Consider the following 46,219-nt stretch of genomic DNA (forward strand, 5'->3'; position numbering starts at 1 on the left):
TTCGTTGTGTGTGTGGGCGGGGCCCCCCCCCCCCCCCCTCTCCCCCCCCCCCCCCCCCCCCCCCCCCCCCCCCCCCCCCCCCCCGGGCCGGTCAGCCGAGCGCCTTGTCCAGCGTCTCGGTCGCGGCCTTCCAGGCGTCGTCGGGCTTGGTGCCCCGCTGCTCCATGTTGTTGATCTGGGTGGAGATCGTGTCCTTGATCACGCCGTCCTTCGGGCCGAGCACGGCCTCGGGGATGGTCTTGGCCTCCTCGGCGTAGATCTGGCCGATGGGGGCGTCGCTGAAGTACGGGAGCTTGGCGTTCTTCACGTCGGGCAGGTCGTACGCCTTCTGGTTGGACGGGAAGACACCGATGGCCTTGAACACCGCGGCCTGCTGCTCCGGGGCGGTCAGCCACTTGACCAGCTCGGTGGCCTCCTTGACGTGCTTGCCGCTCTTGGGAACGGTCAGGAAGGAACCGCCCCAGTTGGCCGCCGTGGAGCCGGGCGCGCGGGAGATGTCCCACTTGCCCTTGTAGGTGTCGCCGGAGTTGACGGAGATCTGGGCCGCCATCCAGGCGGGGCAGGCCACGGTGGCCACGCTGCCCTTGCGCAGCGCGGCGGTCCAGGCGTCGGTGAACTGCGGCAGGCCCTGGGACAGCTTCTTGTCGGCGGCCTCCGCGGCCAGGTTCCAGCCCTGCTGGACGGACGGGCTGTCCTTGTAGACCGCCTCGCCGTCGGCGTCGTAGTACTGCTGGTTGGAGGAGGAGACGACCGCGTTGTACATCGCGGAGGCGGAGTCCATGAAGTACGTGCCGGACGGCGCCTTCTTCTTGTACTGCTCGCCGAGCTTGAGGTAGTCCTCCCAGCCGCCGGCCACGGCCTTGGCGACGGCCTCGCGGTCGGTGGGCAGGCCCGCCTTCTCGAAGAGGTCCTTGCGGTAGCACAGGGACATCGGGCCGATGTCGGTGCCGGCGCCGATCACCGTGCCGTCCTTGGCGGTGGCCTGCTTCGCCTTCCAGGACACCCAGTCGGCGACGTTGATCGTCTTGCCGAGGTCGGTGAACTTGGCGGCCTGGGTGTCCACGACCTCCTTGATGCGGCCGACCTCGATGCCGGTGACGTCCGCCAGGCCGCTGCCCGTGTTCAGCTGCTGAAGGAGCTTCGGGTAGTAGTCCTGCTCGCTGGCGGTGGTCTCTTCCTTGACCGTGATGTTCGGGTGCAGCTCGTGGTACTTCTCGAACAGCTTGGCTTCCTTGTAGCCGAACTGCCCGTAGTCGGCCAGCGTGAGGGTGATGTTGCCGTTGGCGTCCGTGCCCCCCGACTCACCGTCGTCGCTGCTGCAACCGGTCAGCAGCAGGGCGGAGGCGGTCAGGGCCGTCGTGGCCACGACCGCTGCTCTGCGGCCGTGACCACCGCCGGTACGGGTGATGCGCATTCCACTACTCCTTGTTCCAGTGGGGAACGGGACCTCAGGATTCGGACCGCCGGGCCGGGCGGTCCGGACCTGCCCTCTCGGTGTGAGCAGCGGCTAGCCAACAGCACACGGTGTGCGGTGGAAAGGTGCTGGTCAACGGTGTGCCATGCAGGTTAGAGGGAAAGGCCATGGGTGGTTTTGTCCGCACGGAAGAGAGCCCCGGTCACCCCGTGGGACCGCTCCCACGCGGCATGCCGGAAGACTCGTTGGTGCCGGGCCGGGTGTCAAGACTTGAAGACGGCGTTGTTGCGCAAGCGTGTTCAGCACGTCACGGGAACGTGTCGCCCCGGTCGGCGCGACCGGCCCGTCGTCCGGCTGTCCGGTCCAGCGTCGATCCAGGTCACCGGCGGGTCAATCCCCCCTTCCGGACATCCGCCCGCCGCTGTGGGGCGGTCGCCGGAATTCCTGGGCCAGAATGAAGCGCCCCGCACCCGGACCGCCGGAAGGTGAACGATGAGTTCTGCCGAACAGCCGCAGCCGTACCGGACGGCGGGCGTCCGGCGACCGACCCTGAACGCCGTGGCCGCCCGGGCCGGCGTCGGGCGCGGCACGGTCTCCCGGGTCATCAACGGCTCCCCCAAGGTCAGCGACCACTCCCGGGCGGCCGTCGAGCGGGCGATCGCGGAACTCGGCTACGTCCCCAACCGCGCCGCCCGCTCCCTGGCCACCCGCCGCACGGACTCGGTCGCGCTGGTCGTGCCCGACGCCGAGAGCCGGCTCTTCGCCGAGCCGTACTTCTCGGAGATCATCCTCGGCGTGTCCGCCGGACTCTCCAGCGCGGGCATGCAGTTGCTGCTGGTCCTCACGAGCGACGAGACCGAGTACGGCCGGCTGGCCGGCTACCTGGCCGCGCAACGGGTGGACGGGGTGCTGCTGATGGCGGTGCACGCCGAGGACACCCTGCCCGACCGGCTCGCGGAACTGGCCGTGCCGACCGTGCTGGCCGGGCGCCGGGGCGAGACGGAGCGGCTCGGCCACGTCCGCTCGGACAACCGGGGCGGCGCCCGGCTCGCCGTGCGGCACCTGCTCCGGGGCGGCCGGCGGACCGTCGCCACCATCACCGGCCCGCTGGACATGGACGCGGCGCGGGCCCGGCTCGACGGCTACCGGGACGCGCTGCGGGACGCCGGGGTCGCCGTCGCACCGGAGCTGGTCGCGGCCGGCGACTTCACCGAGCAGGGCGGACGCGCGGCCATGCGGGAACTGCTGCGCCGGCGCCCGGATCTCGACGCCGTGTTCGCCGCCTCGGACGTGATGGCCTCGGGCGCGGTGCAGGAACTGCGCGCGGCGGGCCGCCGGATCCCCGGGGACGTGGCACTGGTCGGCTTCGACGACTCCATCGTGGCCCGGCACATCGATCCGCCGCTGACCAGCGTCCGCCAGCCGCTGGCGGAGATGGGCCGCACGATGGCGGCCCTCCTGCTGGAGGAGATCGCCCAGCAGGGCACGTGCCGGCGCGGGGTGGTGCTCCCCACCGAGCTGGTGGTGCGGGAGTCGGCCTGACGGAGGTCTTCACCCCGCGCGCCCCGGCAACGCCACCGCACGCCCCCCTCCCCGACACCCCGTAGCCCGCTTCCCCTTCCCTCGTGGGAGCGCTCCCATGCATAATGCAAGCACTCGACCCCTGGGAGAGCCTCCATGCCCGAACCGATGACAGAGACCTTTCCGCCCGCCTTCCTCTGGGGCGCCGCGACCTCGGCGTACCAGATCGAGGGGGCGGTGGGGGAGGACGGCCGCACCCCGTCGATCTGGGACACCTTCAGCCATACGCCGGGCCGCACGGCCGGCGGCGAGACCGGGGACATCGCGGTCGACCACTACCACCGCTACCGCGACGACGTGGCGATGATGGCGGAGCTGGGCCTGACCGCGTACCGCTTCTCCGTGTCCTGGCCCCGGGTGCAGCCGACGGGCCGGGGCCCGGCGGTCCAGCGCGGCCTGGACTTCTACCGCCGGCTGGTGGACGAGCTGCTGGAGCACGGCATCAAGCCGGCGCTCACGCTCTACCACTGGGACCTCCCGCAGGAGCTGGAGGACGCGGGCGGCTGGCCGGAGCGGGACACCGCGTTCCGCTTCGCCGAGTACGCGGGGCTGGTCGGTGAGGCGCTGGGCGACCGGGTGGAGCAGTGGATCACCCTCAACGAGCCCTGGTGCAGCGCCTTCCTGGGCTACGGCTCCGGGGTGCACGCGCCCGGCCGCACCGACCCGGCGGCCTCCCTGCGCGCCGCCCACCACCTGAACCTGGGGCACGGGCTGGCCGTGTCGGCGCTGCGGGCGGCGATGCCGGCCGGCAACCGGATCGCGATCAGCCTCAACTCCTCGGTGGTGCGGCCGCTCAGCCAGGACCCGGCCGACCTGGCCGCCGCCCGCCGCATCGACGACCTGGCCAACGGGGTCTTCCACGGTCCGATGCTGCACGGGGCGTACCCGCAGTCGCTGCTGGAGGCCACGCGCCCGGTGACGGACTGGAGCCACGTCCTGGACACCGACCTGCGCACGATCAACGCGCCGCTGGACGCGCTGGGCCTGAACTACTACACGCCGGCGCTGGTCTCGGCCGCGTCCGGCGAGACCAAGGGCCCCCGCCCGGACGGCCACGGCTCCAGCGAGCACTCCCCCTGGCCGTGCGCCGACGACATCCTGTTCCACCAGACGCCGGGCGAGCGCACGGAGATGGGCTGGACCATCGACCCGACGGGCCTGTACGACCTGATCATGCGCTACACGCGCGAGGCGCCGGGCCTGCCGCTGTACATCACCGAGAACGGCGCGGCCTACGACGACAAGCCCGACCCCGACGGCCGGGTGCACGATCCCGAGCGCATCGCCTATCTGCACGGCCATCTGTCGGAGGTGCGCCGCGCCCTGGCCGACGGCGCCGATGTGCGCGGCTACTACCTGTGGTCCCTGATGGACAACTTCGAGTGGGCGTACGGCTACGACAAGCGGTTCGGCGCGGTCTACGTGGACTACTCGACGCTGGAGCGGACGCCGAAGTCCAGCGCCCACTGGTACGGCGAGGCGGCCCGCACGGGGGCGCTGCCGCCGGTGCCGTCCGTCTAGCCCGGAGGGCGCGGCCTGTCGTGGGGGGCGGGCCGCGCCCTTCGTCATCCCCGGCGAAGGCACCGGGTGTCCGGGCCCGGGGCCCGGGATCCGCGTGGGGGGCGGGTCACTTGTAGGCGCCGAACGCCTTCGAGAAGGCGTAGGGGTCCTGGGCGATGGAGCTGCACACGGCGTCGGCGGAGGGCTTGGGGCCGCCCGCGCAGCTCTTGTCCCGGGTCGCGGACCACATGGACAGCCAGCCGAGGCCCCTGGACCGGGCGAACTCCACCAGCTGGGTGGCGTCCTCGACCTTGAAGACCTCGGAGGAGACGTCGTTGACGCCGATCATCGGGGTGACGGCGACGGCCTTCCAGGCGGCGCTGTCGGACAGCCCCAGCACGCTCTTGACCTGGGCCTGGGTGGCGGTCGCGGCCTGCTCGGCATAGCCGCCCATGTCGCCGCTGTACGAGGCGCCGTAGTCCATCGCCATGATGTTGACGGTGGTGATCCGCACGCCGTTGGCCTTGGCGTCGGCGAGGAGGGAGACGCCGTCCTGGGTGAGGCCCTCGGGCATCACCGGCAGGGTGAAGGAGACGTCCAGGCCGGGGTGGCCCGCCTGGAGCTTGGCGATGGCCTGGGCGCGGCGGGTGTTGGCCGCCTTGTCCGGCAGCGCGCCGCCCTCGACGTCGAAGTCCACCTTGGTCAGCTTGAACGCGTCGACCGCCTTGCCGTACGCCGCCGCGAGCGCGTCCGCGGAGGAGCAGGTGGTGGCCAGCTCGGAGCCGGCGGCGCCGCCGAAGGAGACCCGGACGTCACCGCCCTTGGCGCGCAGCGCGCCGATCTGCGCGGCCACGGCGTCCGAGGTCAGGTCCGTGACCCCGCCCCACTTGGGGGTGCAGCCGCCGCCGTCGGTGACGAAGGCGAGGTTGTAGTTCTTCACCCCGGTGGCGTCGGCCGCGCCGAGCAGGTCGAACGCCGGGTAGAGGGAGGTGTCGACGTAGGGGGCGAAGCCGGCGGATGCGGTGGTGCCGGTGCCGGTGCTCTGGGAGGGGGTGGGCGCGGGGGTCTGGGTCGGCGTGCCCGTCCTGGTGGGGGTGGGGGTGGGGGCCGGGGTGGTCTGGGTGGGCCGGCCGCTCGGCTCGGGGGTGGGGCCGCCGTCCGCGGCGCACTGGGCGCCGTCGATGCGGCAGCCGGTGGGGTCGCCGCCGCCGTTGACCACGAAGCCGACGGTCACCGACTTGCCCGGGCCCAGCCCGGCGGTGTCCCAGGCGGCCGGCTTCACGGTGACGTGCCGGCCGCTGACGCTCGACTCGCCGTTCCAGAGCGAGGAGAGCGTGGCACCCGCGGGCAGGTCGAACTCCAGCGTCCAGGTCCTCTCGGTCTGCCCGGTGGTGTTGGTGACGACGTACTGGGCGGTGTAGCCCGTGGACCAGTCGCTGGTCCTGGTGTACGCGGCGTTCACCCCGGCCGCGTTGGCGGTACCGGTGAGCAGGACCGCGCCGCCGCCGATCACGGCCGCGGCCAGCAGGCCGCCTATCGCCTTGTTCCTGCCACTGATCCTGCGCCGGTGCGTGCTCATGGGCGTGCCTGCCTTCGCTGTTCACGGGGGGGTGCGGCAGCACGCTAGCGATCCGGAAAGGGACATACCACTTGTTCGGGGCTTCCGGCGCGGACCTTAGGGTTCGCTTAAGGAAGGGATCGGGGGCGGTTAAAGGCGACGGTCCTTCCGCCCGGCCGGCGTCTGCGCACGGCGCCCCTCGGTCTTCGGCCCGCCGGCCCCCGCCCGGCCCGCTGGAACCGGATCCGCACCTCCGTGCCGCCCAGCACCGAGGCGCCGATGCGTACGTCGCCGCCGGTGGACTCGGCGAGCCGGCGCACGATGTCCAGGCCGAGCCCGGTGGAGCCGGTGTGCCCGGAACCCCGGCCGCGGGCCATCGCCGCCTCCGGGTCGGGTATGCCGGGGCCCGCGTCCGAGACGAGCACGATCACCGCGTCCTCGCCCTGGTGCACGTCGAGGGCGAAGGCGGTGCCCTCGGCGGTGTGCCGGAAGACATTGCCGAGCAGGGCGTCGAGGGCGGCGGCCAGGTCGGCGCGGGCCACGGGCAGGCGCACCGGCCGGTCCGCCCCGGCCACCCGCCACGCGCGGCCCTCGTCCTCGGCCAGCGCGGACCAGAACTCCATGCGTTCGCGCACCACTTCGGCCGCGTCGCAGCCGGTGCCGGGCCCGGCGGCGGCCGTCTGCGGCTTGGCCTCCCGGGCGGTGCGGATGATGGTGTCGACCTCGCGCTCCAGTTGGGCGACGGCGGCCCGGGTCTGCTCGGCGGCCGGTCCGCCGCCGAGGGAGGCCGCGTTCAGCCGGAGCACGGTGAGCGGGGTGCGCAGCCGGTGCGAGAGGTCGGCCGCCAGCTCGCGCTCGTTGGCGAGGAGCCGGACGACCTGGTCGGCCATGGCGTTGAACGCGCTGGCCGCCAGCCGCAGTTCGGTCGGCCCGTCCTCCGGCACCCGGGCGCCGAGCCCGCCCTCGCCCAGCTCGCGCGCGCCCTGCACCAGCCGGCGCGCGGGGCGCACCATGCGCACGCCGAGCCGGTCGGCGACGGCGACCGAGCCGGCGGTCAGCGCGAGGCCGACGGCGGCGAGCACCGCCCAGGCCGTGCCGACGCCGTTGGTCATCTCGGCCTCGGGGACGTACACCTCGACCACCGCGATCGCGCCCGAGCCGAGGGCGACCGGCTGGAGCAGGGTGGAGCCGCCGGGCACGGCGGTGGTGGAGGCGCGGCCGAGTTCGCGCACGGCCCGGACGTCCCGGGCGGCGGCGCGTCGCCGGCCCAGGTCCAGCGCGGGCCGGCCACCGTCGGCGGGCAGGTGGACGGCCATCCGGGAGCCGGCGCCCGCCGAGGCCACCACCCGCTCCAGGAGGTCCCGGTCGGTGGTGATGGACAGCGCGGGCGCGACCGCGGCGGCCTCCCGCTCGGCGTTGGAGAAGGCGCGGTCGCGGGCCATCTCCTTGACGACCAGGCCGAGCGGGACGGCGAAGGCGACGACGACCATCGTGGTCACCGCGAGACAGACCTTGACCAGGGCCCACCTCATCGCGGCCCGCCTCCCGAGGGGGGACGGGGCACGAGGGGGTCGGCGGGGGCGGGTGCGGGGGCCGCGGGGGCGAGGGGCGCGTACCCGGCCGGTGGGGACACGGGGTGCGCGGGCGCCGGGGGTTCGAGTTTCACGCCGACGCCCCGCAGGGTGTGCAGATAGCGGGGGCGGGCGGCCGTCTCGCCCAGCTTGCGGCGCAGCCAGGACAGATGGACGTCGATGGTCTGGTCGTCGCCGTAGGACTGCCGCCAGACCTGGGCGAGGAGTTCCCGGCGCGGGACGACCACCCCGGGCCGGGCGGCGAGGAAGGCCAGCAGGTCGAACTCGCGGCGGGTGAGGTCGAGCCGGGCGCCGTCCAGTTCGGCCTGGCGGCGCAGCGGGTCGACGGTCAGGCCGCCGACGCGGAACACCGGCGCCGGCGGCGCCTCCGCGCCGCCGGCCCGGGCCCGGCGCAGCACGGCCGCCATCCGGGCGCACAGGTGCTCGACGGAGAACGGCTTGGTCAGATAGTCGTCCGCCCCGGCGTTGAGCAGCCGGACGATCTCGGTCTCGTCGTCCCGGGCGGTGGCGATGATGACCGGCACGTCGGTGACGCCCCGGAGCATCTTCAGGGCCTCGGAGCCGTCCAGGTCGGGCAGTCCGAGGTCCAGGACCACGACGTCGAAGCGGAAATGGGCGACCTCGCGCAGCGCCTCCAGAGCCGTGCCGACGCTGCGCACCGTGTGGGCGGCGTCGGTCAACTGCCGGATGAGCGCCGAGCGGACGAACTGGTCGTCCTCGACCACGAGCACACTTGCCATGCGCCGCACCGTACGCCATGCGGCCGGACCCGGCCGGGGCCTGTGGACAACCCGGCGTCTGTGGACAACCTTCCGTGACCGGTGTGCCCGATGTGACCGGTGAGGCAGTATGGCGCCGATGCGCAGAGGACTCGTACACGTGCTGGCCTGGCTGCTCGCGACGGGAGCGGCGGTCACGCTGTCCTGGTGGGGCGTGCACACGGTGCTGGCCGGGACGGCGTACGAGCCGCCGCGCGCCCTGCCCCTGCCGGCGGCCGGCGCGTCGGCCCGGGACGTGACTCCCCCGCCCCCGGAGCCCGCCGCGTCCCCGGACCCGCCGTCGCCCTCGCCGTCGCCGTCATCGTCACCGTCATCGAAGGAGCCGGACCGGCCTGCCCCGGCGCACACGCCCGCGCGCACCCCGGCCCCGTCCCGGACGGCGTCCCCCACCGCCCCCGCGACCGCGTCCGGCCGGGTCCGGTCCTACGCCACCGACGGCGGCCGGGCGGTGTTCGACCTCGGCCCGGCCGACGCCACGCTCGTCTCGGCGACCCCGGGGACGGGCTGGTCGATGCAGGTGTGGAAGACCGCGAGCTGGATCCGGGTGGAGTTCGGCCGGGGCGCGGACCGGGTGTCGGTGTTCTGCACCTGGCACGACGGGCCGCCCCGGGTCGAGGTCGGCACCTACTGAGACCGGAGCCGGTCCGGGCCGGTCCGGTTCAGCGGAACACCGACGGCGGCGACGTGGTCCGGCCCGGCCGAGACCGACGGGGACGGAGGCGAGTGCGGGGGCGGGGGCGGGGGCGGTCCAGCGCAACGGAAGGGCCGGAGACGGCGGGGGGCCCGGCCTGCGGAAGACCGGCGGCGGGGCCGAGCCGAGCCGCCATGCGGAACACCGACGGCGGCGGGGCGTCCGGTCTAGCGGAACACCGACGGCGGCGGGGCGGGGGACGCCACCGCGGCCGCGTCCGTCACGGGCACCGCGCCGCCGGTGAAGTCGGTGAGCGCACGGCCGTGCTCGACCCGGGCGGGGTGCGGGTCGGAGGCGGCGCGGCGGGTGAGTTCGGCGAACGGCAGCGGGACGTCGGCGGCGACCAGGACGGCGTTGCCGAAGCGCCTGCCGCGCAGTACGGCCGCGTCGGCGATCAGCGCGAGTTCGCCGAACCGGGCGGCGGCGGTGGCGATCTGGCCGCGCAGATGGGCGAGCGGCGGGCCGTCGGCGAGGTTGGCGGTGTAGACGCCGGTGGGCTTCAGTGCGCGGCGGACCTCGTCGAGGAACTCGGTGGAGGTGAGGTGGGCGGGGGTGCGGGCGCCGCTGAACACGTCGGCGACGACGAGGTCGGCCCAGCCGTCCGGCACCTTGGCCAGGCCCTCCCGGGCGTCCACCGCGCGCACCCGGACGCGCGCGTTCGCGTCCAGCGGCAGTTCGCGGCGGACCAGCCGGACCAGGCTCGCGTCGCGCTCCACGACCTGCTGGGTGGAACGGGGCCGGGTCGCGGCGACATACCTCGCGAGGGTGAACGCGCCGCCGCCGAGGTGCACGGCGTGCACGGGCCTGCCGGGCGGGGCGGCCAGGTCGACGACATGGCCGAGGCGGCGCTGGTACTCGAAGGAGAGGTACGCCGGGTCGTCCAGGTCGACGTGCGACTGGGGCGCCCCGTCGATCAGCAGCGTCCAGGCCCGCGCGCGATCGGGGTCGGGGACGAGCCGCGCGAGCCCGCCGTCGACCGGTTCCTCGACGGCGGCGGCCGACCTGCGCCGGGTGTTCCTGGTCCTGCCCATTCCTCCATTTTCGCAGGTGCCACGGGGGAGCACGGCAGCGGCGGCCGGGGCCGGCCGGCCCGCCTGCTCAGCAGCACCCGTCCGCCGCCTCGATCACCCGTGCCGCCTCCCCGAGGGCCCGGCGCAGGACCGCCGGGTCCGTGGCGAGGTCGGCGTCGCCGGGGGGCAGCAGCCAGTCCGAGCCCGCCACCGGCGGCCCGGGGTCCAGCCGCAGTCCGCGCCCGTCCGTCCCGGTGCAGGTGCTGCCCGGCACGTCCCAGCCGGCCGCCGTGCCGGCCGGCACCAGGAAGCCGAGGGTGTCGCGGTCGTCGTCGTGCAGGACGGGCCCCACGGCGTCCGCGGCACCGCGCCGCAGGATGTCGACCGCCTCCAGCCCCTGCCGGGCCGGTACCGTCACGAGGTCGCACGCCGGGTCGTCCGCGGCGGGCGCGGACGACGACGGCGGCGTACAAGGTTCGTTGCTCTGGCTGGTCTCCATGCCGGCCTCCACACAGCCCTGTTGCGGTCCACGGGGTTCAACGCGCGAACGCGTCAACGGCTACGGTCCGAGTGCGCCGCAAAGGATGGCACTTCTTGGCAGATCGCGCATGAGATATCCGGTTTGCGACCAAACACCGCGTGGTGAACCCCGTACAGCAGGTACGTTCATGCCCGCCGGAACCAGAGCGTCACTCGGGTGATCCGTCCCGGGACCGCCCCGAACCGCCCCGGTCCCGGCACGGTTCGACGGTTCGCACGAGAGGACCCGGCCATGGCGTCGTCAACGGTGACCTCGTCGCAGCCCGACCGGCCGCCCCGGCCGAACCTCGCCTTCCGGCGGCTGCGGGGCGTGCGCTCCCCGGCCGAGTTCGCGGCGCTGGTACGGCGGGCCGCGCGCGAGATCGGCGAGCGGGTGAGCTGTGACGCGCGCTACATCGGCCGGGTCGAGGCGGGCGAGATCCGCTGCCCCAACTACGCCTACGAACGGGTGTTCCTGCACATGTTCCCCGGCCGCACGCTCACCGACCTGGGCTTCGTGCCCCGTTCGTCCGTCCGCGGCCGGGCGGCGCGCACGGCCTCGGCGGCGCCGCGCGGGCCCGCCGCCGGGGAGGCGCCCGGTGAGCCGCCGGGGGCCGCCGAGCCGTACGACACGCAGGACCCCCCGCAGAACGACCCCCCGAACCACGAGGAGAGCGACGTGCTGCGTCGCGCATTCATGACCGGCTCGGGCGTCACGGTGGCCGCCGCCACCCTGGCCCCGCCGGGACTCACCACCGCCGCCGCCGCGGCGGCGGCGGACGTCGCGGCGCGGCGCGCCGGAACCCCGGAGGCGATGGCCCTGGAGGAGGCCGTCCGCCGCATCCGGCTGCTCGACGACCGGCACGGCGCGGACGGCCTGTACCGGCGCGCGGCGGCCCCGCTGCGCGCCGCCTACGCGCTGCTCGACGCCGGCGCCACCCGGCAGACCACCGCCGACCGGCTGCACGCGGGCGCCGGGGAACTCGCCATCTCCGTCGGCTGGCTGGCGCACGACTCCGGCCGCTTCGACGACGCGCGCTCGCACTACGCCGAGGCGCTGGCCACCGCCCGGATGACCGGCGACCCGGGGCTGGAGGCGCACGCCTTCTGCAACACCGCGTTCCTCGCCCGGGACGCGGGCCGCCCCCGGGAGGCGGTCCGGGCCGCGCAGGCCGCGCAGCGCGCCGCGCGGCCGCTCGGATCGGACCGGCTGTCGTCCCTGCTGGCGCTGCGCGAGGCGGGCGGCTGGGCGGGACTCGCGGACCGCACCGGCTGCGAGCGGGCGCTGGCGCGCGCGCAGGCCCTGTTCGAGCGGGGCCGCTCGGACACCGACCCGGAGTGGATGAGCTTCTACGGCGAGGCCGAGCTGGCGGGGCTGGAGGCGCAGTGCTGGTCCACGCTGGGCGACTGGCGGCGGGCGGCCCGGCAGGCGCGGCGTGCAGCGCGGTTGCAGGACCCGCACTTCACCCGCAACATCGCGCTGTACACCGCCGAGCTGGCCGACGACCTCGCCCGCGAGGGCCGGCCCGACGAGGCGGCGGAGGCGGGGCTGCGGGTGCTCGCGCTGCTCGACCAGGTCCAGTCCTCGCGCGTGCAGGGGATGCTGGCCGGGACGGCCCGGGTGCTGCTGCCGCACCGGCGGGCGTCGGGGGTGTCGGAGTTCCTGGACCGCCACGCGTCCTGCGAGGGACCGAAGCAGGGACGGAACGGGGCACCGGTGTAGTCACCGGCCCGCGGACGGGAGAGCGCGCCGGCGCCGCCCCCGCGCGGGGGCGGCCGCGCGTCCGGCCCGGCGGGGGCGGGCAGCACCGCCCCGGCGCGGATCACCCGGTCACCCGGTCCCCCGCCGTCCGCTCAGCCGGCCAGGTGCCCCACGTCGTTCCAGTTCTCGATGGCCGGCTCGCCGTACGCCCAGCCCAGGACGGACAGCGACGTGGGGTTCAGGCGGATGCGTGCCGCGAAGTCCAGCGGCAGCCCGAGCCACCGCGCGCCGATCGACCGCAGGATGTGCCCGTGGGCGAAGACCAGTACGTCGCGGTCGGCGGAGCGCGCCCAGGCGACCACCTCGTCCGCGCGCGCGGTGACCTCGGCGACGGACTCGCCCCCCGGGACCCCGTCCCGCCAGATCAGCCAGCCCGGCCGGACCGCCTGGATCTCGGCCGGGGTCATCCCCTCGTACGCGCCGTAGTCCCACTCCATGAGCGTGTCCCAGCGCTCGGCCCGCTCGCCGAACCCGGCCAGTTCGCACGTCTCGCGCGCGCGGGAGAGCGGGCTGGTGCGCACCTCCGCGTCCGCCAGCCCGTCCAGCGGAGCGCGGTGCAGCCGCTCGCCGAGCAGCTTGGCCCCGTGCCGGCCCTCCTCCAGCAGCGGCACATCGGTCCTGCCGGTGTGCTTGCCGGACAGCGACCAGGCCGTCTGTCCGTGCCGGGCCAGCAGGATGCGCGGTGCCATGGGAGACCTCTCCGGACGGGTGACGCCCCCCGGACGCCACGGAATGCACGAGTGTTCTCGGTCCCTCCATCATCGCTCACCCCGCCGGCAGGCAACCCCGCGGGCGGTCCCGGCGTCTTCCAGTGCCGGACGCCTGCCAGGCGTGGCCGACGGGCCCCTCATGGGCGCGGTGGCAACACCGTAAAGTGGCACGGTCGCCCGCCGGGGCGTACCGCACGCAGCAGAAGGGGGAGGGCGATCGGATTGCCGCAGACCGAGACACCGGGCACCGAGGTGGCCGTCCGTCCCCGTCCGCGCTGGTGGACCGAGCTGCCGCTGATCCTGCTGGTCTACGGCTGCTACTCGGCCGGCCGGCTCCTCGCGCGCGGCGACGTCGCCGGCGCCGTCGACCACGGCCTGGCGATCCTGCGCATCGAGAAGGCCCTGCACCTGAACGCCGAGCACCCGCTGAACCGGCTGTTCACCCAGGAGGCATGGCTCGGGGTGCCGGCCGACTTCTGGTACGCCTCGCTGCACTACCTGGTCACGCCCGCCGTCCTGGTGTGGCTCTTCCGCGCGCGTGCCCCGCACTACCGGGCCGCGCGCACCTGGCTGCTCGCCTCCACCTTCATCGGGCTGATCGGCTTCACCCTGCTGCCGACCTGCCCGCCCCGGCTGCTCGACGCCGGCCACGGCTTCGTGGACACGATGGCGCAGTACAGCTCGTACGGCTGGTGGGGCGGCGAGGCCAGCGCCCCGCGCGGCATGGGCGGCATGACCAACCAGTACGCGGCGATGCCGAGCCTGCACGTGGGCTGGGCGCTGTGGTGCGGGGTGATGCTGTGGCGCCACGGCGGCACGCGCCTGACGAAGGTCCTCGGGGTCGCCTACCCGCTGCTGACCGCGATCGTGGTCATGGGCACCGCCAACCACTACTTCCTGGACGCGGTCGCGGGCGTCGCCGTGATGGGCGCCGGGCTCCTGCTGGCGCCCGCCCTCATGCGGACCGTGGACCGGGTCCGCACCCGGCCGGCGCGCCCCGTCGCTCCGGCCGCGGCCGGTGCGGGTTCCCCGATTGTCGGTGCCGGATGCCAGACTTCGGCGGGTGAGCGAATTCCACGGCAGCGCGAGTCGCGGCTCGACCCCGCGGCCGGACCGGACGCCCCCGCCACCGACGCGGGCGAGGGGACTCCGGCACCGGCTCGCTGAGCTGCGCGGTCCCGGCACACCGGCCAAGGCCCTGGACGCGCGCGCCCTCGCGGCGCTCGCCGCGAACCCGGGGTGCGCCCGGCGGGCGGTCCTGGACGGCGCCGGGGTGGACAAGGCCCGGCTGGCGACCGCGCTGGGCGCGCCGTCCGGCTTCGGGCAGTCGCAGTTCGCGCTGACCCGGGGCAACGCGTTCGAGGCGCGGGTGAAGGCGGACGGCGGCGCGGAGCTGCTGCGGCTGGTGCACGCCCGGCTCGACCCGGGCGCCGAGGCGCCCGCCGGCGCGGCCGTGCCCGACCTGGCCGCGCACGGCCCCGAGGGGCGCACGGCCCGTACGGCGCTGGCGCTGCGCGAGGCCACGCGCGCGGGCGGCTGGACGCTGCTGGACCATCCGATGCTCGCCCTGGACGTGGCGGGCTCGCCGGCCTTCCTGGAACCGGACGCGGTGGTGGTGCACCCGGACGGCAGCTGGTCGGTGGTGGAGATCAAGTCCTTCCCGATGGTGGACGGGGCCGCGGACCCGGCCAAGGTGGGCGCGGCGGCCCGGCAGGCGGCGGTGTACGTGCTGGCGCTGGAGGAGGTCGCCGCCCGCCTCGACCCCGTGCCCGAGGTGCGCCACCGGGTGCTGCTGGTGTGCCCGAGGGACTTCTCCAACCTGCCCGCGGGCTGTGCCGTGGACGTGCGCAGGCAGCGTGCGGTCACCGCGCGCCAGCTCGCCCGGCTCACCCGGATCGAGGAGATCACCGAGACGCTGCCCGAGGGCACCTGCTTCGCGCCCGACCGGCCCGCCGAGGAGCTGACGGCGGCCGTGGAGGCGGTGCCCGCGGCCTACGCCCCGGAGTGCCTGTCCGCCTGCGAGCTGGCCTTCCACTGCCGCGACCGGGCCCGCGAGGCCGGCGCGGTCACCCGCCTCGGCCGGCCCCTGCGGGCCGAACTGGGCGGCCTGGCCACCGTGGCGGAGGTGCTGTCCGCCGCCCGCGGCGCGAGCGGCGAGGCGGCCGACCCGGCGGTGGCGGCCCTGCGCCGCGCGGCGGCCCTGCGCGCGGAGGCCCTCCGGACGGCGGCCGAGACCGCGGCCGCGCGCACGGAGGCGCTCCGGGCGGCCCGCGAGGCACCGCAGAACGCGGCCGGCGAGTCGCCGCGGAGCACCGGGGAGGTGCCCGGGTGTCCCTGATCAGCGCCCTCGCCCGGCTGGAAGCCGTCGACAGCGGCCGGGCCCGGCCGGCGGCGACGGTCCGGCACCGGCACCTGTCCGACCGTCCGCTGGTGTTCGTGCCGCTGACCACCGCCGGTGAGACCGGCGCCCCGCTCGGCGCGCTGGTCGGCACCGACCGGGACGCGCCCCGGCTGCTGGTCGTACCGCAGCCCCGCGACCGCGATCTGCGCTTCGCGTTCCTCGCCGACCTGGCCGACATCGTGCTGCCGCACCTGGAGTCGTACGCGGACGCCGTGGAGGCGGCCGAGCGCACCGAGACCGACCCGGAGACCGGCAAGCGGGTCAAGGTGGCGGCCGAACTGTGCGCGGACGCCCCCCAGCTGATCGTGCCGAGCCGCACCGGCCTGGACTTCGTACGGCTGCTGGGCCGCTCGATGCGGTTCAGGCGCACCGCCGAGCAGGACCCGGACGCGCCCTATCCGGCGCCGCCCCGGGTGCCGCTGCTCGGCCGCTGGCTGACCCACTACGGCGAGCGGTCCCGGGTTCCCGGCTCCTCGCTGCTGCTGGCCCTGACGGAGGTGCTGTCCCGGCACTGGGCGACCGGCCAGTCCGGGCTGGAGGACGAGCACCTGGGCGCGCTGCTCGCCTGGATCGACCCTCCCGCGCAGCTGTCCGGCGCCGAGGCCGCCCGCCGGGCCGAACTCGCCCGGGACGCCGACGGCCAGCTGCTGTGCCCGCCGGCCGGTCCCGCCACCGACCCGGCGTTCGACAACCGGCTGCTGGCCCCGGCGATCGAGCGCTACGACCGGGCGCGCACCGCCCTGGCCGCCGCCGAGGACCCGCTGGAGGCCGACGCCCGGCTGGCCGCGCTCACCCGGGCCGAGCGGGAGATCCGCGACCTGGTGGAGAGCCGCACGCGGCCCACCTGGGACGCGGTGTGGCGGGGCCTGGACCTGCTGCGGGCGCTGCCGGCGGGCGCGCACGTGGAGGGGCGCTGGCTGCGCGACCGCTGGTCCTTCACCGCGCACCGGGACCGGGTGCGGGCGGGCGAGCCGCCGCAGCCGCGCCGGGACGACGCGGTGACGGCGGCGAACAAGCTGGCCACGCGCGAGCGGGAGCAGGCCCGGCTGGAGGCGCAGGAGGCGCTGGACGACCCGCTGGTGATGGCCGGGCGGCGGCTGGCCGGGGAGGCGTTCGCGGGCGAGGTGACCGATGTGGTGATGGCGTACGGCGAGGGCAGGCGGCCGAGCCCGCGCCCGCTGGTGACGGTCCGCACGGACGACCGGCCGCACCTCGCCGGTCGGGCGCGGGTGTACCGCTCGCTGGACGGCAGGCCGCAGTCGGCCGAGTTCGTCGGGTACGAGGACGACGGGGTGCTGACCCTGCGCGTCCTGGACCGGATGGGCCGGGGCAAGGAGCCCGAGCCCGGTTCGGTGCCGGAGAAGGGCGACCGGGTGTGCTTCACGCTGTTCGAGCACGAGCAGCGCGGCGGCGCGAAGCTGCCCGACCCCGAGGAGACCCCGTGGACGCACGGCGGCCCGCCGGGCGAGGCGGCGCCGGAAGCCCCCGACCCCGTCACCGAGGAGGACGTGTTGTGACGACCGTCGACGTCGATCCCGGCACCGCGGCCGGCCCCGCCACCGAGGCGATCCTGCGCGACACGCTGCACGGCACCGAGCGGGGTGTGGTGGTGGACTCCCCGCCGGGCGCCGGCAAGTCGACGCTGGTGGTCCGCGCGGCGCTGGAGCTGGCCGCGGCGGGTCGCCCGCTGATGGTGGTGGCGCAGACGAACGCCCAGGTCGACGACCTGGTGCTGCGCCTGGCCGAGAAGAACCCGGAACTGCCCGTCGGCCGGCTGCACAGCAGCGACACCGACGCCTACGACAAGGCGCTGGACGGGCTGGAGCAGGTGCGCACGTCGGCGAAGGCGGCCGACCTGACCGGCCTGCCGGTGGTGCTGTCCACCGCCGCGAAGTGGGCGCACGTGAAGGTGGACGAGCCGTGGCGGCACGCGATCGTGGACGAGGCGTACCAGATGCGCTCGGACTCCCTGCTCGCCGTGGCCGGCCTGTTCGAACGGGCGCTGTTCGTCGGTGACCCGGGCCAGCTGGACCCCTTCTCGATCGTGGGCGGCGAGCAGTGGGCGGGCCTGTCGTACGACCCGTCGGCCTCGGCGGTCAGCACGCTGCTGGCGCACAACCCGGGCCTGCCCCAGCACCGGCTGCCGGTCTCCTGGCGGCTGCCGGCGTCGGCGGCGCCGCTGGTCTCGGACGCGTTCTACCCGTACACGCCGTTCCGCAGCGGCACGGCCCACGGCGACCGCCGGCTGGCCTTCGCCGTGCCCTCGGACGGCTCCGGGCCGGACCGGGTGATCGACGAGGCCGCGGAGACCGGCTGGGGCCTGCTGGAGCTGCCCGCGCGGCACACTCCGCGCACGGACCCGGAGGCGGTGCGGGCGGTGGCGGCGGTGGTCCGCCGCCTCCTGGACCGGGGCGGCGCGGCGACCTCGGAACGCTCCGCGGACCCCACCCCGCTGACCGCGGGCCGCGTGGCCGTGGGCACGGCCCACCGCGACCAGGCGGCGGCGGTCCGGGCGGCCCTGGCCGAGCTGGGCGTCCGGGACGTCACGGTCGACACCGCGAACCGGCTCCAGGGCCGGGAGTACGACGTGACGGTCGTCCTGCACCCGCTCTCCGGCCGCCCCGACGCCACGGCGTTCCACCTGGAGACGGGCCGCCTGTGCGTCCTGGCCTCCCGGCACCGCCACGCCTGCATCGTGGTGTGCCGGGCCGGCGTCCCCGACCTCCTGGACGACTACCCCGCCACGGAACCGGTCCAGCTGGGCACCCTGGTGAAGTTCCCGGACGGCTGGGAGGCCAACCACGCGGTCCTGTCCCACCTGAACGAGCACCGGGTGCCCTGGCGGCCCTGAGGGAGTCCCCGCTCGGGCGGAATAAGCGGGGACCTTCTCCTGTTAGGGCACCGAGGACAGTGCAGTGCCCACAACAGGAGGCCATACCGTGGCGGCAGACGACGTGGACGAGATCAGGGGTGTCAGGCGCGGGGACGCCCCCGTGCCCCTCTCCGTGCTGGACCTGGCGACGGTCGGCGCGGGCAGTACCGCCACCGACGCCCTGCGCACCAGCGTCGCGCTCGCCCGGCTCACGGAGTCCCGCGGCTTCCACCGGTACTGGGTCGCCGAGCACCACTCCATGCCCGGCGTGGCCTCCTCCTCCCCCGCCGTGATCCTCGCCCACCTCGCCGCCCACACCGACCGCATCCGGCTCGGCTCGGGCGGCGTCATGCTGCCCAACCACGCCCCGCTGGTGATCGCGGAGCAGTTCGGCACGCTGGAGGCGCTCGCCCCGGGCCGGATCGACCTGGGGCTCGGCCGGGCGCCGGGCACGGACGGCGCCACCGCCGCGGCCCTGCGCCGCAGCGACACCCTGAACGAGGGCGCCGACGACTTCCCGCAGCAGCTCGCCGAGCTGACCCGCTTCCTGGACGACGACTTCCCGGACGGGCACCCCTACCGGCGCATCCACGCGATCCCGGGGCCCGTGCAGGGCACCTCGCCCGGCGGGGTGCAGTCCCCGCACCGCCCGCCCGTCTGGCTGCTCGGTTCCTCCGGGTTCAGCGCCCGGCTGGCCGGTCTGCTCGGTCTGCCGTTCGCGTTCGCGCACCACTTCTCCGCGCAGAACACCGTCCCGGCCCTGGACCTGTACCGGCAGACCTTCCGGCCCTCCGCCGTCCTCGCCGAGCCGTACGCCCTCATCGGCGTCTCCGCGCTCGCCACGGACGACGAGCGCGAGGCCCGCCGGCAGACCCGGGCGATGGCGCTGAACATGCTCCGGCTGCGCACCGGCCGGCCGGGCCTGTTCCCGGACCCGGCGGAGGCCGAGGGGTACGAGCTCGGCCCGATGGAGGAGGAGTTCGTCACCTCCTGGTCGGCGAACGTCGTGCACGGCACGGCCGACGAGGTCCGCGTCGGCCTGGACGACCTGCGCAAGCGCACCGGGGCCGACGAGCTGATGCTCACCTCGCACGCGCACCGCGGCGAGGTGAGGCTGCGCTCCTACGAACTGATCGCGGACGCCTACGGGTTGCCGACCGCGTAGGTCCGCGCCCCGAGCAGCTCGGAGATGCGGTCCGGCGGCACCGGGCGGGAGTAGAGCCAGCCCTGCCCGGTGTCGCAGCCGATCCGGCGCAGCCGGCTGGCCTGGGCCGAGGTCTCCACGCACTCCGCGGTGACCGTCAGGCCGAGCCGGTGGGCGAGCTGGATCATCGCCTCCACGACCACCTCGTCGGCCGGGTTCGGCATGGCGTCCCTGGCGGCCTCCTCGTACTGGAAGCCCCGGACGAAGGAGCCGTCCAGCTTCAGCGCGGAGACCGGCAGACGGCTCAGGTAGGCGAGGTTGGAGTAGCCGGTGCCGAAGTCGTCGATGGCGATGCGCACGCCCATGTCGCTGAGCGCCTGCAGGGCCTGGAGCGGGCGCCCCGCCGAGCCCATCACCGCGGACTCGGTCAGCTCCAGCTGGAGCAGGTGCGGGGCGAGCCCGGTCTCCGCGAGGGTCTCGGCGACGTCGGCCACCAGGTCGGAGTCCCACACCTGCCGCACGGCCACGTTGACGCTGACGAAGATGGGCGGGTCGCCGGGGCGGTCGAGCTGCCAGCGGCGGGCCTGCCGGCAGGCGGTGGCCAGCGCCCAGCGGCCGAGCTGCACGATCGAGCCGTCCTCCTCGGCCAGTCCGATGAACCGATTCGGCGTGAGCGTGCCGAACTGCGGGTGGTGCCAGCGGATCAGCGCCTCGACACCGTTGAGCCGGCCGTCCTCCATGGCCACCAGCGGCTGGTACTCCAGGGCGAACTCCCCCCGTTCGATGGCGGGGCGGAGGGTGGAGGACAGGGCCTGACGGGTCATGCGGTGGGCGTTGCGCTCGGGGTCGAACAGGGTCCAGCGGCCCTTGCCGTCGGCCTTCGCCCAGTACAGCGTCGTATCGGCGGCCTGCATCAGCCCGGTGGCCGTGGTGCCCGCGCTGTGCCGTTCGACGACGCCGATGGACGCGGTCAGCGAGAGCCGCTGTCCGGCCAGGTCGAAGGGTTCCTCCAGGGCCCTCAGCGCGGACTCGGCGAGGTCGGCGAGCTGTTCGGTGCCGGTGGAGTCCTCCACGAGCAGGGCGAACTCGTCGCCGCCGAGCCGGGCCACCAGGGGGGTGGCGGCGCGGGCGTAGCCGGCCTCGTCCGCGATCCGGGTCAGGCGTTTGGCCACGGCCGAAAGGAGCCGGTCGCCGACGCGGTGGCCGAGGGTGTCGTTGACCGCCTTGAAGCCGTCGAGGTCCAGGTAGCACAGGCCGATCCGGCCGGTGCCGCCCTGCTCGTACGGCTCGGTCTCCAGCGCGGCCGTCAGCCGCTCGAAGAACAGCGTGCGGTTGGGCAGCCGGGTCACCGGGTCGTGCATCTGCAAGTGCCGCAACTGGGCCTGGAGTTCGCGGCGGGCGCTGATGTCGGTGACCGACAGCAGGGCGCCGGGCTCGCCGTCGCTCAGCGGGGCGACGGTGATCTGCGCCCACACCGAGTTCCCGCCGGGCTGCTTGAGCCGGCGGGTGCAGCGCAGCCGGGCCTGCCGGCCGCTCAGCACCTCCAGGTAGGCGTGCCGGGCGCGGGGGTCCGCGGCCAGGTCGACGAGGTCGGCGGCGGACCGCCCGACGATCGTGTCCGCGTCGACGCCGAGCAGTTCGCCGAGGGCGGCGTTGGCGGTGACGACGCGTCCCTCGGGGGCCACGACCGCCATGGCGAGCGGGGCGGTCGCGAAGACACGGTGGTAGGTGGTGTGGTGACTGTCTGTGACGGCTGACCGGTCGAGGTCTGCCGCGGGCGTCGGCCCTTCGGACGTTCCGCTCACCGCTCGCTCCCGCAGTGCACTCGATCTCTGTCCGTGCCGGAAAGTGTGCCGATCATAGAGGCTGGCCCCGGGCCCTTCCAGCCGATGTCCAGTGTCCCGGACGGAGCACAGGTTCTGACAGATCGTTTCTGCCCGCACCTGGGCAGCTTCTTCAGCCCTCCGACAAGTTGTGACGTTCCGTGAATGTTTCCGGATACCGAGCGCCGGTGCGCGCCGGCGCCCGATGGGGGCGCGCTCACCCTTCTGGTGCAGACAAACAGGGCATAAACCAATGAATACCAGCAATCTGGGTGCGGGTCCCGCGAACCACACCCGGAGGTCATGTCCGTGCCCAAGCTGCGCAGCACCGCGGCCGTGTTCACCACGATGTCGGCGCTCGCCGCGACCTCGATCCTCTCCGGCCCCTCGGCGGCCGGGCCCTTCTCCACGGCCCCCTGCGCGCTGCACCGCACCGAGGCCCACCACTCGGAGGGCGTGGACAGCTGGAACACCGGCTACCCCCGCCCGGTCGGCACCCTCGACGCGGTGCTGGTCTTCCTGTCCTTCCCCGACGCGGCCCCGCGCACCACCCCGGCCGAGCTGACGGCCGACCACTTCCCCGCGACCAGCGCCTTCTACGCGCAGTCCTCCTACGGCAGGCTCACCCTGCGCCCGCATCCGCTGAAGCGCTGGCTGCGCATGCCGCGCCCGTCGACGTCGTACGCGATGCGGCGGGACTGGGACGCCGAGGACCGGGCCGCGTATCTGCGCGACGCGTTCGCCGTGGCCGATCCGGAGGTCGACTTCTCGCGCTACCAGGTCGTCTACCTGATCGCGGACCCGGACGCGCCCGGTGTCGACTCGGACGCCACGAAGGTGGTGAACCTCGATACGCCGTTCCGGGCGGACGGCACCGACGTCCGCCGGGTCGTGACCGTCTTCGAGCACCACCCCCCGGACCGGCTGGTCCTCGCCCACGAGACGGGCCACGTCTTCGACCTGCCCGACCTCTACCACCGCCCCTCGGACGGCAAGGGCGACTGGGACACCCACGTCGGCGACTGGGACCTGATGGGCAGCCAGTTCGGGCTCGCGCCGGACCTGCTCGGCTGGCACAAGTGGCGGCTCGGCTGGCTGGACCCGCGCCAGGTGGTGTGCGTGCGCGGTGCCGCGCCGACCCGGCTCACCCTGGAGCCGCTGGCCGCCGGGGCGGCGGGCCCCGGCGGGGCCACCTTCGGCCTGGGGCACGGCGTCAAGCTGGCCGTGGTGCGCACGGGCCCGGACAGCGCGCTCGCCTTCGAGGCGCGCGGCCCGGCCGGCGCCGACCGCGCGGCCTGCCGGCAGGGGATCCTGGTCTACCGGGTGCGCGGCGGCGCCGCGTCCGGCGACGGCCCGGTGCGGGTGGTGGACGCCCACCCGGACACCGAGGCCTGCTGGGAGAACTCGGTCTACCCGCCCCTCGCCGACGCGCCGGTCTTCCTCGGCGAGAGCTTCACCGTGCCCGGGGAGGGCGTCCGGGTGGAGGCGGAGGGCAGGACGGCGTCGGGGGCGTGGACGGTGGCGATCACGCCGGGCGTGCGCGGCTGAGCAGCGCGCGGCACGGTCCGTATACGAAAGCAGCGGGCCGAATTCTTTCGAATTCGACCCGCTGCCCTCTCGCGTGCGCCGCCAGGGACTCGAACCCCGGACCCGCTGATTAAGAGTCAGCTGCTCTAACCAACTGAGCTAGCGGCGCCTGCTGACGTCGTAGACATTAGCACCCTGGTCGCGGTGAGGAGAAATCGACGGCCGCCCGGCGGACCGGGCGGCGCCCACGGCGGCCCAGAGCAGCACCTCCGGGCCCGGCAGCCAGGGGTGCCGGCCGTCCGGGGCGATGAGCCAGCGGGCGGCGCCGGGGGTGTCGTCGCAGGTCGACGGGGCCAGGGGCGGCACGGTCACGGCGTCGCCGGGGCCGTGGCACAGCAGCGGCGGCACCGCCCGCGCCCGCCCGGAGCCCCACTCCTCCCAGGCCAGCAGGGAGGGCAGCCGCTGGGCGGTGCCGGGGGCGGCGAAGAGCAGCGTCCGGCCCCGGAACACCGCGACCGGACCCGGCCGCGATCCCGCGCCCCACAGCCGGTCCAGCATGCGGCGCCCGAACACCACCGGGGCACTGACCACGTCGAAGACGGTGCCGCAGGGCAGCACCACCGGGGCGTCCGGGCGCTCCCGCCACAGCGCGAGGGTGCTGCGCGGGTGGGCTCCCGCCGAGGCGAGCCAGTCGACGGCGCCGGGGCCGACACAGGTGACGTTCGGGGCACTGGTCGTCATGACACCCAGATGTACAGCGTGTCAGCGAGCAGTTCCGCTGAGTTGCGGAAAATCGGGACAGGACGACCGGGAAGGAGTATCTTGCCCGCCCGGCATATGCCCCCGGCCGCTCGTGCGGCAGGGCCGGCCGCGTTCCCGGGGGGTTGCCGCGGGAACGCGGCCGGCGTCCGCCCGCACGTGGCCTACAGGGAGTCGGCGGACGCCCGACCCTCGCCCTCCCCGCGCATCAGGTCCCGCCCGAACTCGACCATCTTCTTGGCATAGTCCTCGGTCCACTCCGCCCGCTCGGCGATGTCCGCCGGGGTCAGCCGGTCGAACCGGCGCGGGTCGGCGAGCTGGGCCGCGGCGACGGCCTGGAACTCCAGGGCCCGGTCGGCCGCCGCGCGGAACGCCTGGGTCAGCTCCGTGGCCCGGGACAGCAGCTCCCGCGGGTCCTCGATCGACTCCAGATCGAAGAAGTGCTCGGGGTCACCGGCCGCCTCCGCGGGCTCGAAGAGCAGGGGCGCGGGGCGTAGCCGCGGTTCGTTGCGACGCGGCGTGGGCTCCGCCATGTCTTGTCTCCTCCTCGTACGGGTCGACGGCACCGCCTTCGGGTGGGCCACCGTCCATTGTCCCGCGCCCCCGCAAGGGGCCGGCGCCGTACGACGGGGAGGGCGGGGGCACTACGCCTGCACCAGCGGCTCCCGGGTGAACAGGCTGCCCAGGGTCGGCGCGTTCACCCGGCGGTCCGCCAGCCGCAGGCCCTCCCAGACCGTGACCTGGCTGGCGGTGAGGACCGGCTTGGACAGGGCCTTCTCCAGCAGGCCCAGGTGGGCCGCGGTGTGCAGGGCGGTGTCGGGCAGCAGGACGGCCTGGGCGTCCGGGGTGACGGCCGCGCGCGCCAGGGTGAGCACGTCCTCCTCCCCCCAGGCGGCGACCTCGGCCGGGGAGGCGGTCCCCGAGGAGCGCAGGCCGGTCACCTCCAGGCCGCCGGCCCGCAGGAAGTCCGCGAACGGCCCGGCGACCTCCTCGGGACGGGCCGTGCCGACGGCGACCCGGCGCACGCCCAGTTCGCGGGCCGCGTGGACGAAGGCGAAGGAGGTGGCGGAGGCCGGCATCCCGGCCAGCCGGGCGAGGGTCCGCACCTGTTCCTGGGCGGCGTCCCAGCCGCGCGTGAAGCCGCCGGTGCCCGCCCACACCACCGTCTCGACCCCGGCCAGCCGCAGCGCCTCCACGCCCTCGGCGAGCCGCTCGGCGGAGTCCCGCCCGGCGAGCGCGGCCACCCGGTGCGCGTCCTCGGCGGGGTCGGTGTGGACGAGGTCCACCCGGATGTCGCTGCCCAGGAGCTGCTCGATGCGCGGATAGTCGTCCTCGGCGGAGTGGCCCGGGTAGAGGAGTCCGAGTGCGGTCATGTCCAGCCTTCCTGATGATGGTCCGGCGGTACGGCCCGTCCCCCGGGCGGCCGTGCCCGGCGGGGGCCCACGCTTGCGGGTACCCCGTCGGCGCGGCGCCGCCCCTCCCTGTGCGCGGCCGTGTTGACGGCGCCGGGTTCCGGTGCGAGCGTGGTCGGTCCGTGCCCGGTCCGCGCAGGTCAGCCTTCGGGAGCCGCCCCGCATGACGCCGTCGCCCCCCACCGTGCTGGTGCTCGACGCCGATCCGCCGCCCCGGCTCGGCCGGCTCACCGGACGTGCCCGGATCGTGCGCACGGACGCGGCCCGTCTGGCGGAGCTGCTGCCGGCCGCGGACGTGCTGCTGGTGTGGGACTCCGCCTCGCACGCGGTGCGCGAGGCGTGGCCGGGGGACGGTCCCCGGCCGCGCTGGGTGCACACGGCGAGCGCGGGCGTGGACCATCTGATGAGCCCGGAGCTGGCCGCGTCCCGGACGGTGGTGACCAACGCGCGCGGCATCTTCGAGCAGCCGGTGGCCGAGTACGTGGCGGCCCTGGTACTGGCGGTCGCCAAGGATCTGCCGCGCACCCTGGCCCACCAGCGGGAGCGGACCTGGCGGCACCGGGAGACCCGGCGGGTGGCGGGCACGCACGCGTGCGTGGTCGGCTCGGGACCGGTCGGGCGGGCCATAGTGCGCGCGCTGAAGGCCCTCGGAGTGACGACGGCGCTGGTCGGGCGCAGGCCCCGGACCGGGATACACGGCCCGGACGACCTGGACCGGCTGGTCTCCCGCGCGGACTGGGTGATAGCGGCGGCCCCGCTGACCGAGCGGACGCACCACATGTTCGACACGCACCGGTTCGGGGTGATGCAGCCCTCGGCGTTCTTCGTGAACGTCGGCCGGGGCGCCCTGGTGGACGAGGAGGCCCTCGCCGAGGCGCTTCGAAGGCGCTGGATCGCGGGCGCGGCGCTGGACGTGTTCGCCGCCGAACCGCTGCCCGGGGACAGCCCGCTGTGGGAGCTGCCGGGGCTGATCGTGTCGCCGCACATGAGCGGGGACACCTTCGGGCGGCGCGACGAACTCGGCGCGCAGTTCGTCGAGTTGTACGAGCGGTGGGCGGCGGGCAGATCCCTGCCGAACGTGGTCGACAAGGCGCGTGGTTACGTGCCCGGTCACTGACCGGCCCCGCCGTGGGCCGGGGCGCGCCACCCGGACCGGGCGGGGCGGCGACGCCTCGCCCGGCCGGGAAAAGCGGGGTGCATAGCCCGATCGCGTCTGGGTAGCCGCGCCGCCATGGCTGCACCACGTGGGATCGACACACACACCAGACGGCCGGCGCGCGGGCACACCCGGCGCTCGGTGCTCGCGGGCCTCGCGGCGTTCGGCGCTCTGGGCGCGGTGGGCTGCACGCGGGTGGCGTCGGCGTCCGGCGAGGACGGCGGCGACCTGCTGGAGCGGCTGCGCGCCCAGGGTGTCGTCCGGCTCGGGATCGCCGGCGAGGTCCCCTTCGGGTACATCGACCGGGACGGCAGGCTCACCGGGGAGGCGCCCGAGCTGGCCAGGGTGATCTTCAAGCGGCTCGGGGTGGACCGGGTACAGCCGGTGCCGACCGAGTTCGGCTCGCTGATCCCGGGGCTGAACGCCCAGCAGTTCGACGTGGTGGCCGCCGGGATGTACGTCACCCCGGACCGCTGCGAGCAGGTGATCTTCGCGGATCCCGACTACCGGATGCCGGACGCGTTCATCGTCCGCAAGGGCAACCCGCTCGGGCTGCGCACCTACGCGGACGCGCTGCGCCGGCACGCCAAGATCGCCACCGGGACCGGGTACGCGCAGATCCAGCACGCCGTGGAGGCGGGCTTCGAGGAGGGCGACCTGGTCATCGTCCCGGACCAGGTGGCCGGGCTGAACGCGGTGGAGTCCGGGCGGGTGGACCTGTTCGCGGCCACGGCCGTCACCGCGCGGATGGTCGCCCGGGGCTCCGCCAAGGCCGAGTCGACCGAGCCGTTCGTCGCGCTCGTGGACGGCAGGCCCAAGGCCGACGGCGGCGCGTTCGCGTTCCGGCCGACGGAGACCCGGCTGCGGGACGCCTTCAACACCGAGCTGCACAAGCTGCGCGGGAGCGGGGAGCTGTACCGGATCGTGCGGCCCTTCGGCTTCACCAAGGCGGAGATGACGACCCTGACCGCGAAGGAGCTGTGCCGCCGATGACCGCGGGGCTGTGGAAAATCGTCCTCCAGGGAGTGGGCGTCACCCTTCAACTGCTGGTGTACAGCGCGCTGCTGGCCGCCGTGGTGTCCTTCGTCGCCGGGGCCGCGCGCACCCACCGGTCGCGGCTGGTCCGCTTCGTCGCGGGCCTGTACACCGAGGTGTTCCGGGGTATCTCGGCGCTGGTGATGATCTTCTGGGTGTTCTTCGTGCTGCCGGTCGCCTTCGGCTGGCAGCTGGTGCCGATGTGGGCGGGCACGCTCGCGCTGGGCCTGACCTACGGCGCGTACGGCGCGGAGATCGTGCGCGGCGCGCTGGCGGCGGTGGACCCGGCGCAGCGCGAGGGCGGGATCGCGCTCGGCTTCTCGCCCTGGCAGCGGCTGCGGCTGGTCCTGCTGCCGCAGGCGGTGCCGGAGATGATCCCCTCCTTCTCCAACCTGCTGGTCGAGCTGCTCAAGGGCACCGCGCTGGTGTCCATCACGGGCATGGGCGACCTGGCGTTCAGCGGCAACCTGGTCCGGCTCGCCCTCCAGCAGAGCGCCCAGATCTACGCGTACCTGCTGCTGATCTATTTCGTGATCGCCTTCCTGCTGACCCGCGGGATGCGCGGCCTGGAGCGCCGGCTGAAGGCGGGGGTGGCCCGATGACCTGGGACTGGGGAGCCGTCGCCGACTTCCTGCCGTACTTCGGCAAGGGGCTCGTCGTCACCCTGGAGGCGCTGGCCCTGGGGTCGCTGATCTCGTTCGCGCTGGGCCTGGTGTGGACCCTGCTGATGCGGGCGCCGACCCGGTGGGTGCGCTGGCCGGTGGGGGTCTTCACGGAGTTCGTGCGGGACACCCCGCTGCTGGTGCAGCTGTTCTTCCTGTTCTACGTGCTGCCCGAGGCGGGGGTGACCCTGTCCCCGCTGACCACCGGGGTCCTCGGGCTCGGGCTGCACTACTCGACCTACACGATGCAGGTCTACCGGGCCGGCATCGAGGCGGTGCCGGCGGGTCAGTGGGAGGCCGCGACGGCGCTGAGCCTGCCGGTGCGGCGGACCTGGACGGCGGTGGTGCTGCCGCAGGCGGTGCGCCGGGTGGTGCCGCCGCTCGGCAACTACGTCATCGCGATGCTGAAGGACACGCCGATGCTGATGACGATCGGCGTGCTGGAGATGCTGGGCCGGGCGCGGCTCGTCTCCCAGCAGCACTTCCAGTTCACCGAACCGCTGACGGTGATCGGCGTCGCCTTCGTCGTCGTGTCGTACCTGGCCTCCCTTCTTCTGCGCACCCTGGAGCGACGCCTTGTCCGTTGAGACCCGCAAGCAGCCGGCCCCGGCCGGCACCGCCCCGACCGAGCTGATCCGCCTGGAAGGCGTGACGAAACGATTCGGTGACCACACCGTCCTGGACGGGCTGGACCTGACCGTGGACACGGGCCGGCACGTCACCCTGATCGGGCCCTCCGGGTCCGGCAAGACCACGATCCTCAGGCTGCTGATGACCCTCGCCAAGCCGGACGAGGGCACCATCACCGTGGCCGGGCAGCGGCTGTTCCCGGCGCCGGAGAAGCAGGTCCGGGAGGTCCGCAAGAAGATCGGGATGGTGTTCCAGCAGTTCAACCTGTTCCCGAACATGTCGGTGCTGCGCAACATCACCGAGGCGCCGGTCCGGGTGCTCGGCCTGTCGAAGGACGAGGCCGAGGCACGGGCGCGGGAGCTGCTGGACCTGGTGGGCCTGGCCGACAAGTGCGACGTGCGGCCGACCCGGCTGTCCGGCGGTCAGCAGCAGCGGGTGGCGATCGCCCGGGCGCTGGCGATGCGGCCCCAGGTGCTGCTGCTGGACGAGGTGACCTCCGCGCTCGACCCGGAGCTGGTCGCGGGCGTGCTGGACCTGCTGCGGGACATCGCGCGCAGCACCGACATCACGATGCTGTGCGTGACCCACGAGATGGGCTTCGCCCGGGACATCTCCGACCAGGTGCTGATGTTCGACGGGGGCCGGGTCATCGAGGCCGGCCCGCCGGAGCAGATCTTCGGCGACCCGGAGCGGGAACGGACCCGGGAGTTCGTCAGCGCGGTCCGGTGAGCGCCGGCGGGCCCCTGGCGGGAACCGGCGAGGTCCCGGCGTCGGAACGTGTCTGTGGCATATGCCAGGGGATTTTCCGGCCGGTAGGGGCGCGCGCACGGAGGGCGTGAATCTCGCCGGCTCCCTCTTCCCCGGGGTTCGTCCGCGGCTATCGTGGACACGATCCGACCCGGATCGCGGCCGAGGGGGACCCATGAGTTTCAAGCCGACCGCCCCGTACCACTGCGCCCAGGAAGCCCTGCGCGTGCTGGAGACCGTCTCCCGGCACCCCGCCGGCATCACCGGCACCGAGCTGGCCCGTCGCACCGGACTGCTCCCCGGGCGGCTCACCGGACTGCTGCGGATGCTGCGCCGCGAGGGCTACGTCCGGGAGATCGCCGACGGCGCGTACGTCACCGGGGAGACCCTGCGCCGCCTCGGCTCGGCGCACGACCGGGAGCGGGCCCTGCGCGACAACCTCCAGCACAACCTGGAGCGGCTGCGCGACGCGGTCGGCGCGGCGGTCTACCTCAGCCGGTACGTGGACGGCGAGGTCCGGGTCACCCAGTACGCGGCCGGGCCGGCCACCCCGGCGGTCAACGAGTGGGTGGACTTCCGCTGCTCCGCCCACGCCACGGCCGTCGGCAAGAGCCTGCTGACCCAGCTCGACCCCGGCGCCCGCCGCGAGCACCTCTCCCGGCACAAGATGGCCCGGCTCACCTCGCGCACGATCACCAGCGACAAGCTGCTGCTGTCCCGGCTGGAGTCCCAGCCGCCGTCGGCGCCGGTGCTCGACCTCCAGGAGTACGCGGTCGGCACGGTCTGCGCCGCCGTACCGGTCACCGCCGGCTCCACGGTCGGCTGCCTGGCCCTGTCGCTGCCGGTGCGGGACGCGCACCGGCTCAAGCGGGCCGCGGACGCCCTGAACCGCCACGCGGCGCCGGTCCTGCTCTCGCTGGCGATCTAGCCGCCGCCCGGTCACGAGCACCCCTGGGGACCAGGTAGTATTTTCTTCGTCGCCGGCCGCGGGAAGCACAGATCCGAGGCGGGCGGGAGTCACGCGCCGCTAGCTCAGTTGGTTAGAGCAGCTGACTCTTAATCAGCGGGTCCGGGGTTCGAGTCCCTGGCGGCGCACCTGTGAAGGGCCCCTCGCCTCGGCGGGGGGCCCTTCGGCGTGCGCTCAGAAGGTGACGTCCGAGCAGGCGTAGAACGCGTTGCCCGTGTCGGCGATCGTCCACACCGAGACGATGACGTGGTGCCCGCTCAGGCCGGACGGCAGGGTGCCGCTGTGGCTGAGCGTGGACGGCGGCTGCTGTCCGCCGTAGGGCACCGTCAGGAACGGCGTGAGGTTGAGGTCCGAGCGGGCGAGGTTGTGGTCCTGGTTCCAGCCCGGCTTGGTGATGTAGTACTTGAAGTCCGTCGTGGCGTGCCGGGCGGTGAACTGCCAGCGGAACGCGTACGACTGGCCGCCCGTCACCTTCGTGGTGGGCCAGGCCGCGCCGGACGGCGTCTTCGGCGCGCTGAGCTGGGAGAACTGGCCCAGCCCGGCGTTGCAGATCTGGCCGTCGGCGGGCCCGCCGGCCGGGAAGCCCTTGGGGCCCTCGACGCTCTGCGGCTCCCACTGGATCTGGCCGCAGTTGGCCACGGTGCCGTTCTGGCAGAGCTTCTGCCTGCTGATGGGGAGGTCGGTGTAACCGTGGCCGCTGGCACCGCCGGTGGAGAGCGCGAACGCTCCGGCGGTCACCGCGCCCAGTACGACCGCGGACAACTTGGTCTTGGTGCGCATGCTGCCGCTCCTGGGGACGTGGGGAGTTCGGTGAGCCGTGCAGGTAGGTCTAGACCAAGACTCAGATTATGGCCGTTAGTTGAACATGTCCATACCAACCGCGGAGGCGTCGGCCGCCACCGCTACACCGGTTCCCCGCGCCCCGAGCAGAACGCCACGGTCAGGTCCCGGACGAGCACCTTGCGGTCGTAGTCGTCCAGTTCGACCAGGCCCCGCGTGGTCAGCCGGGTCACCGTGTCCTCCACCGAGTCCACCACCGAACTGAGCAGGCCGGCCCGCTGCCGGGCGTCCAGCGCGGCGATCCGGCGCCGGTGCACCGCGGCGGCCACCTCGGGGGCGTACTCCACCCGGACCGGCTGCACCGAGAACACCTCCACCCCCACCGGCGCGGTCTCCTCGGCCACCAGCCGGGTCAGCGCGTCCCCCGCCGCCGTCGTCCCGCCCCGCACCCCGCCCGCCGGCTCCACCGGCACCCGGGCCAGCGCCGCCTCCACGCACTCGCGCAGGTACGTCTCGTGGTCGTCGATGCCGAGCAGGGCCCGCGCGGTGTCCCGCACCCGCCACACCACCAGCACCACCACCCGCAGCGCCATCCCGTCCGGGTCCACCGCCGGCATCGCCTCGCTGCGCCAGTGCCGCAGCCGCACGTCCACCCGGCGGCGCGGCAGCAGCGGATTCACCCACAGCAGCCCGGTGCGCCGGACCGTCCCCCGGTACCGCCCGAACAGGCCCAGCACCCAGGCCCGTCCGGCGCGTCCCCGGGCCAGCCCGCCGAACCCGGCCGCGCCCAGCAGCCCGGCCCCGGCGTACGCCGCCCAGTGGGCCGGGCCGGGACCGGAGCCCGCGGGCGCCGGCAGCCCGAGCGCCTGGGCCGCCGGCAGCAGTCCCGCCCACCAGGTGGTGGCCAGCGCGCCGGTGAGCCCGCAGGCGCCGGCGAGCAGCCCGGCCGCCCCGGGCAGCACCCGTGCCGGGCGCTCCGCCAGTCCGGCCTCCACCTCCGGCAGCGGCCGCCTGCGCACGGGCACCGGGCGGCCCGGCCGGGGCTGCTCGCCGGTGCCCCGCCGGCGGGTCACCACCGCCGGTCCGAGCGGTACCCGCACCGGGTCGGGACCGTCCCGGAAGAGCAGGTGGACGGGGATCTCGGTGGTCGCCTCGTTCTGGATCAGCCGGGCCGGCCGGACGCCGGTACCGGCCGACTGCCCCTCCGACTCGGGCGGGGTGTGGGGTGTGGTCGTACTCATGCGTGCTCCAGCCTCCGCGCCAGACGCGTCATGAACAAGGGGGAACAAAGGGAACAAAGGGGGTGGACGGGAACGTGCCCGGGCCGGCCGGCGGTCCGGAAGAACAGCGGGTTCCGGTCGACAGCGGCTTCGGGTGAACAGGGGGTTCAGGCGAACAGCCGGCGCCAGGTCTCCGGGCCCGGGAAGCCGTCGGCCGCGCCGCCCCGCCAGCCCTGGGCGCGCTGGAACGCCTCCACGGCACGCCGGTCCGCCTCGCCCCAGCGCGGGCCCGGGCCGTGGGCGTAGAACCTGCCGTACCCCCGCCGCACCAGCCGGGCGCCGAGCCGGGTGACGTGGTCGTTGACCGCGCCCGGCCGGAAGAAGGCCCGGCCGGGATAGCCGGGCACCCCGTGCGAGGCGGGGCCGATGTCCTCGCCCCGCCCGGTGGCCGGCAGCTCCCGGGTGCGCCGGCCGGGCAGCCCCTCGGCCTCGGTACCGCCGGCCGCCCGGGCGCCGGCCGCGCCCTGGGGCAGGCCCTTGTAGCGGTAGGGGACGTACTTGTCGGCGTTGCTCCAGTAGGGATAGGGGGTGGCCTGGCTGCGGGCGTGCGGGGGTGTCTGCTCGTAGACCGTGTAGGAGGTGTGCGTGTGGTCCGTCCAGCCGCCGAAGATCACGACGTGCGAGCCCTTCTCCGGGTTGTCGGGGTTGTGGAACAGCAGGATGTCCCCCGGTTGCAGCTCCGCCTTGGTGATCTTCGTGCCGAACTGGCCGAGGCTGCCCGTCCACTCGTTGCCCGGCAGTCCCCAGGCCATCGACACATAGCCCGAGCAGTCCTGCCGGTAGCCGTCGGACCAGTAGGCGGTCATGCTGTACGGCACCTTGGCCGCCACCCAGGTCTTGGCCCGTTTGATGATGTCGGTCCGGGTGGTGGCCGGGATCGGCTCGGCGGGGGTCTTCTCGGGGCCGTCCGGCCTGCCGTACAGCGGGCCCCTGGGGCCCTGCGGGGTGGCGGGCCCGCCGTCGCCGGGCAGCGCCTCGCGGTGCGGGGCCTGGCCGGGGGCGGCGACGGCGACGGCCGGGGGGACCGCGCCGAGGGCGGCCGAGGCCGCGGCCACGACGACGACACCGCGGGCCGCGGGGCGGGCGCGGCCGGGGCGGGGGGAGGGCCGCCGGGCGAGGCGGCAGTCGGGGCAGGGGCAGTCGCTCGCGGGGCCGACTTCCTCGAACATCGGAGCGGTCATGCGATCTGCCTCACATTCGGGGTGATGTGTCCGCGCGTGCACACGTTGATCAGTTTCCCAACCGCCTTGGAATCGCGCATTCTGACGGTCCGAATGATGTACGCGGGCCCTCCGGACGACGTACGGGCCACCCGGGCGTGGTCCGGAGCACCCCGGGAGGTCGGGTAGAGTTTTCCTCGTCAGCAGGCGCCGCTAGCTCAGTTGGTTAGAGCAGCTGACTCTTAATCAGCGGGTCCGGGGTTCGAGTCCCTGGCGGCGCACCGACCGGAAAGCCCCTCGCGCGAGCGGGGGGCTTTTCGTCTGCCCCGGCACCCGAATGGCCGGTTACGCTCTGGCCATGGCAGCCCGGGACCTTCAGGAGCGGATCAAGAAGCTGATCGTGGACCGGCGGCTGCCCTCGGGCGCCCCGCTGCCCACCGAGCCGGAGCTGATGCGGCTGCTGGGGGCGAGCCGGAACTCGGTGCGGGAGGCCCTGAAGGCGCTCCAGGCGATGGGCATCGTGGAGATCCGGCACGGTTTCGGGACGTACGTCGGCTCGATGTCGTTCGCGCCGATGATCGAGGGGCTGGCCTTCCGGACCGTGGCCGGCCACTACCGGGGCGAGGACTCGCTGCTCCAGCTGCTGGAGCTGCGCGAGGCCGTGGAGACGGGACTGGTGTCACGGCTGGCCGGGCGGCTGCCCGAGGCGGACCTGGCGGAGCTGGACGCGCTCGTGGACCGGATGGAGCGGGAGGCCGCCGAGGGCGCCGGGCTCGCCGAGACCGACCGCGCCTTTCACGCCACGCTGTACCGGGGGCTGGACAACGTGCTGCTCGGCGAGGTGCTGGAGGCGTTCTGGGACGCCTTCCACCGGGTGCAGCGGGACCTGGCGGCGACCCCCCGGGATCCGCTGCTCACCTGCCGGCAGCACCGGGAGATCCTGGACGCGGTGCGGTCCGGTGACTCCCTGCGGGCGGAACGCGCCATAAGGGACCACTTCGGCAACCTCCGTGCCCGCCTGTCCCGGACGCCCACGGCCGGCCCCTGACCGCTCACCCGGACACGCGGGTCAGGTACGAGGAGACGACCACGTTCGCCGTGTAGCTGCCGGTGGCCCGGTCGAAGGCCCCGCCGCAGGTGATCAGGCGCAGCTCGGCGCGGCCCGGCCGGCGGGGGCCGTAGGCCGCGTGGGCGTCGAAGCCGGCGCGGGGCAGGACGCGGACGTCCTCGACGGTGAACTCGGCGACCTTGCCGTCCGCGCGGACCACCCGGACCCGGTGGCCCGGCTTCAGGGTGCCGAGCCGGTAGAAGACGGCGGGCCGGGTCGCGGTGTCGACGTGGCCCACCAGCAGGGCCGCCCCGGCGGCGCCGGGCCCGGGGCCGGCGCGGTACCAGCCGACCACGCCCGGCTGGTCGTAGGGCGGCGGGTCGATCGCGCCCCGGGCGTCGAGGCCGCGGGCCACCACCGGGGCCTGCACGCCCAGGGCGGGGATGTCGACGCGCTGGGGCACCGCGCCGGCCAGGGGCCGGGCCGCGCCGGGCAGCCGGGCGGGATCGGCGGCCGGGTCCGCCGCGAGGACGCCGCCCGTGGCGGGGCCGTCCGCGCCGTGCGTCCCGTCGCTCACCTCGCGCCCCCACAGCCACAGCCCGCACAGCAGCAGCGCCCAGGTCAGGGCGGTGGCCAGCCGTCCGGTGCCGTCGCGCCCCCGCTCGCCGGACACGGGCGGTCAGCGGGTGCCGCGCGTGCGGCGGGCGCGCACCCCGACGGCCAGCGCGGCGAGACCGGCCAGCGCCAGGCCGGTCACCGCCTGCCCGGCGTCGGGGCCGGAGCCGCTGGTGGCGACCGTGGCGAAGTGCGCGGTGCCGCCGCCGCCCGCGGGGACCGGGGCGACGGGCGAGGCGGCGGTGGAGACCGGGGCGGCGGGCGCGGCGGACCGGGCACCGTCCGGGCCGCCGACCGTGAGACTGCCGGTGACCACCCGGTCGCCGCAGCCGACCTTCACGGTGTAGGCGCCCGGTTCGAGGCCTGAACGGACCCGGGTCTCGCCGGTCAGGGCGCCCCGGGCACCGGTCAGCCGGGCGTCGGAGACGAAGGCGGCCGAGGCGGCGGTGCCCTGCTCGCCCGTGCAGCCCTCCGTGCGCACGGTGAGGTCGGCGCCGGGCGCCGGGGAGGCGGGGATCACGGCGACCGAGCCGCCGCCGTCCGCCGTGTCCGCCGCGTGGGCCGCGGGAGCGGCCGCGGTGACCGCGGCGGCGAGGATTGCGGTACAGACAGTGAGGCGTAGTGAGCCCATCGTGAACCTCCAGTTATTCAGGAGGCTCCCCCGCACCGGGCGCCTCCGCATCCTCGGGAGGCGCCGGGCTGCTCCGAACGGGTGGCACGGGGTTTCGGCCGGGCGGACCCGCGCCCGGGGCCGGCCGGATCCCGTGCTCAGACCAGGTCGACGAGGTCCGCGATGGAGTCGACGGTCTGCGACGGGCGGAACGGGTAGCGGTCGACGTCGGCGGGCCGGGTGACGCCCGTCATCACGAGGAAGGTGCGCATCCCGGCCTCCAGGCCCGCGAGGACGTCGGTGTCCATCCGGTCGCCGATCATCGCCGAGTTCTCGGAGTGCGCGCCGAGCGCGTTCAGTCCGGCCCGCATCATCAGCGGGTTGGGCTTGCCGACGAAGTACGGCTTCTTGCCGGTGGCGGCGGTGATCAGCGCGGCGACCGAGCCGGTGGCGGGCAGGTCGCCCTCGGTGGAGGGGCCGACGTTGTCGGGGTTGGTGGCGATGAACCGGGCACCGCCGTTGATCAGCCGGACGGCCTTGGTCAGCGCCTCGAAGGAGTAGGTGCGGGTCTCGCCGAGGATCACGAAGTCGGGCTCGTGGTCGGTGAGGATGTAGCCGATGTCGTGCAGGGCGGTGGTCAGGCCCGCCTCGCCGATGACGTAGGCGCTGCCGCCGGGCCGCTGGTCGTTCAGGAACTGGGCGGTGGCCAGCGCCGACGTCCAGATGTTCTCCACCGGCACGTCCAGGCCCATCCGGCGCAGCCGGGCGTGCAGGTCGCGTGCGGTGTAGATGGAGTTGTTGGTGAGCACCAGGAAGGGCCGCCCGGACTCGCGCAGCTTCTTCAGGAAGGCGTCGGCGCCGGGGATGGGCACGCCCTCGTGGATCAGGACGCCGTCCATGTCGGTGAGCCACGACTCGATGGGCTTGCGGTCTGCCATGTGCTGCGTCTCCTGGCGTACGTGCGAACGGTAAACGGGGGGCGCCGGAACAGCGGCGTACCGACGCCCCCAGCCTAGTCAGGACCGGTCGATACGGACCCCGTCGATCACCCAGTACCAGTTGTTGCCGCCGGTGTAACGGAAGCGGACGCGGGCGGTGGTGGCGCCCGCCGGGACCTGGAGGGTGACCGTCTCGGTGCGCGAGGGCACGTCGGCGGTGTACGTCCGCACGCTCACCGGGGTGCCGCCGTCGTAGGAGACGAGGACCTCGCCCTTCTGCGGGGACTCGTGGCGGTAGTAGGTGGTGTACGTCAGCACGGCCGTGCCGCCGCCGGTGACCGGGTAGGCGGGGCTGACCAGGGTGGAGTCGAAGGTGCCGGTGAAGGCCTTGTCGGTCCACTCGTCGCCGTCGGCCACCGCGAAGACGTTCCGGGCGCGGATGTTGCCCTCGCGGCTCTGGTCGCGCTGGGCCTGGGTCCAGAACTCGTCGGTGGTGAAGGACCAGCCGCGCCACTCGGCGACCCCGCCGCCGCCCATCGCGGAGTTGTCGACGGACCAGCCGGGCGGCGGGGTGTGGGTGAAGCCCACGGTGGCCGCCGGGATGCCGGTCTCGTCCACACGGGTCGCCAGCGAGCCGCGCAGGGCGTCGAAGTCGTCCGGGACGGGCTGCTGGACGGGGCGGCCGTCCAGTTGCCAGGCGGGGTCGAGGGGGATGCCGAGGTGGGCGAGGGCGGAGGCGGCGACGTCCGGCATCTTCACGTCGTGGCGCACCGATCCGGGCGCGAGCGCCGACCCGGTGGCGATGAGGAACGTCTGCCGCTCCTGGAGGGTCGAGCCGCCGTGGCCGCCCGCGTCGGTGTGGCCGTGGTCGGCGGTGACCATGATCAGCCAGTCCTCGGCGGCGTACGACGGCCGGGCCCGGACCGCGGCCACGATCTGCCCGACCTGCGCGTCCGCGCCGTTGACGGCGTCCAGGTACTGCTGGGAGGCGGCGCCGTAGGTGTGGCCGGCGTGGTCGATGTTGTCGAGGTGGACGAAGACGGCGTCCGGGTCGGCGTCCCGGAGCCGGGCGACCGCGCGGGAGGTGGTGCCGGTGTCGTACTCGGCCGCCGGGGTGGAGACGCGGGTGTCGACCTTCGCCGAGAACACCGTGTCGGTGAGCGGCGTCCAGGACGCGACGGCGTACGTGGACAGGGCGGGCCGCGCGGTCTCGGCGCGGGTGAGGAAGTCCGGGTACTGGGTGAACCGGGCGCCGGTGAAGGCGTTGTCCTTGACGTTGTGCTTGTCGGGCCAGACCCCGGTGATGATCGTGGACCAGCCGGGGCCGGAGAGGGTCGGGGCGAGCGGGTTGGCGTAGATGCTGCTGGGCGCGGTCAGCCCGGCTGCCATCAGGGCCTTCAGGTTCGGCGCGGCGGCGTCCTTGATCCGGCTGAGCAGCGCGCCGTCCAGGCCGATGACCAGCACCTTCGGGGTGCGGGTCGCGGCCCGGGCGACGGTCGCGAGCGGTCCGGCGGACGCGGCCACGGCGGCGGCGGAGAGGAGGAAGGAGCGACGGGAGGGACGGGGCACGGAGGACCTCCGGAGGAGAGGGGGGACGTGCGGGGCGGGAAGGGAGCGGTCGTGCCACCGCCCCCGGTGGTGCCGGGGGCGGTGCGGTGCTCGCGGTGCGGGGCCGTGCACGGCCGCGCGCCGCGGGGGTCAGCTGCCGGTCGCGGACTTCCAGTCCTCGACGTAGGCGCTGAGGTTCTTGTCGATGTCGTTCCAGTCGGGCTCGAAGACCTCGACGCCGTCCATCAGCCGGGCCAGTTCGCGGGCGTTGGCGTCGGTGGCCTCGACGTCGCCGCGGGCGGCGAAGCCGCCGCCGATCGAGCTGACCTCCTGCTGCTGCTTCCGGGCGAGCATGAAGTCCAGCAGCTTCTTGCCGTTGGCACTGTGCGGGGCCTTGGTGACCAGGCCGGCGGCGTAGGGCAGGGCGAAGGTGGTGGGCTTGCCGCCGGGGCCGGCCGGGAACCAGATGCCGAGGTTCGGCATGGTCTTGGTCTGGGCGTGGTTCATCTGCACGTCGCCGTTGGCGACGAGGAGTTCGCCCTTGTCCACCTTGGGGGCGAGCTTGCCGGTGGAGGCGGACGGGCCGACGTTGTTGGCCTGGAGCCTCTTCAGGTAGGCGAGGGCCCGCTCCTTGCCGCCGAAGTCGTGCATCGCCTTGATCAGTACGGCCGTTCCGTCGCCGGCGACGCCGGGGGTGGAGTACTGGAGCTTGTTCTCGTAGCGGGGGCCGAGCAGTTCCTCCCAGGTCTTCGGGGGCTGCTTCAGCTCCTTCTTGTTGTAGACGAAGCCGAAGTAGTTGTCGACGACCGAGGTCCAGGTACCGTCGGCGGCCCTGCCGGCGCCGTCGACCCGGTCGGAGCCGGCCGGCGCGTACTTCTGCAGCAGGCCCTTGCCGGCGGCCTGCTGGATGAACGGGGGGAGGGTGACCAGCACGTCGGCCTGCGGGTTGCGCCGCTCGCGGACGGCACGCTGCACCATCTCCCCGGAGCCGCCCTCGACGTACTTCACCTTGATGCCGGTCTGCTTCTCGAAGTCCTCGAAGACGCGGTCGTACCAGCCGTCGCCGTTCTCCCCCTTGAGGCCGTCGGCGCTGTAGACGGTGACGACCTCGGCGTCGGAGGCGGCGGAGGTGCCGCAGGCGGACAGCGCGGGCGCGGCGAGGAGGGTGAGGGCTACGGCGAGCGGGAGGCGGTATCCGGGCATGGCGAGGCGGACTCCTGGCGTGAGGTGCGGGGACGGTTCGGGGGGTTCAGCGGTACGACGCCCGGGTGCGGACCCGGGAGACGGCGAACAGGACGAGCAGGGTCGCCGCCATCAGGACCACGGCGACGGCGGACCCGGTGAACAGGGCGCCCCGGTCGGTGGCCGCGTAGACCAGCACGGGCAGCGGGGTCCAGTCCGGCGGGTAGAGCATCATCGTGGCGCTCAGCTCGCCCATGGACAGCGCGAAGCACAGTCCGGCGGCGGCGGTCAGCGAGGGCAGCAGCAGCGGCAGCCGCACCCGGAACAGGATGTAGGCGGGCCGGGCGCCGAGGGAGGCGGCGGCCTGTTCGTAGGCCGGGTCCAGGCGGGTGAGGGCGGCCGACACCGACTGGTGGGCGAAGGCGGTGACCAGCACGGTGTGGGCGGTGACGACGATCCACCGGGTGCCGTTGAGCAGCAGCGGCGGCTGGGAGAACGCCACCAGCACCGCGAGGCCCACCACCACCGACGGCACGGCGACCGGCAGCACGAACAGGGCGTCCAGGACCCGGCGGTGGCGCTTCTTCAGGGCGGCCCCGGCCAGCGCGGCCCAGGTGCCGGCGGTCAGCGCGAGCAGGCTGGCGGCTACGGCCGTGACCAGGCTGGTGGTGAGCGCCTGGAGGGCCTCGCCGCGGGTGGCGGCGCGGTAGTGGTCCAGGGTGGGGCCGGAGGGCAGGGCGCCGGACCAGTGGGTGGCGAGGGAGGCGCCCAGGATGACGAGCAGGGGCAGCGCGAACAGCGGCAGGAACAGCGCCCAGAACACCGCCCACACGGCCCACCTGGTCTTGCGGCTATGCACCAGCACGACGGCTCACCACCCGGTACAGGCCGTACAGGCCCACGGAGATCAGGACGTTGACGACGGCGACCGCGCAGGCTCCCGGGTAGTCGGACTCCAGGATCGCCTTGCCGTAGACGAGCATCGGCAGGGTGGTGACCCCCTTCGCGCCGGTGAACAGCACGATCCCGAACTCGTTGAGGCACAGCACCAGGACGAGGCTGCCGCCGGCGGCGAGCGCGGGCAGCGCCTCGGGCAGGATCACCTGCCGGACGATGCGCGGCGCCCGCGCGCCCAGTGAACCGGCCGCCTCCAGCTGGGCGGTGTCGAGCTGCGCGAACGCGGCGAGCAGCGGGCGCATCACGAACGGCGTGAAGTAGGTGACCTCCGCCAGCAGCACGCCCCAGGGCGTGGTGAGGAACCGGAACGAGCCGACGGCGCCCGTGCCGCCGTAGAGGAACAGCAGTGCCAGCGTGATGAGGAAGGACGGGAAGGACAGGTACACGTCGATGAACCGGGCCACCGCCTTCGCCCCGGGGAACGGCACGAACGCGATGACCAGCGCCAGCAGGAACCCGAGGACGAGACAGCCGGCGGTGGAGGCCAGCGCCAGCCACACGGTGGTCCACAGCGCGTGCCGGAACGCCTCGGAGGCGAAGACGTCGGCGTACGGCTGAAGGGAGGTGCCGCCGGTGTCGGGCCGCAGCGACTGGCGGACGACGAGGGCGAGGGGGTAGAGGAAGAAGAGGGCGAGCAGGGCGACCGGGGGGAGCACCCACAGGTGGGCCGCCCACCGCCGGCGGCTCCCGCCGCGCCGGGCGGAGGGGGCGGGCAGGGCCCGCAGCGCGCTGTCAGTGGTCATCGCCGGCCACCCCCGCGGGCAGCAGCACGCCGTCGTCGGGCGCGAAGTGCAGGGCCACCGGGTCGCCGAGGGCGGGCGGCTCCTTCAGCTCGCGCACGTCGGCCATCATGGTGTGCCCGCCGACCTCGACGTACAGCCGGTGCGTGGCGCCGCGCCACTGGATCTCCCGGACGGTGCCCGGGAGCCGGTTGGGTCCCTCGCCCAGCCCGACCAGGTGCGGCCGTACGCACAGGGTGGCGCGGGCGCCCGCGGCGGCACCCGCCGTGTCGAGCCGCAGCTCCGTGCCCGCGAAGGACACGCCCCGGTCGGTCACGGTCACCGGGACCAGGTTCGCGCCGCCCACGAAGGAGGCCGTGAACGCGTCGGCGGGCGCCCGGTACAGCTCCGTCGGCGTGCCGCACGCCCGCAGCCGGGCCGATTCCATCACCGCGATCCGGTCGGCGAGGGTCAGCGCCTCGACCTGGTCGTGGGTGACGTACAGCATCGACACGTCGGGCAGTTCGCGGTGCAGCCGGGCGAGTTCGGCGAGCATGCCGGAGCGCAGCCGGGCGTCCAGCGCGGACAGCGGCTCGTCCAGGAGCAGCACGCGCGGCCGGATGGCGAGCGCGCGGGCGATCGCGACGCGCTGCTGCTGCCCGCCGGACAGCTCGCGCGGGTGGCGGCGGGCATAGCCGGCCATGCCGGTCAGCTCCAGCGCCTCGGCGACCCGCTGCCGGATCTCGTCCCTGGGGGTTCTGCGGGCCTTGAGTCCGAAGGCCACGTTCTCGTCGACGCGCAGGTGCGGGAAGAGGGCGTAGCTCTGGACGACCATGCCGATGCCGCGCCGGTACGGCGGGAGGTCCGTCACGTCCTCGCCGCCGAGGTACACCCGCCCGGACGCGGGCCGCACGAACCCGGCGACCGCCCGCAGCGCGGTGGTCTTGCCGGATCCGGACGGTCCGAGGAGCGCCATGACCTCTCCGGGCTCGACGGTCAGGTCGAGGGAGTCGAGGACGACGTTGCCGTCGTAGGCGACCGTGACGGAGTCGAAGCGGATGCCCATGTCAGCGGTCTCCGGCGAGCAGGCCGGGCAGGCCGGCGACGGAGTCGAGGACATGGGTGGCGCCGGCGGCGGTGAACTCGGCGTCGCCGTGGGCGCCGGTGCGCACGCCGGCGACCAGCCCGGCCCCGGCGCGTACGCCGCTGAGCACGTCGTACGACGTGTCGCCGGCCACCGCGACCTGCCGGACGTCCTCGGCCGCCTTGGTGCGGACGAACGCCTCCAGCACCATGTCCGGGTACGGCCGCCCGCGCCCGCCGGCGTCGGCCGGGCACAGGGTGAGCGGCACCAGGCCGCGCCAGCCGAGGGCGTCCAGGACGGCGTCCTGGGTGACCCGGGCGAAGCCGGTGGTGAGGACGACGGTACGGCCGCTGTCGGTCAGTTCCCCGATGGCCTCGCGGGCTCCGGGGACGGGGGCGATCAGGCCCTGGTCGACCAGGTCGGCGTACGCCTTCTCGAAGGCGGTGTTGGCGCGCCGGGCGCGGTCCTCGTCGCCGAAGAGGTGGCGGAAGACGGAGATCTTGGACTCGCCCATGGTGGCGCGGACGTAGGCCAGGTGCTCGGCGTGCTCGGCGGAGCCGGGTTCGACGCCCAGTTCGGCGGCGGCCGCGGCGAAGGCGCGTTCGACCAGGCCGCCGTCGGCGACGGTGGTGCCGGCCATGTCGAGGACGACGAGCCGGATGTCGGGGGTGCCCGGGGTGGCCGGGGTGACGGGGGTCATGGGGGTGCTCACCAGCCCAGTTCGTTCGCGGTGGTCTCGGCTATCGCGGGGGCGCAGGTCATGCCGCGCCCGCCGGGCCCGGTGACCAGCCACACGCCCTCGTGCACCCGCTGGCGGTGGACGACCTTGGCGGGGTCGGTGCACTGCGCGTACACGCCCGCCCAGCGGTGCCGCACGCGCGGCAGCGGCCGGCCGAGGAGGGACTCCACGACGCCGGTGAGGTGCTCGTAGGGCTCCTCGACGGTGTCGAAGGCGAAGGGGTGCTCGTACTCGTGGGTGTCGCCGATGGTCAGGCCGCCGTCGGCGCGCTGCACCATCAGCAGCTGCATCCTGTGCGCGGCGGCGGTCTCCGGCTGGGGCCGGCGGGCGTTCAGCTCGTCCAGCGCCGCGGAGGCGTAGGCCGGGTAGTAGCGGAAGCTGTCGGCGTCGGCGACGGAGGTGGGCAGCGGCTCGCCGAGCGGGTCGGTCTGCATCATCTGGAGGCGGACGCGGCGCACGGGGAGGTCCGGGCCGGCCAGTTCGCGGACGAGTCCGCCGAGCCAGGCGCCGGTGCACAGCACGACGGCGTCCGCGTGGTGGGTGTCCCCGTGGTCGTCGCGGACCGTGCCGGCGCCGGTCACCTCGCGCACCTCCCGGCCGGGCAGGAAGGTGTAGTGGGGCGACTTCAGCAGCTCCGCGCGCAGGGCGAGCTGGGCGGTGCGCGGCTCCACGGCCGCGTCCCGCTCGCAGTACAGGGCCGCGGTGAAGTCGCCGCGCAGGGCGGGGTTCAGGGCGCGGGCCTCGCCCGGGGTGAGCAGCTTGTAGCCGCGGGCGGCGGCGTCGGCGCGGGCCACGGCGGCCTCGGCGACGGCCAGTTCGAGCGGGCCGCGGACCGGGGTGAGGGAGCCGTTGGGGCGGAAGCCCAGCGCCGGCACCCGGCCGCCGATCCCCTCCCACAGCTCCCGCGCCCGCAGGGCGGTTTCCAGCTCTTCCCCACCGGCGCGCCCGCTGACCCAGATCTGCCCGAAGTTGCGCAGCGAGGCGCCGCGCGCCTCGGCCTCGCGCTCGATCTGGACGACCTGGTGGCCGCGCTGCACTGCGTGCCAGGCGTGCATGGTGCCCACCACGCCGGCTCCTACGACTGTGACTCTCACGGCGGTAACGCTCCTCGGGACTCGGGAACCGGAGACATCCGGCTGACAACGAGAGCGTGAACGACCCATCACGTTTGGGCTAGACCCGTTATCTTTCTGTGATGTGAGGGGCGGGTGCGACGACCGGTGGGCCTCAGCCCCGCAGGTGGGTGGTGAAGGAGAAGCGGTCGCCCCGGTACAGCGACCGCACCCGCTCCAGCGGACGGCCCCCGGTGTCCCGGGAGACCCGGTGGATCAGCAGCATGGGCAGGGCGGGCGGGGTGCCGATGAGCAGGGCCTCGCGGGGGGTGGCGAGGACGGTCTCGATCCGCTCGTCGGCGTCGCCGAAGGAGATGCCCTGGGCGGCGAGATAGCCGTAGAAGGAGGAATCCGGATCGAAGTCGGCGTCCAGCCGGGGCACCCGGGCGACGGCGACGTACGTGCTCTCCAGGCCGACCCGCTCGTCGTCGGCGAGCAGCACGCGCTCCAGGTGCCAGACGGGTTCGCCGCGGGTGAGCCCGGTCTCGGCGGCGAGCGGGTCCGGGCACGGGAACCGGTCGAGGGTGACGAGGGCACGGCCGGGCGTGCGCCCCTGCCGGCGTACGCCCTCGGTGTAGCTGGCGAGGGACAGCGGCTGGGCCAGCTTGGGACCGGCGACCACCGTGCCCCGGCCCCGGCGCCGCAACCGCCCCTCCAGCACCAGGTCCCGCACGGCCTGCCGCACGGTCTCGCGGGCCACGTCGTACCGCTCGGCGAGGTCCCGCTCGGTGGGGATGACACCGCCCTCCCCCAGCTCCTCCAGCAGCGCGGCGATCCGCGCCTTCACCGCGTAGTACTTGGGGATGCGCCCGTGCTCGGGGATGCCGGAGCGGACGGGGGCGCCGGGGGCCTGGTCGTTGGGGTAGTCCACGGGGGGATCGTCGCAGATGGGGATCGGCGGCCGCGGAGGGGGCGGGGGCCGGGTCAGCGGCGGTCGCGGAACAGGAGGAGGGCGCCGGTGAGGGCGGCCAGCAGGGTGAACAGGGGGACGAAGGCCGCGAGCGGCAGATGGGTGAGTTCGGCCGCGACGCGGGTCAACCGTCCGGCCCCGGGGCGGTCCTGGGGGCGGGGGGTGCCGGTGGCGGTGGGCACGGCCACGGGGTGGACGGTGTCGTGGGTGCGGTGCGGGGGCGAGGCGTGGACCTCCCGGGCCTCCTCCCGCCCCTCCTCCGGGTGATCCGTGCCCTCGGCGTCCCCTGCGCCCCCGGTGTCCCGCCGGTTCCCCCCGGTGCCCGCCTCCGCGTCCCCGGCGACGTCGAAGCGGTAGGCGTCGGACTCCCCGACCCAGTCGCCGTCCTGGCCCTGCCGCTGTACGACGGCGGCGTTGGCGGTGACCTCGTCGGCCACGGCGCCGGGGGCGAGCGAGAACCGGATCCGCACGCTCACGGTCCGGCCGGGCGGCACGGTGAACCCGGCGAAGCCGGGGCCGTCCAGCACGCCGACCAGTTCCTGGGCGTCGGTGGCCTCGAAGGTGACCCGGCGGGCGCGGGGGCCGTCGTAGAAGTCCAGGCGGGGCTGGTCCGGGCGCAGCGCGCGCTTCTCGTCCACGAGGACCACGACCGGGTGGACGCCGGTGCAGGTCCGGTCGGTGGTGTTGGTGAGGTCGAGGTACCAGGTGCCGGGTTCGCCGCCGGCCTCGTACGACGCCGGGCCGCCCCGGATCCGGGCGGCCAGCGGGAAGGCCCCCGCGTCGGTGCCGGCGCAGGAGGGGGCGGCGGGGGCGTGGGGCAGGGCCCGGGCGGCGCCCGCCGGCAGGGGGACGGCGGCGGGGGTCACGGCGGTGGCGGCTGCTGCTGCTGCGGTGAGGGCGAGGGCGAGGGGCGTGCACAGTCGCATGAACACATGACCCTGCCGGGCGGGGCGGGGCGGACGGCACCGCCATGCCGGGGCACGGCGCAAGTCCCCCCTACCAGCGGACAGGTGGCTGCCGGCCGTGGACACCGGCAACTACGCCGTGTCCGGCCGCGCGGCTTCCCCGCGCCTTCGGAAAGTCACCGTGCCGCCGACGGGAACGGCCACACCGCCCGGCAGCCGGCCGTAGGCGCCTGCGGCCCCGCAGTGTCCGGTCGCGTGTTTCCCCGCGCCCCCGGAACGTCACCGTGCCACCAACGGGAACCGCCATACCGCCCGGCTGCCCGCCGTGGACACCCGCGGCCACACCGTGGCCGGTCACGCGGCTCCCCGCGCCCTCGGAAA

At 74.7% G+C, this 46,219-nt stretch carries 43 protein-coding genes and 3 tRNA genes; 19 read left to right on the top strand and 27 right to left on the bottom strand.

Going from position 1 to position 46,219, the window contains the following annotated elements; genetic code table 11:
• Positions 1-91: 91 nt before the first annotated feature.
• Entirely contained in the window at positions 92-1,414 is a 1,323-nt protein-coding gene (locus ACZ63H_RS09045) for an ABC transporter substrate-binding protein (protein WP_469863150.1), read from the bottom strand.
• A gap of 492 nt (positions 1,415-1,906) precedes the next feature.
• On the opposite strand from ACZ63H_RS09045, the gene ACZ63H_RS09050 reads away from it, so the two are divergent.
• Entirely contained in the window at positions 1,907-2,956 is a 1,050-nt protein-coding gene (locus tag ACZ63H_RS09050; protein ID WP_469863151.1) for a LacI family DNA-binding transcriptional regulator, read from the top strand.
• A gap of 135 nt (positions 2,957-3,091) precedes the next feature.
• On the top strand, positions 3,092-4,516 hold the full coding sequence (locus tag ACZ63H_RS09055) for a GH1 family beta-glucosidase (protein WP_469863152.1): 1,425 nt from the start codon (positions 3,092-3,094) through the stop codon (positions 4,514-4,516).
• A 106-nt stretch (positions 4,517-4,622) separates the two neighbouring features.
• Here ACZ63H_RS09055 and ACZ63H_RS09060 read toward each other — a convergent pair whose 3' ends face one another.
• The 3 genes from ACZ63H_RS09060 to ACZ63H_RS09070 all read right to left on the bottom strand — a co-directional run bounded on the left by ACZ63H_RS09060 (position 4,623) and on the right by ACZ63H_RS09070 (position 8,385).
• Positions 4,623-6,074: a glycoside hydrolase family 18 protein gene (locus ACZ63H_RS09060; RefSeq protein WP_469863153.1), complete on the bottom strand. Its 1,452-nt coding sequence runs from the start codon at positions 6,072-6,074 to the stop codon at positions 4,623-4,625.
• Positions 6,075-6,181: 107 nt separating this feature from the next.
• Entirely contained in the window at positions 6,182-7,585 is a 1,404-nt protein-coding gene (locus tag ACZ63H_RS09065) for a sensor histidine kinase (RefSeq protein WP_469863154.1), read from the bottom strand.
• Positions 7,582-8,385, bottom strand: coding sequence for a response regulator transcription factor (locus ACZ63H_RS09070; protein ID WP_469863155.1), 804 nt, complete (start codon positions 8,383-8,385; stop codon positions 7,582-7,584). The genes ACZ63H_RS09065 and ACZ63H_RS09070 overlap by 4 nt, the downstream gene beginning before the upstream one ends.
• Before the next feature lie 118 nt (positions 8,386-8,503).
• On the opposite strand from ACZ63H_RS09070, the gene ACZ63H_RS09075 reads away from it, so the two are divergent.
• Positions 8,504-9,055, top strand: coding sequence for a hypothetical protein (locus tag ACZ63H_RS09075; RefSeq protein WP_469863156.1), 552 nt, complete (start codon positions 8,504-8,506; stop codon positions 9,053-9,055).
• Positions 9,056-9,282: 227 nt separating this feature from the next.
• Here ACZ63H_RS09075 and ACZ63H_RS09080 read toward each other — a convergent pair whose 3' ends face one another.
• Positions 9,283-10,146, bottom strand: coding sequence for a spermidine synthase (locus tag ACZ63H_RS09080; protein WP_469863157.1), 864 nt, complete (start codon positions 10,144-10,146; stop codon positions 9,283-9,285).
• A 67-nt stretch (positions 10,147-10,213) separates the two neighbouring features.
• Entirely contained in the window at positions 10,214-10,624 is a 411-nt protein-coding gene (locus ACZ63H_RS09085) for a hypothetical protein (RefSeq protein ID WP_469863158.1), read from the bottom strand.
• 273 nt (positions 10,625-10,897) lie between these two features.
• Between ACZ63H_RS09085 and ACZ63H_RS09090 the strand changes: the two genes are divergently transcribed.
• Positions 10,898-12,367: a hypothetical protein gene (locus ACZ63H_RS09090; protein WP_469863159.1), complete on the top strand. Its 1,470-nt coding sequence runs from the start codon at positions 10,898-10,900 to the stop codon at positions 12,365-12,367.
• 131 nt (positions 12,368-12,498) lie between these two features.
• On the opposite strand, the gene ACZ63H_RS09095 is transcribed toward ACZ63H_RS09090, so the two are convergent.
• Positions 12,499-13,095: a histidine phosphatase family protein gene (locus ACZ63H_RS09095; RefSeq protein WP_469863160.1), complete on the bottom strand. Its 597-nt coding sequence runs from the start codon at positions 13,093-13,095 to the stop codon at positions 12,499-12,501.
• Positions 13,096-13,338: 243 nt separating this feature from the next.
• On the opposite strand from ACZ63H_RS09095, the gene ACZ63H_RS09100 reads away from it, so the two are divergent.
• The 5 genes from ACZ63H_RS09100 (at position 13,339) to ACZ63H_RS09120 (ending at position 19,554) form a co-directional block, all read left to right on the top strand.
• Positions 13,339-14,283 carry a phosphatase PAP2 family protein gene (locus ACZ63H_RS09100; RefSeq protein ID WP_469863161.1) on the top strand — a complete coding sequence of 315 codons (945 nt, stop codon included), beginning with the start codon at positions 13,339-13,341 and terminating at the stop codon, positions 14,281-14,283.
• Positions 14,180-15,454 (top strand): hypothetical protein, encoded by a 1,275-nt coding sequence (locus ACZ63H_RS09105; protein WP_469863162.1) that lies wholly within the window; start codon positions 14,180-14,182, stop codon positions 15,452-15,454. The genes ACZ63H_RS09100 and ACZ63H_RS09105 overlap by 104 nt, the downstream gene beginning before the upstream one ends.
• Positions 15,445-17,034, top strand: a complete 1,590-nt coding sequence (locus ACZ63H_RS09110) for a hypothetical protein (protein WP_469863163.1) — start codon at positions 15,445-15,447, stop codon at positions 17,032-17,034. The genes ACZ63H_RS09105 and ACZ63H_RS09110 overlap by 10 nt, the downstream gene beginning before the upstream one ends.
• On the top strand, positions 17,031-18,368 hold the full coding sequence (locus tag ACZ63H_RS09115; RefSeq protein ID WP_469863164.1) for an AAA family ATPase: 1,338 nt from the start codon (positions 17,031-17,033) through the stop codon (positions 18,366-18,368). The genes ACZ63H_RS09110 and ACZ63H_RS09115 overlap by 4 nt, the downstream gene beginning before the upstream one ends.
• 88 nt (positions 18,369-18,456) lie before the next feature.
• Positions 18,457-19,554 (top strand): LLM class flavin-dependent oxidoreductase, encoded by a 1,098-nt coding sequence (locus ACZ63H_RS09120; protein WP_469863165.1) that lies wholly within the window; start codon positions 18,457-18,459, stop codon positions 19,552-19,554.
• Here the strand turns inward: ACZ63H_RS09120 and ACZ63H_RS09125 are convergent.
• On the bottom strand, positions 19,533-21,338 hold the full coding sequence (locus ACZ63H_RS09125) for a putative bifunctional diguanylate cyclase/phosphodiesterase (RefSeq protein WP_469863166.1): 1,806 nt from the start codon (positions 21,336-21,338) through the stop codon (positions 19,533-19,535). The two genes, ACZ63H_RS09120 and ACZ63H_RS09125, sit on opposite strands and share 22 nt — an antisense overlap.
• Positions 21,339-21,659: 321 nt before the next feature.
• Between ACZ63H_RS09125 and ACZ63H_RS09130 the strand changes: the two genes are divergently transcribed.
• Positions 21,660-22,904, top strand: coding sequence for a M6 family metalloprotease domain-containing protein (locus tag ACZ63H_RS09130; RefSeq protein ID WP_469863167.1), 1,245 nt, complete (start codon positions 21,660-21,662; stop codon positions 22,902-22,904).
• A gap of 74 nt (positions 22,905-22,978) precedes the next feature.
• On the opposite strand, the gene ACZ63H_RS09135 is transcribed toward ACZ63H_RS09130, so the two are convergent.
• The 4 genes from ACZ63H_RS09135 to ACZ63H_RS09150 form a co-directional block, all read right to left on the bottom strand.
• Positions 22,979-23,052: transfer RNA gene (locus ACZ63H_RS09135), tRNA-Lys, on the bottom strand.
• Positions 23,043-23,624: a bifunctional DNA primase/polymerase gene (locus ACZ63H_RS09140; protein ID WP_469863168.1), complete on the bottom strand. Its 582-nt coding sequence runs from the start codon at positions 23,622-23,624 to the stop codon at positions 23,043-23,045. Before ACZ63H_RS09140 ends, ACZ63H_RS09135 begins: the two co-directional genes overlap by 10 nt.
• A 182-nt stretch (positions 23,625-23,806) precedes the next feature.
• Positions 23,807-24,175 carry a hypothetical protein gene (locus ACZ63H_RS09145; RefSeq protein WP_469863169.1) on the bottom strand — a complete coding sequence of 123 codons (369 nt, stop codon included), beginning with the start codon at positions 24,173-24,175 and terminating at the stop codon, positions 23,807-23,809.
• 111 nt (positions 24,176-24,286) lie between these two features.
• Positions 24,287-25,015 (bottom strand): maleate cis-trans isomerase family protein, encoded by a 729-nt coding sequence (locus ACZ63H_RS09150; RefSeq protein ID WP_469863170.1) that lies wholly within the window; start codon positions 25,013-25,015, stop codon positions 24,287-24,289.
• Positions 25,016-25,217: 202 nt separating this feature from the next.
• On the opposite strand from ACZ63H_RS09150, the gene ACZ63H_RS09155 reads away from it, so the two are divergent.
• From ACZ63H_RS09155 to ACZ63H_RS09185, 7 genes are all read left to right on the top strand, one after another.
• A complete protein-coding gene (locus ACZ63H_RS09155; RefSeq protein ID WP_469863171.1) occupies positions 25,218-26,171 on the top strand; it encodes a D-2-hydroxyacid dehydrogenase in 954 nt (317 codons plus the stop codon).
• 114 nt (positions 26,172-26,285) lie between these two features.
• Entirely contained in the window at positions 26,286-27,203 is a 918-nt protein-coding gene (gene ehuB, locus ACZ63H_RS09160; protein WP_469863172.1) for an ectoine/hydroxyectoine ABC transporter substrate-binding protein EhuB, read from the top strand.
• Positions 27,200-27,847, top strand: coding sequence for an ectoine/hydroxyectoine ABC transporter permease subunit EhuC (gene ehuC, locus ACZ63H_RS09165; protein ID WP_469863173.1), 648 nt, complete (start codon positions 27,200-27,202; stop codon positions 27,845-27,847). Before ehuB ends, ehuC begins: the two co-directional genes overlap by 4 nt.
• The gene (gene ehuD, locus ACZ63H_RS09170; RefSeq protein ID WP_469863174.1) at positions 27,844-28,494 is read left to right on the top strand and encodes an ectoine/hydroxyectoine ABC transporter permease subunit EhuD; all 651 of its coding nucleotides are present in this window, start codon (positions 27,844-27,846) and stop codon (positions 28,492-28,494) included. Before ehuC ends, ehuD begins: the two co-directional genes overlap by 4 nt.
• Positions 28,484-29,266: an ectoine/hydroxyectoine ABC transporter ATP-binding protein EhuA gene (ehuA, locus tag ACZ63H_RS09175; RefSeq protein WP_469863175.1), complete on the top strand. Its 783-nt coding sequence runs from the start codon at positions 28,484-28,486 to the stop codon at positions 29,264-29,266. Before ehuD ends, ehuA begins: the two co-directional genes overlap by 11 nt.
• A gap of 193 nt (positions 29,267-29,459) precedes the next feature.
• Positions 29,460-30,212, top strand: coding sequence for an IclR family transcriptional regulator (locus tag ACZ63H_RS09180; protein ID WP_469863176.1), 753 nt, complete (start codon positions 29,460-29,462; stop codon positions 30,210-30,212).
• Between the two features lie 93 nt (positions 30,213-30,305).
• A tRNA-Lys gene (locus ACZ63H_RS09185) sits at positions 30,306-30,379 on the top strand.
• Between the two features lie 46 nt (positions 30,380-30,425).
• Here the strand turns inward: ACZ63H_RS09185 and ACZ63H_RS09190 are convergent.
• From ACZ63H_RS09190 to ACZ63H_RS09200, 3 genes are all read right to left on the bottom strand, one after another.
• Positions 30,426-31,031 carry a lytic polysaccharide monooxygenase auxiliary activity family 9 protein gene (locus ACZ63H_RS09190; RefSeq protein ID WP_469863177.1) on the bottom strand — a complete coding sequence of 202 codons (606 nt, stop codon included), beginning with the start codon at positions 31,029-31,031 and terminating at the stop codon, positions 30,426-30,428.
• Between the two features lie 122 nt (positions 31,032-31,153).
• A complete protein-coding gene (locus ACZ63H_RS09195) occupies positions 31,154-32,272 on the bottom strand; it encodes an SPFH domain-containing protein (protein WP_469863178.1) in 1,119 nt (372 codons plus the stop codon).
• Positions 32,273-32,418: 146 nt separating this feature from the next.
• Complete coding sequence (locus ACZ63H_RS09200) at positions 32,419-33,492, bottom strand: peptidoglycan-binding protein (protein WP_469863179.1); 1,074 nt, start codon at positions 33,490-33,492, stop codon at positions 32,419-32,421.
• A gap of 186 nt (positions 33,493-33,678) precedes the next feature.
• Here ACZ63H_RS09200 and ACZ63H_RS09205 point away from each other — a divergent pair.
• Both ACZ63H_RS09205 and ACZ63H_RS09210 read left to right on the top strand, forming a co-directional pair.
• Positions 33,679-33,752 (top strand) — tRNA-Lys (locus tag ACZ63H_RS09205).
• Between the two features lie 77 nt (positions 33,753-33,829).
• Positions 33,830-34,519, top strand: coding sequence for a FadR/GntR family transcriptional regulator (locus tag ACZ63H_RS09210; protein WP_469863180.1), 690 nt, complete (start codon positions 33,830-33,832; stop codon positions 34,517-34,519).
• A 4-nt stretch (positions 34,520-34,523) separates the two neighbouring features.
• On the opposite strand, the gene ACZ63H_RS09215 is transcribed toward ACZ63H_RS09210, so the two are convergent.
• The 12 genes from ACZ63H_RS09215 to ACZ63H_RS09270 form a co-directional block, all read right to left on the bottom strand.
• Positions 34,524-35,192 (bottom strand): class F sortase, encoded by a 669-nt coding sequence (locus tag ACZ63H_RS09215; protein WP_469863181.1) that lies wholly within the window; start codon positions 35,190-35,192, stop codon positions 34,524-34,526.
• Between the two features lie 6 nt (positions 35,193-35,198).
• Positions 35,199-35,765, bottom strand: coding sequence for a hypothetical protein (locus tag ACZ63H_RS09220; RefSeq protein ID WP_469863182.1), 567 nt, complete (start codon positions 35,763-35,765; stop codon positions 35,199-35,201).
• Between the two features lie 137 nt (positions 35,766-35,902).
• A complete protein-coding gene (locus ACZ63H_RS09225; protein WP_469863183.1) occupies positions 35,903-36,682 on the bottom strand; it encodes an HAD-IIA family hydrolase in 780 nt (259 codons plus the stop codon).
• A gap of 78 nt (positions 36,683-36,760) precedes the next feature.
• Positions 36,761-38,251 (bottom strand): alkaline phosphatase family protein, encoded by a 1,491-nt coding sequence (locus ACZ63H_RS09230; protein WP_469863184.1) that lies wholly within the window; start codon positions 38,249-38,251, stop codon positions 36,761-36,763.
• A gap of 129 nt (positions 38,252-38,380) precedes the next feature.
• A complete protein-coding gene (locus ACZ63H_RS09235) occupies positions 38,381-39,433 on the bottom strand; it encodes a 2-aminoethylphosphonate ABC transporter substrate-binding protein (RefSeq protein WP_469863185.1) in 1,053 nt (350 codons plus the stop codon).
• A gap of 46 nt (positions 39,434-39,479) precedes the next feature.
• Positions 39,480-40,277: an ABC transporter permease gene (locus ACZ63H_RS09240; RefSeq protein ID WP_469863186.1), complete on the bottom strand. Its 798-nt coding sequence runs from the start codon at positions 40,275-40,277 to the stop codon at positions 39,480-39,482.
• Positions 40,264-41,112: a 2-aminoethylphosphonate ABC transporter permease subunit gene (locus tag ACZ63H_RS09245; RefSeq protein ID WP_469863187.1), complete on the bottom strand. Its 849-nt coding sequence runs from the start codon at positions 41,110-41,112 to the stop codon at positions 40,264-40,266. Before ACZ63H_RS09245 ends, ACZ63H_RS09240 begins: the two co-directional genes overlap by 14 nt.
• A complete protein-coding gene (locus tag ACZ63H_RS09250; protein WP_469863188.1) occupies positions 41,102-42,154 on the bottom strand; it encodes an ABC transporter ATP-binding protein in 1,053 nt (350 codons plus the stop codon). The genes ACZ63H_RS09245 and ACZ63H_RS09250 overlap by 11 nt, the downstream gene beginning before the upstream one ends.
• A 1-nt stretch (position 42,155) precedes the next feature.
• The gene (locus ACZ63H_RS09255) at positions 42,156-42,872 is read right to left on the bottom strand and encodes a phosphonatase-like hydrolase (RefSeq protein ID WP_469863240.1); all 717 of its coding nucleotides are present in this window, start codon (positions 42,870-42,872) and stop codon (positions 42,156-42,158) included.
• 8 nt (positions 42,873-42,880) lie between these two features.
• A complete protein-coding gene (locus ACZ63H_RS09260) occupies positions 42,881-44,005 on the bottom strand; it encodes a TIGR03364 family FAD-dependent oxidoreductase (RefSeq protein ID WP_469863189.1) in 1,125 nt (374 codons plus the stop codon).
• A gap of 133 nt (positions 44,006-44,138) precedes the next feature.
• A complete protein-coding gene (locus tag ACZ63H_RS09265) occupies positions 44,139-44,894 on the bottom strand; it encodes a GntR family transcriptional regulator (RefSeq protein WP_469863190.1) in 756 nt (251 codons plus the stop codon).
• 53 nt (positions 44,895-44,947) lie between these two features.
• Positions 44,948-45,859 carry a hypothetical protein gene (locus tag ACZ63H_RS09270; protein ID WP_469863191.1) on the bottom strand — a complete coding sequence of 304 codons (912 nt, stop codon included), beginning with the start codon at positions 45,857-45,859 and terminating at the stop codon, positions 44,948-44,950.
• Positions 45,860-46,219 lie beyond the last annotated feature (360 nt).

Source organism: Streptomyces sp. NPDC104831 (assembly GCF_055583025.1).

Coding starts and splice junctions, on each gene's coding strand:
- ACZ63H_RS09090 (WP_469863159.1), top strand. CDS start 10,898: ATGGCGTCGTCAACGGTGACCTCGTCGCAGCCCGACCGGCCGCCCCGG.
- ACZ63H_RS09140 (WP_469863168.1), bottom strand. CDS start 23,624: ATGACGACCAGTGCCCCGAACGTCACCTGTGTCGGCCCCGGCGCCGTC.
- ACZ63H_RS09065 (WP_469863154.1), bottom strand. CDS start 7,585: ATGAGGTGGGCCCTGGTCAAGGTCTGTCTCGCGGTGACCACGATGGTC.
- ACZ63H_RS09255 (WP_469863240.1), bottom strand. CDS start 42,872: ATGACCCCCGTCACCCCGGCCACCCCGGGCACCCCCGACATCCGGCTC.
- ACZ63H_RS09070 (WP_469863155.1), bottom strand. CDS start 8,385: ATGGCAAGTGTGCTCGTGGTCGAGGACGACCAGTTCGTCCGCTCGGCG.
- ACZ63H_RS09085 (WP_469863158.1), bottom strand. CDS start 10,624: ATGGAGACCAGCCAGAGCAACGAACCTTGTACGCCGCCGTCGTCGTCC.
- ACZ63H_RS09055 (WP_469863152.1), top strand. CDS start 3,092: ATGCCCGAACCGATGACAGAGACCTTTCCGCCCGCCTTCCTCTGGGGC.
- ACZ63H_RS09270 (WP_469863191.1), bottom strand. CDS start 45,859: ATGCGACTGTGCACGCCCCTCGCCCTCGCCCTCACCGCAGCAGCAGCA.
- ACZ63H_RS09045 (WP_469863150.1), bottom strand. CDS start 1,414: ATGCGCATCACCCGTACCGGCGGTGGTCACGGCCGCAGAGCAGCGGTC.
- ehuC (WP_469863173.1), top strand. CDS start 27,200: ATGACCGCGGGGCTGTGGAAAATCGTCCTCCAGGGAGTGGGCGTCACC.
- ACZ63H_RS09200 (WP_469863179.1), bottom strand. CDS start 33,492: ATGACCGCTCCGATGTTCGAGGAAGTCGGCCCCGCGAGCGACTGCCCC.
- ACZ63H_RS09245 (WP_469863187.1), bottom strand. CDS start 41,112: ATGACCACTGACAGCGCGCTGCGGGCCCTGCCCGCCCCCTCCGCCCGG.
- ACZ63H_RS09075 (WP_469863156.1), top strand. CDS start 8,504: ATGCGCAGAGGACTCGTACACGTGCTGGCCTGGCTGCTCGCGACGGGA.
- ACZ63H_RS09235 (WP_469863185.1), bottom strand. CDS start 39,433: ATGCCCGGATACCGCCTCCCGCTCGCCGTAGCCCTCACCCTCCTCGCC.
- ACZ63H_RS09220 (WP_469863182.1), bottom strand. CDS start 35,765: ATGGGCTCACTACGCCTCACTGTCTGTACCGCAATCCTCGCCGCCGCG.
- ACZ63H_RS09250 (WP_469863188.1), bottom strand. CDS start 42,154: ATGGGCATCCGCTTCGACTCCGTCACGGTCGCCTACGACGGCAACGTC.
- ACZ63H_RS09050 (WP_469863151.1), top strand. CDS start 1,907: ATGAGTTCTGCCGAACAGCCGCAGCCGTACCGGACGGCGGGCGTCCGG.
- ACZ63H_RS09130 (WP_469863167.1), top strand. CDS start 21,660: ATGTCCGTGCCCAAGCTGCGCAGCACCGCGGCCGTGTTCACCACGATG.
- ACZ63H_RS09150 (WP_469863170.1), bottom strand. CDS start 25,015: ATGACCGCACTCGGACTCCTCTACCCGGGCCACTCCGCCGAGGACGAC.
- ACZ63H_RS09210 (WP_469863180.1), top strand. CDS start 33,830: ATGGCAGCCCGGGACCTTCAGGAGCGGATCAAGAAGCTGATCGTGGAC.
- ehuD (WP_469863174.1), top strand. CDS start 27,844: ATGACCTGGGACTGGGGAGCCGTCGCCGACTTCCTGCCGTACTTCGGC.
- ACZ63H_RS09060 (WP_469863153.1), bottom strand. CDS start 6,074: ATGAGCACGCACCGGCGCAGGATCAGTGGCAGGAACAAGGCGATAGGC.
- ACZ63H_RS09145 (WP_469863169.1), bottom strand. CDS start 24,175: ATGGCGGAGCCCACGCCGCGTCGCAACGAACCGCGGCTACGCCCCGCG.
- ACZ63H_RS09195 (WP_469863178.1), bottom strand. CDS start 32,272: ATGAGTACGACCACACCCCACACCCCGCCCGAGTCGGAGGGGCAGTCG.
- ACZ63H_RS09155 (WP_469863171.1), top strand. CDS start 25,218: ATGACGCCGTCGCCCCCCACCGTGCTGGTGCTCGACGCCGATCCGCCG.
- ehuB (WP_469863172.1), top strand. CDS start 26,286: ATGGCTGCACCACGTGGGATCGACACACACACCAGACGGCCGGCGCGC.
- ACZ63H_RS09180 (WP_469863176.1), top strand. CDS start 29,460: ATGAGTTTCAAGCCGACCGCCCCGTACCACTGCGCCCAGGAAGCCCTG.
- ACZ63H_RS09190 (WP_469863177.1), bottom strand. CDS start 31,031: ATGCGCACCAAGACCAAGTTGTCCGCGGTCGTACTGGGCGCGGTGACC.
- ACZ63H_RS09080 (WP_469863157.1), bottom strand. CDS start 10,146: ATGGGCAGGACCAGGAACACCCGGCGCAGGTCGGCCGCCGCCGTCGAG.
- ACZ63H_RS09225 (WP_469863183.1), bottom strand. CDS start 36,682: ATGGCAGACCGCAAGCCCATCGAGTCGTGGCTCACCGACATGGACGGC.
- ACZ63H_RS09095 (WP_469863160.1), bottom strand. CDS start 13,095: ATGGCACCGCGCATCCTGCTGGCCCGGCACGGACAGACGGCCTGGTCG.